This is a genomic window from Acidisarcina sp. (assembly GCA_035539175.1).
Lineage (GTDB): Bacteria > Acidobacteriota > Terriglobia > Terriglobales > Acidobacteriaceae > JANXZS01.
Genome location: DATLIY010000009.1, coordinates 461,371 through 510,368 on the forward strand (window position 1 = coordinate 461,371; position 48,998 = coordinate 510,368).

Annotated in this window: 32 protein-coding genes; 15 read left to right on the top strand and 17 right to left on the bottom strand. The window is 58.5% G+C overall.

Going from position 1 to position 48,998, the window contains the following annotated elements:
- The first annotated feature begins 75 nt into the window (after nt 1-75).
- The 3 genes from VM554_13605 (at nt 76) to VM554_13615 (ending at nt 5,955) form a co-directional block, all read left to right on the top strand.
- Nucleotides 76-2,568: a glycogen/starch/alpha-glucan phosphorylase gene (locus VM554_13605; GenBank protein HVJ09409.1), complete on the top strand. Its 2,493-nt coding sequence runs from the start codon at nt 76-78 to the stop codon at nt 2,566-2,568.
- 23 nt (nt 2,569-2,591) lie between these two features.
- Nucleotides 2,592-3,497, top strand: coding sequence for a D-hexose-6-phosphate mutarotase (locus tag VM554_13610; GenBank protein ID HVJ09410.1), 906 nt, complete (start codon nt 2,592-2,594; stop codon nt 3,495-3,497).
- Between the two features lie 187 nt (nt 3,498-3,684).
- A complete protein-coding gene (locus tag VM554_13615) occupies nt 3,685-5,955 on the top strand; it encodes a Tex family protein (protein ID HVJ09411.1) in 2,271 nt (756 codons plus the stop codon).
- A gap of 12 nt (nt 5,956-5,967) precedes the next feature.
- Here the strand turns inward: VM554_13615 and VM554_13620 are convergent, their stop codons facing one another.
- From VM554_13620 to VM554_13645, 6 genes are all read right to left on the bottom strand, one after another.
- Complete coding sequence (locus VM554_13620; protein ID HVJ09412.1) at nt 5,968-7,281, bottom strand: glutamate-5-semialdehyde dehydrogenase; 1,314 nt, start codon at nt 7,279-7,281, stop codon at nt 5,968-5,970.
- A gap of 5 nt (nt 7,282-7,286) precedes the next feature.
- Nucleotides 7,287-8,141: a glutamate 5-kinase gene (gene proB / locus VM554_13625; GenBank protein ID HVJ09413.1), complete on the bottom strand. Its 855-nt coding sequence runs from the start codon at nt 8,139-8,141 to the stop codon at nt 7,287-7,289.
- A 2-nt stretch (nt 8,142-8,143) separates the two neighbouring features.
- On the bottom strand, nt 8,144-9,589 hold the full coding sequence (locus VM554_13630; GenBank protein HVJ09414.1) for a glutamate synthase subunit beta: 1,446 nt from the start codon (nt 9,587-9,589) through the stop codon (nt 8,144-8,146).
- Nucleotides 9,582-14,171, bottom strand: coding sequence for a glutamate synthase large subunit (gene gltB, locus VM554_13635; GenBank protein HVJ09415.1), 4,590 nt, complete (start codon nt 14,169-14,171; stop codon nt 9,582-9,584). The genes VM554_13630 and gltB overlap by 8 nt, the downstream gene beginning before the upstream one ends.
- A 335-nt stretch (nt 14,172-14,506) precedes the next feature.
- Nucleotides 14,507-14,968 (bottom strand): hypothetical protein, encoded by a 462-nt coding sequence (locus VM554_13640; protein ID HVJ09416.1) that lies wholly within the window; start codon nt 14,966-14,968, stop codon nt 14,507-14,509.
- 166 nt (nt 14,969-15,134) lie between these two features.
- Nucleotides 15,135-15,950: an ROK family protein gene (locus VM554_13645; GenBank protein HVJ09417.1), complete on the bottom strand. Its 816-nt coding sequence runs from the start codon at nt 15,948-15,950 to the stop codon at nt 15,135-15,137.
- Nucleotides 15,951-16,230: 280 nt separating this feature from the next.
- On the opposite strand from VM554_13645, the gene VM554_13650 reads away from it, so the two are divergent.
- The 3 genes from VM554_13650 (at nt 16,231) to VM554_13660 (ending at nt 23,872) form a co-directional block, all read left to right on the top strand.
- Nucleotides 16,231-17,034, top strand: coding sequence for a DUF3891 family protein (locus tag VM554_13650; protein ID HVJ09418.1), 804 nt, complete (start codon nt 16,231-16,233; stop codon nt 17,032-17,034).
- Between the two features lie 717 nt (nt 17,035-17,751).
- Complete coding sequence (locus tag VM554_13655) at nt 17,752-22,068, top strand: Ig-like domain repeat protein (protein HVJ09419.1); 4,317 nt, start codon at nt 17,752-17,754, stop codon at nt 22,066-22,068.
- Between the two features lie 106 nt (nt 22,069-22,174).
- Nucleotides 22,175-23,872, top strand: coding sequence for a hypothetical protein (locus VM554_13660; GenBank protein HVJ09420.1), 1,698 nt, complete (start codon nt 22,175-22,177; stop codon nt 23,870-23,872).
- A gap of 678 nt (nt 23,873-24,550) precedes the next feature.
- On the opposite strand, the gene VM554_13665 is transcribed toward VM554_13660, so the two are convergent.
- Genes VM554_13665 through VM554_13680 form a run of 4 tightly spaced genes read right to left on the bottom strand, consistent with a single transcriptional unit; the run spans nt 24,551 to nt 29,786 of the window.
- Nucleotides 24,551-25,978 (bottom strand): NapC/NirT family cytochrome c, encoded by a 1,428-nt coding sequence (locus tag VM554_13665; protein HVJ09421.1) that lies wholly within the window; start codon nt 25,976-25,978, stop codon nt 24,551-24,553.
- A gap of 46 nt (nt 25,979-26,024) precedes the next feature.
- Nucleotides 26,025-26,336 (bottom strand): cytochrome c, encoded by a 312-nt coding sequence (locus tag VM554_13670; GenBank protein HVJ09422.1) that lies wholly within the window; start codon nt 26,334-26,336, stop codon nt 26,025-26,027.
- Between the two features lie 57 nt (nt 26,337-26,393).
- Entirely contained in the window at nt 26,394-28,823 is a 2,430-nt protein-coding gene (locus VM554_13675; GenBank protein HVJ09423.1) for a hypothetical protein, read from the bottom strand.
- Nucleotides 28,824-28,838: 15 nt separating this feature from the next.
- Complete coding sequence (locus VM554_13680; protein ID HVJ09424.1) at nt 28,839-29,786, bottom strand: DmsE family decaheme c-type cytochrome; 948 nt, start codon at nt 29,784-29,786, stop codon at nt 28,839-28,841.
- Nucleotides 29,787-30,094: 308 nt separating this feature from the next.
- Here VM554_13680 and VM554_13685 point away from each other — a divergent pair, with 308 nt between their 5' ends.
- Nucleotides 30,095-30,862 (top strand): Crp/Fnr family transcriptional regulator, encoded by a 768-nt coding sequence (locus VM554_13685; protein ID HVJ09425.1) that lies wholly within the window; start codon nt 30,095-30,097, stop codon nt 30,860-30,862.
- Between the two features lie 91 nt (nt 30,863-30,953).
- Here VM554_13685 and VM554_13690 read toward each other — a convergent pair whose 3' ends face one another.
- From VM554_13690 to VM554_13705, 4 genes are all read right to left on the bottom strand, one after another.
- Nucleotides 30,954-31,889, bottom strand: a complete 936-nt coding sequence (locus tag VM554_13690; GenBank protein HVJ09426.1) for a universal stress protein — start codon at nt 31,887-31,889, stop codon at nt 30,954-30,956.
- A gap of 199 nt (nt 31,890-32,088) precedes the next feature.
- A complete protein-coding gene (locus VM554_13695) occupies nt 32,089-33,039 on the bottom strand; it encodes a universal stress protein (protein HVJ09427.1) in 951 nt (316 codons plus the stop codon).
- 145 nt (nt 33,040-33,184) lie between these two features.
- A complete protein-coding gene (gene cydB / locus VM554_13700; protein HVJ09428.1) occupies nt 33,185-34,231 on the bottom strand; it encodes a cytochrome d ubiquinol oxidase subunit II in 1,047 nt (348 codons plus the stop codon).
- Nucleotides 34,232-34,246: 15 nt separating this feature from the next.
- A complete protein-coding gene (locus VM554_13705) occupies nt 34,247-35,593 on the bottom strand; it encodes a cytochrome ubiquinol oxidase subunit I (protein ID HVJ09429.1) in 1,347 nt (448 codons plus the stop codon).
- A gap of 157 nt (nt 35,594-35,750) precedes the next feature.
- Between VM554_13705 and treZ the strand changes: the two genes are divergently transcribed.
- From treZ to hemG, 5 genes are all read left to right on the top strand, one after another.
- Nucleotides 35,751-37,571, top strand: coding sequence for a malto-oligosyltrehalose trehalohydrolase (treZ, locus tag VM554_13710; GenBank protein ID HVJ09430.1), 1,821 nt, complete (start codon nt 35,751-35,753; stop codon nt 37,569-37,571).
- Between the two features lie 402 nt (nt 37,572-37,973).
- On the top strand, nt 37,974-38,222 hold the full coding sequence (locus VM554_13715; GenBank protein ID HVJ09431.1) for a hypothetical protein: 249 nt from the start codon (nt 37,974-37,976) through the stop codon (nt 38,220-38,222).
- 43 nt (nt 38,223-38,265) lie between these two features.
- Nucleotides 38,266-38,604: a helix-hairpin-helix domain-containing protein gene (locus VM554_13720; GenBank protein ID HVJ09432.1), complete on the top strand. Its 339-nt coding sequence runs from the start codon at nt 38,266-38,268 to the stop codon at nt 38,602-38,604.
- Between the two features lie 136 nt (nt 38,605-38,740).
- On the top strand, nt 38,741-39,871 hold the full coding sequence (locus VM554_13725; protein HVJ09433.1) for a TIGR04053 family radical SAM/SPASM domain-containing protein: 1,131 nt from the start codon (nt 38,741-38,743) through the stop codon (nt 39,869-39,871).
- Between the two features lie 173 nt (nt 39,872-40,044).
- Complete coding sequence (gene hemG, locus VM554_13730) at nt 40,045-41,445, top strand: protoporphyrinogen oxidase (protein ID HVJ09434.1); 1,401 nt, start codon at nt 40,045-40,047, stop codon at nt 41,443-41,445.
- A 102-nt stretch (nt 41,446-41,547) separates the two neighbouring features.
- Here hemG and VM554_13735 read toward each other — a convergent pair whose 3' ends face one another.
- The gene (locus VM554_13735) at nt 41,548-42,765 is read right to left on the bottom strand and encodes a VIT1/CCC1 transporter family protein (protein ID HVJ09435.1); all 1,218 of its coding nucleotides are present in this window, start codon (nt 42,763-42,765) and stop codon (nt 41,548-41,550) included.
- Nucleotides 42,766-43,119: 354 nt separating this feature from the next.
- On the opposite strand from VM554_13735, the gene VM554_13740 reads away from it, so the two are divergent.
- The 3 genes from VM554_13740 (at nt 43,120) to VM554_13750 (ending at nt 47,123) form a co-directional block, all read left to right on the top strand.
- Nucleotides 43,120-44,457, top strand: coding sequence for a sugar MFS transporter (locus VM554_13740; GenBank protein ID HVJ09436.1), 1,338 nt, complete (start codon nt 43,120-43,122; stop codon nt 44,455-44,457).
- A gap of 188 nt (nt 44,458-44,645) precedes the next feature.
- Nucleotides 44,646-45,554, top strand: coding sequence for a DUF72 domain-containing protein (locus VM554_13745; protein ID HVJ09437.1), 909 nt, complete (start codon nt 44,646-44,648; stop codon nt 45,552-45,554).
- Nucleotides 45,555-45,641: 87 nt separating this feature from the next.
- Nucleotides 45,642-47,123, top strand: a complete 1,482-nt coding sequence (locus VM554_13750; GenBank protein HVJ09438.1) for an RNB domain-containing ribonuclease — start codon at nt 45,642-45,644, stop codon at nt 47,121-47,123.
- Between the two features lie 26 nt (nt 47,124-47,149).
- Here the strand turns inward: VM554_13750 and VM554_13755 are convergent, their stop codons facing one another.
- A complete protein-coding gene (locus tag VM554_13755; GenBank protein ID HVJ09439.1) occupies nt 47,150-47,950 on the bottom strand; it encodes a hypothetical protein in 801 nt (266 codons plus the stop codon).
- A 121-nt stretch (nt 47,951-48,071) separates the two neighbouring features.
- Nucleotides 48,072-48,680: a rubrerythrin family protein gene (locus tag VM554_13760; protein ID HVJ09440.1), complete on the bottom strand. Its 609-nt coding sequence runs from the start codon at nt 48,678-48,680 to the stop codon at nt 48,072-48,074.
- Between the last annotated feature and the right edge of the window lie 318 nt (nt 48,681-48,998).

Sequence of the window (48,998 nt, forward strand, 5' to 3'; positions counted from 1 at the left end):
CCAATCGATAGATGATAAAAACCGTGGTATCGGTGCATTGAAGTCTCAGGAATCTTTTTTTACCGGGGAGTAACAATGAATCTCGACTGCGATCCAATCCGCGTGGCAAATAGCGTATCCGCATTAAAACAATGCATCTTGGATAACCTCTACTTCATCCAGGGACGCGTGCCGGAGGTCGCAACCCCCATCGATTGGTATATGGCCCTGTCCTTCACCGTCCGCGACCGGATGATGACCGAGTGGGTGGAATCTTTTTCTCGTATCCGAGAAGAGAGTGTCAAGCTTGTTGCCTATCTCTCCGCCGAATATCTGATCGGACCGCAATTGGGGAACAACATTCTCAACCTTGGCATCCACAGTGAGATAGAGGAGGCGCTGCGCAGCTTCGGGCAGGACCTGCATCATCTGTTGCGCCAGGAGCCAGAGCCGGGATTAGGCAATGGAGGGCTGGGAAGGCTTGCGGCATGCTACATGGACTCCCTGGCCACGCTGAAGGTTCCTGCGGTTGGCTATGGAATCCGCTATGAATTCGGGCTCTTCCGCCAGGAGATCGTCGATGGCTGGCAGGTGGAGGAAACCGACAAGTGGTTGAACTATGGAAATCCCTGGGAGATTGCCCGGCCGGAGATCGCCTACACGGTACTCAGCGGCGGCCATACCGAGCTCTACCACGACGAGGACGGGGTGCTGCGGACTCGCTGGGTTCCTGAGCATAGTGTGAAAGGAGTTGCACACGACGTCCCCATTGTCGGATACGGCGGAAACGGAACGGTCGACTTTCTGCGGCTATGGAAATCGGAGGCTATTGAATCCTTCGATCTGCAGGCATTCAACATCGGCAACTACTACAAGGCAGTGGAGAGCAAGGTCTCTTCGGAGACGATCAGCAAAGTTCTGTACCCTAACGATGAGCCCGAGGTGGGCAAGCGGCTCCGCCTGTCGCAGCAATACTTCTTCACCTCCTGTTCTCTGCAGGATATGATCCGGATTCTTCTGGCGCGGAAGCAGAGTCTCGACGTCTTTCATGAGCACTTTGCGGTGCAACTGAACGACACCCATCCATCGATCGCCGTAGCAGAGCTGATGCGATTGCTGGTGGATATCCATCGCATGGGCTGGGATAAGGCATGGGAGATTACTCAAAAGACCCTGGCTTACACGAACCACACCCTTTTGCCGGAGGCGCTGGAGAAGTGGTCGCTGCCACTGTTTGCCAGCATGCTGCCGCGGCATCTCGAAATCATCTACGAGATCAATCGCCGTTTCCTCGAGGAAGCGCGGAAGATGTATCCCAAGGACGATAGCCGCATTGCACGCCTCTCCATCATCGAGGAAAGAGACGGCAAGTTTGTAAGGATGGCGAACCTTGCAACGATTGGCAGCCATGCCGTGAATGGAGTGGCAGAGCTCCACTCCGACCTGCTGAAGAAAACGATCCTGCGTGACTTCTACGAGATGACGCCGGAGAAGTTCCTGAACGTCACCAATGGTGTGACGCCGCGCCGGTGGATCGCCCTCAGCAATCCCGAGCTGAGCGAATTGATTACCAGCAGGATTGGCGAGGGGTGGCTCACCAACGAAGGAAAATTGCGCCAGCTTGAACCATTTGTTGCGGATGCAGCCTTCCGCAAAGAGTGGCAGAACGTAAAGCAGACGCGGAAGCAATTGCTGGCGAAGTTGATCGAGCAACGGCTCGGCGTTGCCATCGATCCCACCTCGCTCTTCGATGTCCAGGCTAAGCGAATCCACGAGTACAAGCGTCAACTGCTTAACGTCCTGTATGTGATCAGCCTCTACAACCAGATCAAGAAGGATCCGTCCACAGTAACCACTCCGCGAACCGTGATCTTCGGTGGCAAGGCTGCGCCTGGATATGCAATGGCGAAGCGGATCATCAAGCTCATCAACTCCGTTGCGGAAGTAATCAACCACGACCCAGCGGTCGGTTCGCGCGTGAAGATGGTGTTCCTGCCGAACTTCAATGTGACGAACGGACAGCTCATCTATCCCGCTGCTGATCTGTCGGAACAGATTTCAACCGCAGGAAAAGAGGCTGCGGGGACAGGGAACATGAAGTTCGCGATGAACGGGGCTCTAACCATCGGCACGCTGGACGGAGCCAACATCGAGATACGCGAAGAGGTGGGAGCGGAGAACTTCTTTCTGTTTGGCCTGACGGCGCAGGAGGTCTTCGAGCACAAGTCCAGCGGTTACAACCCACGCGATTCGTATCAGGAGAATCCGGTGCTGCGAGAGGTGATCGACCAGATTGCCTCTGGAGTATTCTCGAAGGGAGACCGCACCCTGTTCCAGCCGATTGTGGATTCGCTGCTGAATCGGGATGAGTATATGCTGCTGGCGGATTTTGCATCGTATGCGGAGTGCCAGCACAGGGCCGCGGCTGCCTTTCGCAATCAGGATCAGTGGACGAGGATGTCGATTTTGAATGTGGCACGCATGGGTAAGTTTTCGTCGGACCGCTCGATTCGGGAGTACTGCGCAAAGATATGGAACGTGCCTGTGGGCCTGGAAAAGGCGCCAGTAAAAACGGAGGTACTCAAGTAGTGGAGAGGAATCGAGAGCAAGCTATGGGAACTATCTCTTCAGTGGAAGAACTGCAGGCCGCCTTTGGAATCGCGGGTGTGGCGAAAGTAATCGCAGGCAACGAAGGACTGCCGATGGTACGCATCACCAGCGCACATGCCTCAGGGGACATCTACCTGCACGGTGCGCATGTTACATCGTGGACCCCTTCTGGGAGCGCGGATGTGATCTTCCTTAGCGAGCGCTCGCAATGGGGAGAGGGACGGGCGATTCGAGGAGGCATACCGATTTGCTTTCCATGGTTTGGCGACAAGGCAGATGACGCAAAAGCACCGAAGCACGGATTCGTTCGCACGCGGACCTGGAAACTGGAAGAGATCGCCAGCAATGGTGATGCAGTGGCCATCACGCTGTCTACAGAGAGCAATGAGGAAACCAGAAAGCAATGGCCGCATGAATATCGGCTGATGTATCGTGCCACCTTTGGCAGAGAGCTGAAGCTGGAGTTGATCACCACCAACACCGGGACAACGCCCTTGCGCATCGAAGAGGCTTTGCACACCTATCACTGCATTGGGCAGATTGAGAATATCCGGGTGCGCGGGTTGGCTGCCACCGCGTACCTGGACAAGGTAGACGGCTTTCGCAGAAAGGTACAGGAGGGCGATGTGGTTTTCACATCAGCCACCGACCGGATCTACCTGGATACCGATCACGCGGTGGAGATTGTCGATCCCGATCTGCATCGCAGCATTCTGATTGAGAAAGAAGCGTCTCGCAACACGGTGGTATGGAACCCATGGAGCGAGGGCGCTCACTCGATGAGCGACATGGCAGACGACGAATGGCAGCAAATGGTGTGCATCGAAGCGTGTAATGTCAGGGATGCTGGCGTCGAAATTGCCCCAGGAGCGCAACACACCATGAGCGCGACAATACGGGTGGCGTAACTCGAGATCCGGCTGTCTCGTTTAGCTTGGAAAATACAGACTTGTTGCACAGGAGAGATGCCGCGTCAGCAATGGCGCGGCATCTTCGTGCGTGCAGAGAAATGCTCGCCGCAAGGAGGCGAGCAACGTGTCGTTCGGCGAGACAGGTTTTCCACGCGCTTTGCGATTACCATAGGCATTGGAACCTATGACTGAAACTGCGACTCTCTCTCCCGAGGTACTCCTGCACATTGCACGGACACTCAATATTCCGCTCCACGGAATCGTGGCAGTGATTCAACTGCTGGATGAGGGAGGCACCGTGCCCTTCATCGCGCGGTACCGCAAGGAAGCGACAGGCAATCTTGATGAGGTGCAGATCCGCGACATTGAGGAGAAGCTCGCTTACTTCCGCGACCTGGCGGCGAGGCGCGACACGATCCTTGCTTCTATCGGTGAGCAGGGTAAGCTCACCGACGAGTTGAAGGCGCGCATTGAAGCAACCCTCGACAAGAGCGAATTGGAGGATCTGTATCTTCCCTATCGGCCGAAGCGCCGGACCAAGGCAACCATCGCACGCGAGAAGGGATTGGAGCCGCTTGCACTCTATCTGTGGCAACAGCAAATGGAGGCGCAATCGCTGGCTGATTTTGCAGCCACCTTTATCAGCGAAGAGAAAGGTGTAACGAGCAGCGAGGATGCACTCGAAGGAGCGCGGCATATCGTCGCCGAGATGATCAGCGAGGACGCGAATCTTCGCAAGGCGTTGCGGCAACTGATGTTTGCGGAAGGCGTAGTGGTAAGTCGCAAGACGACCGATGGCATCGATGAACAGGAAAAGTTCAAGATGTACTACGAATATCGCGAGCCGGTACGAACCATTCCCTCGCACAGAATGCTGGCGATCCGCCGCGGTGAGAGCGAAAAGATATTGTACTTTTTGATCGAATTGGAGCCAGCGCGCGCAGTGGAATTGCTGCGATCGCACATCCTGCGTGCGCAGGGAGACTGGACGCCCCAACTGGAACTGGCGATCGAAGACAGTTGGCAACGGCTGCTGAACTCGTCGATTCAGGGAGAGATCCGGTTGGAGTTGAAGACGCGATCCGACGCAGAAGCGATCCAGGTCTTCCGCGACAACCTGCATAATTTATTGCTCGCTCCTCCGGCTGGACCAATCTCCGTACTGGGCATCGATCCCGGCGTGCGAACCGGATGCAAGATCGCTGTGGTGGATGAGACGGGCAAGTTTCTTGCGCACGACGTCATCTATCTGCAAACTTCGAAGAGCGCACTGGAGAGCGCCGGGCCTAAGCTGGAAGCACTCTTGCGCGCACACAATGTACGTGCGATTGCAATCGGAAACGGCACGGCATCCCGCGAGACGAATGCCTTTGTCCGCGACTTTCTCCATGAAAAGAACCTTGATGGAATCTTCACCGTAACGGTGAGCGAATCGGGAGCCAGCGTCTACTCCGCTTCGGACGTGGCGCGGCAGGAGTTTCCCGATCTGGATTTGACGGTGCGCGGAGCCATCTCTATCGCGCGACGCTTGCAGGATCCATTGTCGGAGCTGGTGAAGGTCGATCCTAAATCGATCGGCGTCGGGCAGTATCAGCATGATGTGGATCAGCGGCACCTGCAGCAATCTCTCGAATCCGTGATTGAGAGCTGCGTGAATCACGTCGGAGTGGATCTGAATACATCGTCGTGGACGCTGCTGCGCTATGTTTCCGGCGTAACCGAGCGCGTCGCCATGAACATCGTGAGCTTCCGCAACGAGCATGGACGCTTTCGTTCGCGGACGCAGTTGCATGAGGTTCCAGGGATTGGTCCAAAGACGTTTGAACAGGCCGCGGGCTTTCTGCGCATTCGCGACGGCGAAAACCCTCTGGACATGACGGCGGTTCACCCCGAGTCATACCCGGTGGTGGAGCAGATGGCCCAGACGCTGCATGCGCCGGTGGAAGAGCTGATCCGGAATCCCAGGTTGCTGGAGAGCATAGACCGCTCCGCACTTGGCGCAGGAACTTACACCGTCAACGACATTCTTGAGGAGCTAAAGAAGCCTGGGCGCGATCCGCGCGATACCTTTGTCGCACCAAGTTTCAACGAGCAGGTGCGCGAACTCTCGGATGTGCAGGCAGGCATGGTGCTCGAAGGCGTCGTCACCAACGTGACGAAGTTCGGTGCATTTGTCGATGTCGGCGTTCATCAGGACGGCCTGGTGCACATCAGCGAGCTTTCCAACCGCTTCATCAAAGATCCGTCCGATGCCGTGAAGGCGGGGCAGATCGTAAAGGTGAAGGTGCTCAGCGCAGATGCGAAGACGAAGAGAATCGCCTTGTCGATCAAGGCTCTGATGGAGCCCCAGCAGCGCACGCAGGCGAAGCCGTCGAAAGCTGCGCAGCAGCCCAGGAAGGAAGCGAGCTTGAGCGACAAGCTGGCGATGTTGTCTTCCAAGTGGAAGAGTCGTTGATGATTCAGAGGCTCAATGGGCGAGAGGCTTGTGAAGAAACCTGCGCGCGGATGTGCCGGAATAGTCCTTCACTAACTGGCCTGATCCGCTGAGCTTGTATTTGTAAGTCACCAGGCCGTCAAGGCCAACGGGGCCGCGGGCGTGCAGTTTGCTGGTGCTGATGCCCACTTCGGCGCCAAATCCATAGCGGTAGCCGTCAGCAAAACGCGTGGAGCAATTGTGGTAGATATTTGCTGAATCCACTTCGTTGAGGAAGCGTTGCGCTGCCTGCGCATCGGCCGTGACGATAGCATCCGTGTGATGGGAGCCATAGCGATCGATGTGTTCGAGCGCTGCGTCAAGGTCCTCAACGACGCGAATCGCCACAATGCGATCCGAATATTCCGTGTGCCACTCCGCGTCCGAGACGCGCTCCACGGGGAAAGCAGCCAGGAGCGCCTGGGTCTGCTGGCAACCACGAATCCGCACACCCGCGTCGATAAGCGATGCTGCCAGGCGAGGAAGCAGCGTCGCGGCGATCGCGGAGTGAACCAGCAAAGTCTCAACCGCGTTGCAGGCTGCGGGGTACTGCACCTTGCTGTCCACTGCGATGGCAATTGCCATATCGGGATCGGCAGCAGCATCGATGTAAACATGGCACACGCCATCGGCATGCCCCAGCACGGGAATCAATGTGTTCTTCTGGATGTGCTGTACCAGCGCGTTCGATCCGCGAGGAATAATCAGGTCGATGGTTTTGTCGAGCGCGAGCAGAGTGGTGACAGCTTCCCTGCCGTAGACGCCCATGACAGCGGCGGTCGGCAGATTGCCTTCCAGCGCGGAATGAATCGCCGCGAGCGTCGCCCGCATGGTGCGCTCCACCTCGCTGCCCCCCTTGAGGATGACCGCATTGCCGGACTTGATGGCCAGGGCGGTGATCTGCGTAATGGCATCTGGGCGCGACTCGAAGATAACCGCCAGCAATCCCAGCGGGCAGGTGACCTTTTCGAGGACCAGCCCTTCATCCAGCAAGGTGCGGGCCAGGATGCGCCCTGCGGGATCGGGCAGCTCCGCCACGGCACGCACACCGGCGATCATACCGCGCAGCTTTTCCGGCGTAAGCACCAATCGTTGATAGAGGGCCTGCGACATCTCGCCGCGTTGAGCTAAAGGCTCCGCACGAGCGGCATCTTCCGCATTGGCGGCGAGAATGCCGGCTGCATGCTGCTCCAAGGCAACGGCGATCTGTTCGAGGATGTCATTCTTGCGCTCGGTGGAGAGCGTGGCGAGAGAGCGGCTTGCCTGCTTGGCGGCCTGCGCCTGCTCTGCAACCTCCGATATAGCCACGGAGCTCACCGTGTCCCCTGGGGAGCGAAGACCGTACCGACATTTTCTCCGGCGCAGACACTCTCAAGAATTCCAGGCGTACGCCCGTTGGCGATGACGGCGACGCGTCCGTGTTCGGACACGATGCGGGCCGCCTCAATCTTGGTGGTCATGCCTCCGCGGCCGCGGCCATTGCCCTCTTTGGCAAAACTGACAAGCTCGGGCGTGAAGTCGTCAACTTCAGCGACGAACTCTGCGTCCGCCTCGCTCGGATGGCCAGTATAAAGTCCGTTGACGTCGGAGAGCAGGATGAGAAGATCCGCCTCGACCTTGGTCATGACAAGCGCGGAGAGCTTATCGTTGTCGCCGAAGACGCGGTGTGCGCTACTGGCCTGGCTGGGACGGTCCAGTTCCAGGGTGGAGACGGTGTCATTCTCATTGACGATGGGAAGGACGCCAAGCTTCAGAAGCGTATCGAGAGTAGCGCGGAGATTGGAATACCGCACCGGATCGAGGAAGTCGTCTTCCGTAAGCAGCACCTGCGCGGTGGTGATGTCGAAGTGGCCGAAGGCTTCCTCGTAGAGAGCCATCAGGCGGCTCTGCCCCACTGCTGCACATGCCTGCTTCACCGCGAGTTGGGCCGCCGAGGCGCGCAATCCCAGATGCCGGGCGCCAATCGCGATAGCTCCCGAGGACACAAGGAGAACCTCCTTGCCGTCGCGACGGATGTTGACCACCGATTCAACCAGCCCATACAGCAGACCCACAGCGGCTGCGCCATCGTCGCGCATGATGACATTGGTGCCAAGCTTGATGACAATGCGCTGTGCGCTGGCGACACGCTGCCGCGCGCGCGTGCCGGACTCGCTAAGTGTCTCCATTGCTATTTTTCCGCGCTGACGGCGGCATGCACATCCTTACTTTGCGCCACAGTGCTGAGGTAATTGTTGATGGCAGCAGCGGCCTTCCGTCCCTCGGAGATGGCCCACACCACTAGCGACTGCCCTCTGCGCATGTCACCCGCGGCAAAGACGCCATCGACAGAGGACATGTAGTTTTCGTCAGTCGCCACGTTTCCGCGAGCGTCCAACACCAGCCCGAGTTGCTCGATCATGCCGGCACTGACAGGACCGAGGAAGCCCATCGCCAACAGAACCAGATCGACATCCATCACAAATTCGCTGCCGGCCTGCGGCTCAAACTTTGGCGGAGGCCCGACGCGCACAGCATGAAGCTGCTTGACGTTGCCGTTTTCATCGCCCGTAAACTTGACGGTGGAAACGCTCCAGTTCCGGGTACCGCCCTCCTCGTGCGCGCTTTCCGTGCGAAGCTGCATAGGCCAGAGTGGCCATGGCGTCAGCGGCGAGCGCTCCGTCGGTGGAGTCGGCATAATCTCGAACTGCTCCACCGACTTGGCTTTCTGGCGGTGGCTGGTTCCGAGGCAATCAGCGCCCGTGTCCCCACCACCGATGATGACGACGCGCTTGCCCGTTGCGAGGATCTGATCCGGAACCTCGTCGCCTTCGCAAACGTGGTTCTGTTGCGGCAGGAACTCCATGGCGAAGTGGATACCCTTGAGTTCGCGACCGGGAAGATTCAGATCGCGCGGCTTCTCCGCGCCGCCCGCGAGCAGCACTGCATCGAATTCGCGGCGCAGCTCCTCAATGGCGACGTTGACGCCCACGTGGGCTCCGGTAACAAACTTAACGCCCTCCGCAATCATCTGCTCGATGCGGCGGTCGATGACGTGCTTCTCCAGCTTGAAATTCGGAATGCCGTAGCGGAGAAGGCCACCAATGCGGTCGGCTTTTTCGTAGACGGTGACAGAGTGTCCGGCACGGCACAACTGCTGCGCGGCGGCAAGGCCCGAGGGACCAGAGCCGACGATGGCAATGCGCTTGCCGGTTTTAAACTCCGGCGGCTCGGGCTGGATGTAGCCCTCACCGAAAGCATGCTCGACGATGCTCTTCTCAATGGTCTTAATGGCTACCGGAGGCTTGTTGATGCCGAGAACGCAGGCGGCCTCGCATGGAGCTGGACAGATTCTTCCCGTGAACTCAGGAAAATTATTGGTCGCATGCAGACGGCGGATCGCCTCCTGCCAGCGGCCACGATACACAAGATCATTCCAGTCCGGAATGATGTTGTTCACCGGACATCCGGTGTGACAGAAGGGGACGCCACAATCCATACATCGCGCGCCCTGCTCCTGCTGCTTCTCCTGGGGGAAGTCCTGATAAATCTCGAACCAGTCGTTCACTCGTTCCGCGACCGGCCGACGTGTCGGAAGCTCGCGGGGAATCTCCATGAATCCGGTAATCTTACCCATGCTGTACCTGCCCAACCACTGCTAGAGATGGCGTTTGAACATCCTTGACGGAAGCCGCGGTGGCTTGGTTTACGCCAAGAACGCGTTTGTATTCGTGGGGGAATATCTTGATGAAGCGGCGCAGTACTTCCTCCCAGTTCTCCAGGAGCCATGCGGCGCGAGGGCTCCCCGTCAGATCACGGTGACGGGTAATGAGCGTGTGAAGCAGCGTGATGTCGGCTGGATCGACGACCGGCTCCAGGTCCACGGAAGCAAGGTTGCAGCGCTTGGCCTGGAAGTCGCCCGCCTCGTCGAAGACATAGGCGATGCCGCCGCTCATGCCTGCTGCGAAGTTGCGTCCCGTAGACCCGAGCACGGCGACCAGCCCATTCGTCATGTATTCGCATCCGTGGTCGCCAACGCCTTCCACCACGGCGGTGGCGCCGGAATTCCGGACCGCAAAGCGCTCGCCCGCGACGCCGTTGAAGAAGGTCTCGCCGCTGGTCGCTCCATACAGCGCGACGTTGCCGATAAGGATGCTCTGTTCCGGCAGGAAGCCTGAGTTGCGCGGCGGATAGATCACAATGCGTCCGCCGGAGAGTCCCTTGCCTACATAGTCATTGGCCTCGCCTTCCAGGCTGAGCGTCACGCCGTTGGGCAGGAAGGCTCCGAAGCTCTGCCCTGCGGATCCGTTGAAGTGGTAGCGAATCGTCCCGTCCGGCAGCCCCTTGGACCCGTAGCGCCGGGCGATCTCGCCGCCGAGCATAGTTCCCACGGTGCGATGCACATTGCGGATGGCAAAAGTCGCCTCGACCGGCTTCTGCTTCTCCAGCGCAGGCTTGGCCACCTGGATGAGTTGATGGTCGAGCGCCTGCTCCAATCCGTGATCCTGCGAATGGATGCAGCGGCGTGCGACACGGCCAGGCAGCGGAGGATTGTAGAGGATGGTCGCGAGGTCGATGCCGCGCGCCTTCCAATGATCTGTAGCCAGCTTCGTCTCCAGCATATCCACGCGACCGACCATCTCGTCCATGGTGCGGAAGCCAAGTTGTGCCATGTATTCGCGCACCTGCTCGGCAAGGAAGAAGAAGAAGTTGATGACGTGCTCAGGCTGCCCCTTGAACTGCTTGCGCAATTCAGGATCCTGGGTGGCGATGCCGACCGGGCAGGTGTTCAGATGGCACTTGCGAATCATGATGCAGCCCATGCTGATGAGCGGCATCGTTGCGAAGCCGAACTCCTCAGCACCGAGCAGCGCGGCGATCACAATATCGCGGCCCGTCTGCAGCTTGCCATCGGTCTGCACGCGAATCCGGTTGCGCAGATCATTGAGCAGAAGAACCTGCTGCGTCTCGGCCAGCCCCAACTCCCAGGGCAAACCCGCGTGGCGGATCGAACTCAGCGGCGAAGCGCCGGTGCCGCCGGTATCTCCGCTGATGAGCACAACATCCGCATGCGCCTTGGCGACGCCGGCAGCGACGGTGCCGACACCAACCTCAGCCACCAGCTTGACGGCGATGCGCGCCATGGGATTGACGTTCTTGAGATCGTAGATCAGCTGCGCCAGATCTTCGATGGAATAGATGTCGTGGTGCGGCGGAGGCGAAATCAATCCGACGCCGGGGACAGAGTGGCGCACGCGGGCGATCACTTCATCCACCTTGTGGCCGGGAAGTTGGCCGCCTTCACCGGGCTTGGCGCCCTGTGCCATCTTGATCTGCAACTCGTCGGCGTTCACGAGGTAGTTGGCGGTGACGCCGAAGCGCCCCGACGCTACCTGCTTGACCGCACTGCGGCGAAGGTCGCCATTCGCGTCCGGAGTAAAGCGCTCTTCGTCCTCGCCACCTTCACCTGTATTCGACTTTCCCCCGATGCGATTCATGGCAATGGCAAGGGTCTCGTGCGCTTCCTTGCTGATGGAGCCGAAAGACATCGCGCCAGTGGTGAACCGCTTGACGATCTGGCTGGCTGGCTCCACTTCCTCCAGGGGAACGGGGTTCTTGCCAGGCTTGATCTGCATCAGGCCGCGAAGCGTGCAGATCTGGCGGCTCTCCTTGTCGAGCAGGTCAGTGTATTCCTTGAACGTCTTGGCGTTGGCGGAGCGCACAGAGTGCTGCAGCTTGCTGATGGTCAGCGGATTGAGCAGGTGGTACTCGCCACCGACCCGGAACTGATGGTTGCCGCCAACTTCGAGATTCGTCTCCGAATCGCTCAGTGGCTGGAAGGCATACTCATGCTTCATCTGCGCTTCGCGCGCCAGCACATCAAGGCCAACGCCTTCGATGCGCGACGCGGTGCCGTTGAAGTAAGTATCAATCAGCTCCTTCTTGAGCCCGACCGCCTCAAAAACCTGCGCCCCGCGATAGCTCTGCAGGGTGGAGATTCCCATCTTCGAGAAGGTCTTGAGCAGCCCCTTGTTGATCGCCTTGATGAAGTTCTTCTGTGCGTAATCCGGAGTAACGCCGGCGGGCAGATAGCCGCGGCGAGAAAGATCGCGCAGGGTTTCGATGGCCAGGTAAGGATTGATAGCGCTGGCGCCGTATCCGATGAGCAGCGCGAAGTCCATTACTTCACGCGGTTCGCCCGACTCCACGATGAGCGCGACCTGGGTACGAGTCCCCTCGCGGACCAGGTGATTGTGAACCGCGGCCAGGGCCAACAGGCTGGGAATCGGGGCGTAATGCGGATCCACTCCGCGATCGGAGAGGATCAACAGCGTGTAACCCGAACGCACGGCGAGCGAGGCACGTTGGCATAGCTCTTCCAGGCCGCGCTTCAGGCCCTCTTCGCCCTCGGCTACGCGATAGAGCGTAGGCAGCGTGGTTGCCAGCAGATCCCCGCGGGAGACACGGCGCAGCTTCTCCAACTCGGTATTGCTGAGCAGAGGGTGCGGCAGCTTGAGGGTGTGGCAGTTCTGTGGCGCCTCTTCAAGGATGTTGCGCTCCGTACCGATGAAGCTGATGAGCGACATCACCATCTCTTCACGAATGGGGTCGATGGGCGGATTGGTGACCTGGGCAAAGAGCTGCTTGAAGTAATGGAACAGCATCTGCGGCCGGTCCGAGAGACAAGCCAGCGGAGTGTCGATACCCATCGACGCAATCGGCTCTTCACCCTTGGCTCCCATGGGCTCAAGAATGGTCTTCACGTCCTCTTCGGAGTAGCCGAAGGCACGCTGGCGGCGCAGCAGGGTGTCGCGGTTGGAGCCAAGCACGCGGGAAGGCTCCGGCAACTGATCGAGCGTGATCTGATTCTCGCTGAGCCACTCGCCGTAAGGCTTGCGGGAGGCGAGCCGCTGCTTGAGCTCCTTGTCGGAGACCACGCGCTTCTCCACCAGATCGACAAGGAACATCTTGCCGGGCTGGAGACGGCCCTTCTTCTTCACATTCTCCGGCGGAATATTCAACACGCCCGCCTCGGAGGCGAGGACCACCATATCGTCACGGGTAATCACGTAACGGCCAGGGCGCAGGCCATTGCGGTCGAGCGTCGCACCGATGACGCGGCCATCGGTAAAGGCGATCGCGGCGGGGCCATCCCATGGCTCCATCAGCGAGGCGTGATACTCGTAGAAGGCTCTTTTCTCGGGCTTCATGTGCGGATTGCCCGACCACGCCTCCGGAATCATCATCGCCATCACGTGCTCCATCGAGCGGCCGGACTGCAGGAGCAGCTCTACAGCGTTGTCGAAGGCGGCAGAATCACTTCCACCGGGAGAGATGATGGGAAAGAGCTTCTGCATGTCGTCGCCAAAAAGCGGAGACTGCAGTACGGACTGGCGGGCACGCATCCAGTTCACATTGCCGCGCACGGTGTTGATCTCGCCGTTGTGCGCGACGTAGCGATAGGGATGGGCAAGCTGCCAACTGGGAAATGTATTGGTCGAGAAGCGCTGGTGCACCAGGCAGAGCGCGCTGGTCACTGCCGGGTCCGCCAGCTCACCGTAGAAGTTCGCAATCTGCGGAGCCAGCAGTAGCCCCTTGTAAATGATGGTGCGCGAGGAGAGCGAGGGGATGTAGAAGGTCTCCCGGTCCTCGATGTCCGACGCGGCAATTTCTACCTCGGTGCGCTTGCGGACAACGTAGAGCTTGCGCTCGAAGGCGTCTTCGGTCATGCCATCCGGACGCCCGACGAAGATCTGCTGGATATAGGGCTGCGAGGCGCGCGCAACGCGGCCAATGGCGGAGCCGTTACACGGAGTATCGCGCCAGCCAAGAACACAGAGGCCCTCTTCCCGAATGATTCTTTCGAAGACGCCTTCGCACTTGAGCCGGTCGTGCTTTTCCACGGGAAGAAAAACCATTCCCGCGGCATACTCGCCGGGAGCGGGCAGATAAAAGCCCAGCGTGGCACACTCGCGCACAAAAAACTGGTGGGGAATCTGGATGAGGAGCCCGGCGCCATCGCCCGTTTCTGCATCGCAACCGCAGGCGCCACGATGCGTGAGGTTAATGAGAACCTCAATCCCCTTCACAATAATGTCGTGGCTCTTCTCGCCCCGGATGCTCGCTACAAAACCCAGACCGCACGCATCCCGCTCATTTGCCGGATCATAGAGACCCTGAGCAACAGGCAGGCGATTGAAAGAAGATACCTCGGACATTACTTCCTCCCCTGCAAACCGCCCATCCTTCAAAAGAGAATTCGAAAAGGTAGACGGATCCTCGCTCGGCGCGAAGACCGGTTTCAGAATTCTTCATCTTTCGAACTTTGTTAACTCCGGATGGCCGCTGCAGTTCCTGATGGTTATCTCTCGATGATAATCAAACTGGCTCCCGGATGCGAGAGATATTTCCCGGGTTGCATTACTTTTACCACATGTGGCGGGTCAACCATTCGGGCGAAGGCCAGAAAAACCGCAGAAAATAACGTGGCCCGGTCGCGGGTTTTACCTGAAGACCGGGCCAGAAAAATTATTGAGACTGCTGCTTATTGACGCTACTGCGACGAAACCGGCAACTGGGAAGAGGCAGCCGGCATATTAAAGGCTTCGGCCAGGCTATCCAGGTCTGCCCTCACCTTTGCCCAACTGGATATGGTTACAGCATCGTAGTCTTCATCCCGCAGAAGTCCTTCAATTCCCTGGGAGCTGTTGAGAACCATGCGGAGATTGTCGTCGGCCTGCTTTTTATCCCGGAAGTGGCTCAGCAAGTGGTCCGTCTGTACCTGAAAATCGCGGACCTGGGTCTTTGCGTCCCTTTCGCGGCTGGTTCTGCGAATCGGAGTGTGATGGATGCTGGCATCGAAGGCCGACCGGAAAGACTTGGTATCTTCCCTCAGATTCTGCATCGTGTGGGCCACGTCGCGGTCGTTCATCCTGGATTGCGCGAGCGCGCTGGATGCGGAGAAGCCGGAGAAGAGCAACGCGCCGATCGAGATCGTCTGGAGCAAACGATTCATATCTACCCCTTTCTGAATGCGCGCTTCGGGACGAGACAAGGTGCGAAGCTGCCAACCGAAGCTATAAAGCTTGGATGCAGCCTCCGGACCTGCCGCAACTATTCGACACAAGCCATTTAAATAGAGCGACTTGTGGCAGATCCCTCGCGTTGAAATGCCGAGTTTGCTAGTTGGCAATCTGCCACAGCGCGATTCCGCCGGTCAGCCCCTGCTCGTTTTCGATCAGGGTGACTTCAGGACGCGGCTCGATCTCCAGCTTGCGGGAGTTGCCGCCGCCGATATACAGGTGGTCCCAGTTAAAGAGTGCCTCAGTCTGGGCAATGGCGCGTTCCACCAGGCGATTCCATTTCTTGTGACCGATTTTGTCCAGCGCAGCTCTGCCGATCAGCTCCTCGTATGTCTTGCCCTTGCGCCAGGGATGGTGCGCGAGTTCGAGACCGGGACAGAGGCGGCCATCGGTATAAAGCGCCGACCCGACGCCGGTGCCAAGCGTGAGAACCAGTTCAACGCCGCGGCCACGGATGGCGCCATACCCCTGCACGGCGGCGTCGTTGCAGACACGCACCGGCTTCCCCCATTTCTGCTCCAGCGTCTGCTCTAGGGGGAATCCAACCCAGCTCTTGTCGAGGTTGGCGGCGGTCAGGGTCTCGCCCTGCTTGATGACTCCAGGAAAGCCCACAGAGACGCGGTCAAATGCGGGCATCTGCGCCTTCATCTCGTCGAGGATCGCCAGCATCTTGCCCGGAGAGGCGGGGTGGGGGGTAGGGACTCGCAGGCGCTCGCTGACGGAGTGGCCCTGGGAGTCGAGCGCCATCATCTTCAACCCACTGCCGCCGATGTCAATGGCCAGAGTAGTTAGATTGCGCCAATTCCCCTGCCTGCTTCGAGCGGCCTTGCCACTGCCTGTCTTCGTGGCTCGCCTGGTCTGGCCCTGTTTGGTTCCCGCTTGTTTCGATCTACCCTGTTTTGTGCCTGCCCGCATTGGGTTACTCCTCGCAGATAGAAATACGCCAGATCTTGAGAATCCGCACCGGATGCGCTGTCTCTTCGATTCGCTGCAGGATCGTTGGCAGAACTTCTGGATTTAGAAGCCCCGGCGCGATCGCCGTACTATACCTCGCCATCATACGGTGGGTTTGCACCGGTCAGAAAGTCCCCCCATGCGACCACTTGCGTATACACCGTATACTCAGGCTGCCATGAAGCCACACGCATTTGGCTTTTGCAGCTATCTGTAGCCCATGGAGGAAAAAAGAAAGCCAATGATTCTGCGAGTCCTGGAAGAGATGGCGGATTGGGATAGCAAAGAGGATACCGCGTGGCACCTGGTGCGGCAGAGCCAGAGTCGGAAGACGCTGCCCATGCTGCTGATTCCCCAGCCCGCGCATGCCGTGCTGGCGGGCGATCTGGCAGCAGCGCTGCTTCCCGATGCATTTGGAGAACTGCCGGCGAATGTGCTGCACGCGATCCGTATGCACGATACGGGATGGGGGATCCTGGACGCCGCGCAGATTCACCGGGTACGAAACCCCCAGGGCAAACCGGGTGGCAAAGTCCAGAAGGCGTCGGCGGTAGAGGTGGTTTCCTTCCTCGACGTTCCTCCATCGGAGGCAGTGGGGGCCTGGAAGTCCTCTATTGAAGAGATGGAAAAGGTAGCGCCGGAAAGCGCTTATATCGTGAGTCAGCACTTCTCTCTGCTGTCCGCCCACGAGGAAGATCGCGCCCATGTGGCCTTTCGTAAGCAGGAGAGCGCACGGCGCGAGCGCATCCTGAAGACCGCGAAATGCGGCGTAGCGGATTTGGAGCGGTGGACGGATGCGCTCGGCTTCTGCGACCTGCTTTCGCTGTACCTGTGCTGCGGAACCACGGCAGCGGCCACGCTGCCACGCAGCCACCCTTCCCGTCCCACAGACGCGCCTACAGTACGGGTGCGTCAACAGGGACAGACCATCCTCATGAGCGAACCAATAATTCGCTCCGGAACGACGGTGGAGGTCCACGGAATTCGCCATCCGGCCCCTGCCGCCGGATCGGCAGCGCAGGGCGTGAACTGGATTTTTGCCTGAAGACCATAAAACAGGGTCTTGCACCATGCCTGGTGCAGAGATGCGCTTCGAATAGGCACCTATTTGCACCGGAATGATGCATAATCGGACATCGAGCATGCAAGGTTTTGCACACCCAGTTGCCTGAAAATGTTATAGATAGTTACCAATTATCTAAAAAGTACCTACATTGTAAATCCCCAAAGTGACCTCCTCATAGGACACTGAACACACGATCGTGCAATTGCTCCAGGTATGGTTCAAAACCGATGGGAGATGTGCGAGCTTTTCACTTTGTTTTCGCGCCTCTTTTCAGGATGATCCCTAGACCGGGAACGGAATTTCAAACCCGGCACCGAGGGCGTGTAGAGGATCGGAACCGGTTATTTTTCCCGCGAAGATGCGGGCTTCTCAGGGTTGCGTTGACGGCTTTCGAGGTAGCAGTTTTTGTCCTCGTGTAGCGCGGAGGAACATGCAATGAGGACTCTGAGACCGGTCATTTGCGGATTTCATTCTCTCCATGATCCGCGCATTCAGGAACAACTGACTTTGAGCCTCCTCCGCGGACGGAGATGGAAAATCTACGCGAGTGGCAGGGGAGTTGCAAGTAGGCAGTACGATCCGTGGCCTAACTTGCGTTTGCCATAACGACGGGCCCGGTTGAGAAGCACCAGGTTAGACGCCTCTACCGGATACTTGGCCTTGTTCCGCCTAGCGTCTAGGCACGAGCACACATACATGGAACTGACAGCGAGCGGACCAATGATGAGCATGATCAATCGCGGATGGAAGCAGGCGGCCTTAGCGGGTCTTCGTTACACGGCAATCCTGAGTGTTATCGCAACTCTGGGCGTATCGGTGGAGGCGCAGTCCGTGCGATCCATCCCCAGCGCCACGAAGGTAGCCGGGACCGGCTCCCACGGCTTTAATACCGATTACGGGCCGTCTTCCAGCGTGGAGCTCAATGCCCCGTCCAGCAACCTGTTTGATGCACAGGGCAACCAGTACATCTCGGACTCCGGGAACAACTGCGTTCGCCTGGTGGATAGCAAGAGCGGAAATATGGTGACAGTGGCTGGACTGACGCAGTCCGGATCTACGGACACCTGCAACTCCAGCCTGAACTCCACGCCCACGGCAGCACAGGGTCTGCTTGCGCCGAGCGGGCTTGCGCTTGATTCAGCCGGCAACCTATACATCGCGGACACAGGCCACAACTGCGTGCGCCGACTGGGTGCCGGAGCGACCGGATCGGCAAATCTGGTAACAGTGGCCGGTGATTGCACCCAGCCAGCCGCCTCTGCGGTGACGCCGGCTCCTTATGGGCTGGCATTCGACACCGCGGGCAACCTGTATGTCTCCACCCAGGACAATGCCAGCGGCGTGAACCAGGTTGTCCTGCATCGCCCTGCGGATGGCGCAACGACCGTCTGCCGCGTAGCGGGCGCAGCCTCCGCATTGGTGCCGACGGCGTGCAACAGCGGCACCCTACCCACTCTCAGCAAGCCTGCCGGCCTGGCCTTTGATCCGGTGGGCGACCTCTTCATCGCCGATAGCGGCAACGGCTGCGTGCGCGAAATGACCCCCGCCGGAGCCTTCAGCACGGCGGTTGGACTCTGCACCAACGACGGCACCGGGTCGAGCGCCACGGCGCTCTCCAGCCCCACCGGACTGGTCTTTAACCAGGCGGGCAAGCTCTTCGTCAGCGATACAACCAAGTCCCAGGTCTACGAATTCCTCCAGCCTGCAACGCTGAATCTGATTGCGGGTCTCTCGACCGGCACCTCAGGAACCTATGCGGTGAGCCAGGACGGCGCGCCAGCGATCACGGTTCCCCTGTCGTCGCCACAAGGTATCTCGGCGGATCCGATGGGCAACGTGATGGTGGTCGACTCGCAGAACAACATCGTCCGTATGCTGGCGGCGGGCTTCCGCTTCCCGGACACATCCGTGAATTCCGCCAGTCCATCGCAGACCGCATTCTTCGTCATTACCGCACCGGTAAAGCTCGCGTCCTCGGTGGGCAGCGGCTTCAAGATTGTCAGCAGCTCCTGCACTGGAACCCTGAAGGCTTCCACCACTTCCACTCCGACCACGTGCGGCGTTACGGTATCCTTTCAGCCTGTCTATCCCGGCGCCCTGCGCTCTCCTCTGATTCTTACCGACACGACTCCGAACACGAAGTACACCTGGGGATTGAGCGGCACGGGCCTGGGAGCGGAAGCAATCTTCTCTCCGGGTACGCTCAAGACCCTGCTGTCATCGCTGGCAAATCCTGCGGCGGTGCGTCTGGATGGCGCAGGGAATGTCTATTTCGCCGAGGGAGGGACTTCGGGCAATGGCGATCTCAAGGTCATTCCCGCAGGATCGACGACTCCATCAACGCTGATCGCTCCCGGCGCAGGTTTGAATACGCCCACCGCCATTGCACTGGACTCCGCTGGCAATATCTTCATCGCGGATAAGGGGACCAACAGCGTTTACCGATATGACGCAAATGGCGCACTCACTACGCTCGCTTCCGGCCTGAGCGATCCCGAGGCAATGGCGATCGACATTTTTGACAACCTGTATATTGCCGAGTCGGGCACGACTCCCGCGGTACGGGAGATCTACGCGGGTGGGCAGCAAGCGATCCTGGCCGGGCAGGGACCGATTGCCAACGCGAACGGTGTACCGGCAATTCAGGCCAAGCTGCTTACGCCAAGCGGGCTGGCAGTGGATGACCATGGGATGATCGTCGTCTCGGACGCCACAGGCTATCGCGTCTACTCCATAGACACCGGACGCATCATTCATTACCTGGTGGGGAACGGCACCACCACGGATACTGCCCCTGGCACAGCCCTGGGAACGGCACTCCAGAATCCACGCGATCTGGCGATGGATGCCGCGGGCGACGTCTACATTGCAGACGGAACCGGTAACAGCACAATCCTCGTCTACAGCAGCTCGCAGCAGAATCCGACCGTCACCACAATCGCCGGCACAGGAAGCGCAGGCAACACCAGCGGACCCAGCACCTCTGCCCAGTTGAACAACCCCATCTCGCTGGCGCTGGACGGCAAGTCGGATATCTACATCGTGGACGCTGGCAATCTGGCGCTGCGCGAGATCGTCTACAACCCGCCCGTGCTGGACTTCGGCACGATCAAGGTTGGCGATGTATCCCCTGCAATGACCGTGACGCTGTGGGACACGGGCAACAAGAACCTGACGCAGGTTTCTTCGTTGCTGATGAGCGACACGACAAACTTCTCACTGGACACTACAAGCACGCTGTGCGGCACTACGGTGCTCTCTGGCGCGACCTGCGATTACGGCTTCCGCTTCAATCCACAGTCAACTGGAGCCTTCACGTCGACAGCAACCCTGACCGACAACTCCTACAACACCACGCAGGTGATCACTTTGAAGGGTGGCGCCACGGCCGGGAACATCACGCCCTCCACGATCAACACGGCGACCTATACCGGCGTCTATGGCACTCCCTACACCTGGACCGCGGGTGTGACGGGCGATGGAACGCATACCCCCACGGGAACCTTGACCTTCACGATCAATGGCAATCCTGTGTGCCCGCCGCTGACGCTGAACGGATCGGCCCAGGTGAGCTGCTCTCCCTCGCCTACGGGATTGGCTGCCGGCACGTACACAATGACGATCAGCTACTCCGGCGACAGCGTGTACGCAGCGAACTCCACCACGGCTACGGCGACAATTCTGCCCGCACCGGTGACAATCACCGCCAATAGCGCCTCGCGTCCCTATGGACAGCCGAATCCTGTCTTCACCGGAACCATCACCGGAGTTGTACCCGGTGAGACCATCACCGCCACATACTCCACCACTGCTACGCAGTACAGCGCTCCCGGGATCTACCCGATTACGCCGGTTGCAGCGGCGGGTCCGGGTACTTCGCTGAGCAACTACGCCATCACAATCGTGAATGGAACGCTGACGATCACGCAGGCCGGGCCGGTCACGATCACGGTTGCCAATGCAACTCGCATCTACGGCGTGCCGAATCCAACATTCACGTCCACCACTGTGAACGGAGCGAACGGCGATACGATCACGGTTACCTACTCCACGACAGCGACGTTGAACTCGCCGGTCGGGACCTATCCCATCAACGCAACGCTCAGCGGACCATCGGCAACGGACTACAGCGGAGCGACCGTGGTTGCGGGCGTGCTGACGATTACCCAGGCTCCCACGAGCATGACGTTGACGAGTTCGAACAGCTCCCCGAAGACGGGCGACGCGGTCACCTTCACGGCAGTGGTCACCTCAACTTCGCAGATCACTCCGGATGGAACCGTGACCTTCGCCAATGGAGGCACCCCTCTTGGCACAGGGACGCTCGATGCCACCGGGCACGCCACCTTTACCACCTCGGCCCTGACTGCGGGCAACCATACCATCACGGCTACCTATCCGGGCACGGTGAACTTTATGCCGAGCACGGCTAGCCTCTCACAGGGTGTTGTGACGCCCGGATCCAACGGAAGCTTCGCCATTACGGCGACTCCGGCGTACCAGGAAGTGAAGGGAGCCGGCAGCAACGTCTACCAGGTCACGGTGAAGTCGCTGGACGGCTTCTACGGCCCGGTAACCCTGAGCTGTGCCGGACTGCCTGCCGACGCAACTTGTGCGTTTAGTCCTGCGACCGTGACGTTGACCGCGGGCGGAACCGCTACAACGACGCTGACCACCACAACCACGCTGAAGGATGCAGCGACAGCAGGCGTGAAGCTGCCAGCTCCGGGTGGGCAGGGCATGTTGCCTCTGCTGGCATGGACCATGTTCCCAATGCAGCTGAGCGGTGCAGCAACGCTGCTGGCAGGCGGACTGCGCCGGCGCAGGAAAGAGAGCTTCTGGAAGCGGCTGATGTTCCTGCTTCCTGTTGCGCTGCTTGTTCTGGGGCTATCGGGTTGCGGATGCACGGTAACCCAGTTCCACACCTACACGATTACAATTTCGGGGACCGGAACTTCGGGCGGTGCTCCGTTGACTGAGACGACTACAGTGACGCTTTCCGTCATTCAATAGAAATCGATGAATTCACGCCGGATTCTTGCATCGATAAGGGTCCGGCGGATTTACTATCTCGTTATATTTTCATTCTTTAGTATTTGTCCCGCGGAGGGTTCCCGACATGCAATCTCGCTCTATCCGTTCATTCGCAGTGTTGCTCCTGGCCGCAGTAACCGCTACGGCTGGAGCGCAGCAGGCTGCGCCGAACGCACACCCAGCGAAGCAACCTTCACCGTACTCGCGCGTTGATCTCTACGGCGGATATGCTTTCCTGGCTCCGAGCGGCAGTGTGGAGGGATTCAACTACCAGCGGATTACCACGGGGGCGGTGACAAGCGCCGCGTTTTACTTTAAGAAGAAAGTGGGCGCCCAGGTAGAAGCGGGCTTTCACCCTTACGGCTATGAGTCTCTAAAGAATCCCTACCTGGTGCCTGGCAGCGACTGCGCGTACACCGCACAGGCCGGACCGATCATCCGCTTCCCTTCCACGCATCTGGTTCCCTTTGTTCACGTGCTGGGAGGCGCAGCGAAGGTGGGTGGACCGCGCTTTCAGCCTTGCACCTGGGGACTGGGACTGACGGCCGGCGGCGGCCTCGACTACATTCTCCCGTTCTGGAGAAACCATCTCGCGGTGCGCGTCTTTCAGTTGGATTACGAGTACATGCACGTCGATTTCGGACCGACCAATCCTTATGGGCTCGCGGGCGGCAAGGCAAATATCAATGCTTTGCGCGCAAGCGGCGGAATGGTTTTGCGGTTTGGCGATCTGGCTCCTTACCCCCCGGTATCGTTTGAGTGCAAGGCAACACCTTCCGAGGTGTTCCCGGGAGACCCGGTGAATGTTACAGCGACTCTGACCAACGTTCTGGGAAACAAGAAGATCAACTACAAATGGACCTCCAGCAATGGGCCGGTCAGCGCGACTTCCCCGGAGATTTCAGTCGAGACCAAGGGACTGGCGGCAGGCACCTACAGCGTTACGGCGCATGCCTACGAAAACGGCAAGAACCAGGAGTTCACCTCCTGCACCGCGAGCTTCTATGTGAAGCCGATTGGGCCGCCGACGATCTTCTGCTCAGCCAGCCCGACGACCATCGCCCCGGGAGACAGCTCGACAATTACCAGCATTGCAACCAGCCCGGCCAATCGTCCGCTCACGTATTCTTACACCGCTTCCGCCGGACAGATCAGCGGCACCACGAACACTGCGCAGTTGACGTCGGCAGGCGTTCCTCCGGGGGTTATCACGGTGATATGCGCGGTGCAAGACGATATCGGGCAGAAGGCAACGGCGCCGACGAACGTCACGGTTGGCACACCGCCGATTCCTCCGGCTCCCAAGCCACAGGCTCTCTGCTCGCTGGCCTTCTACCGCGACAAGAAGCGCCCGGTACGCGTAGACAACGAAGCCCGCGCCTGCCTGGATGACATCGCGCTGACCATGCAGCATCAGCCGGATGCCCGTCTGGTCGTCGTGGGTGAACACTCGGCCGACGAACCGGCAACCACTGCCGCGGAGCGCGCCGTCAACACCAAGGCCTACCTGACTAACGAAAAGGGTCTGGATCCGGGCCGGATCGATGTTCGCACCGGAAACCGAGTGGGCAAGACCGCGGAGAACTATCTCCTGCAGCCGGGAGCCACTTTTGAGGACGTCCCGACAGCGCCGGTATCCAATACGCCAGTCAGTAAGCAGGCATACAGCACGGCAGCAAGCTACGCGGCAGCGGAGGCAAGAAAGCATCACAAGGCAACCACGCCCAAGCCGGCAGCCACTCAACCGAAGTCGATGGAAGGACAATCGACTCCTAAGAAGTAAGCAAAGATCGGCAGTAGAAGAAAGAGACCCGGCCGCGAGATTCGCGGCCGGGTCTCTTTCTTTGTGGCGTACCGCCCCCTAATATGCTCTACATGCCCTCATACTAGAGCACTGCCCCGTTGGGCCTATACGGAAGGAGTTTTTGCCTATGCTGCCGTTCTTAACGAGCCTCTGCAGTCCATCGATTCGCCACGTTGCACCGATTCTTCCTTCGCAAAGGATGAGACGACGGATATCTCGATGCGCACGCTGAAGACAATTCCTCTTGTAGTAGCAGAAGTCCCCGGAAGCACCCACACAGCCCCCAGAAAAACCGACAAGCGAGAGAACGCGGAGGGAAGCAGGCCCGAGTTTCGATGTGTATCGTAATTTCGTAATTTCGCAGTCGATATCGGGGTGCTTCGAGGCATTGCCTCAAAACAGAGCGAATCCCGGCGCAGAAGGCAGACACGCCGCAGCCTGGTTCAGAAGAGAGACGTCGATCCAATGGCACACGGGATCGCGGACAAAGCAATCATCCGCCCACGGGTTGGGTACCATTCGCACAGGATTGCCTGCAATACATAGCAAAAGAGGTGCTCTCCTATTTACGGGGAGCACCTCTTCTATACCAGCGCAAATAAAGTCCGATTGGAACAGCCTGTGCGGCAGGTTGAATCAGTTAAAGAACGTCCTGATCTACTGCATACCAATCTCTGTGAGCAGTTTCGGCTTCGCCTCGTCCACAGCCAACAGGTTGTGGCAGGCTGCGCAATCCTGCGTAATGGCCTGGCCGCTCTTGGCGTTGTGGCTGCCGTCATGGCAGCGGAAACAGCCAGGGTAACTGGTATGCCCAACATTGTTCGGGTGGGTTCCCCACGTTACCTTCATATCGGGGAAGACGTTCACCTTGTAGATGGAGTACAGGGATGCCGCAGCTTGCTTGACAAGATCGGCATGAGCGGACAGAACCTCGGGGCGCTGCGAACGGTAAAAGCTCTCGAGACCCGCCTTGATCTTGGTTTCCGCGTCTGCCTGGGAAGCGTAGGTCCCCTTCAGCAGTTCAAGCCCTTCCTTATGCACAAAAGGGAGTGTGGGGCTGATGCCGCCCTCGGCCATGATGCGGTTGACTGCGTCTTCCGGCGTCTGAAAGGTGTGAGCCGCACGGTTATGGCAATCAATGCAATCCATCACCCGCTTCTCACCCTTCACGGGGCCGGTCGCATCCGCTGACACAAACTCCGTTGTGCTGCCGTCAGGATTGCGCCTGCTTACCCAGGGAATGACCTGGCGCTGTGGGTCCGTCGAGATGTATTCGATGTGTCCGAGATGCACACCATGGATTCCCGTCAGGTGAGAGACGGAATCGCGCCCGCCCAGATGGAGCAGAACGAGGGTCTTGGTCATGGTGTTCGTTTCATCGTCGGCGAAGCTGGTCTTCACCAGCATTTTCTCTCCGATGTATTTTGCGGGTGTGTGGCAGCCCTCACAGATCTCACGTGCCGGCCGGAGACTGAGAACCGGGGAGTGAATCGGGCGCGGATAATTGTTGAGCCCTACCTCGATCAGCTGCTTAGTGCCGTTAACTTTGGCCCTCACGTAGGATCCGGCGCCTTCCCCCACGTGGCAGGCAACGCAATCTACATGGGAATGGCTCGATACTTGATATGCCGTAAATTCCGGCCGCATCACCACGTGGCAGGATTGACCACAAAATTGCGGCGTATCCATGTAGGAGACACCACGATAGCTTGCCATGCCGACGATGAGCAGATTGACGATGGTTGCCAGCAGCACCATATCGAACGCGCGGAGCAGGACCGGATCCGCCAGGTCGATCTTTGGATAGACGCTGGGCAGCATGCCCGCTTGCTTAAGGTGCTTGCGCCTTTGATAGATTCCTATCGGGATGAGGATCAGCCCGAAGATAAACAAAACGGGCAAAATCAGAAAAAAGATAATGCCCTGATACGGGTTAATGGCAACGTGGCCCAGAACCTGAAGGCACCAGAAACCGAGAAGCGTAAGAGCAGAGGCGCTTGTCAGTCCGGCACCGATCAAACTGATCGGGTTCTTACCCAGGTGGAAAAACGGTTGCAGCCACTTCTCTTTAAACCTGCCAGCCACGTTGCACTAACTCCGTTACTACGAATTAATGTTGCACTTCAAACAGTTATTTGACGAGGGATGTGTGAATATACGTCGCGACATCCTTGATCTGCGCATCGGTCAGCTTGCCATTGTAAGACGGCATCTTCCCTTTGCCATTCTTGATCACGGTGGTCATATCTGCGACAGTCGACTTGGTAAACGGTACGACCTTCATGGCCTTACCGGCAGGCGTATCGCCAGTGCCCGTGGCCCCGTGACACATCTGGCACTTGGCTTTGTATGTTGCCTCGCCCGTACCCTGGGCGAAACTCATCGTTCCAGTTGCCAGAACCATCAGACCAAGAATCCCAAATCGCTGAATCCGGTTTGTCATAAGAAAAGTTCTCCTTCTCCAAAATACGTGACCAGCATTACTTTATCAGCCCTGCTGTTAGAACGCATACTTCACGCCAAGGGTGTATACATTTCCACGGAAACTGCGCGGCGATGTCGGACCGATGGGTGATCCTTCTCCATAGCCGTAGTAATTCCAGTTCGCCTTCCAGGTCCACTGCGGAGCCAGGTCAAAGGCGATATTGGCATACGGCTGTTGATATTGCGACTGCAGCGATCCCGGAACCTGACGGGGATTCAGCATCGTATCGTGCCCATTGACTGCACTCATACGGTAGCCGAGGTTGGCATGCACACGCTTGACGGGCGCCAGCATAATGCTGACGGTGCCAAATTGTGTGGGAACCGAATAAATCGCCGGGGAATATACGGCTGTTGTTGTCGTGTAGATGCCGGCCGAAACCGCAGCCGCGCAACCCGTTCCGTTGACAACCGCACCCGCCGGAACCGTAGCGTCTACATAGCACACATCGGTCCGCGAGTAAACGTCGTCATAGGAGTAGCCGAAGTCCAGCGACCACTTTTCTCCAGGTGCGATCGAAGCGCCAAACGAGTAGTCGCGCGCGTGATCCAGATGGCGGGCATCGGATACGTTGTTGCGGCTTTCGTGCAGGTTGACAGCGCCGGAAACGTTGGCCCAGGTCCTCGGTTTATACATCGCGCGCACCCGGTAGTGCTGCTGCTGGCGCGGGCTGATGCGGGTAAAGGCGTTATCCGCATACATGGCGTCGGCGTTGAAGTTGACGCGCAGTTTGTCGGTTGGCTGGAAGGAGAGTCCAAAAAGCCCACCTTGCTCGTGGATCGGAATCGTATCCGCACCACTGACTGGCGTAGGTCTCGCAGTACAGGTACCGTCCGAATTCACCGTGTTCGAAACCTTCGAGCCTACCGCACAGTCTCCGCGCTGGGCCAAGAGCGGGGTGTAGGTTTCAACTGTGGTTAAGAGCGTGGAATCGTGGATCGTCCGGGTACGATAGCGATACCCCAGCGACAGTTTCAGCTTTGGCACTGGATCCCAATTTGCGAGAACCGTGTTGGTCTTGGCGTTCTGGCCAAGGAAGTTGTTGCTCATCGACAACAAATTGTCCGGACCGCTCCCCTTGGCGTGATACGGGCATGTGGCTGCCGTGTACGGCGGCGGGCAGGTCGAGGGATCAAAGGTCTGCGTCGGGGAGATCAAACTCGTTCCATACAGGCTCGATTCGCTGAAGCTGTTCCCTGCCGGATCGCGGAAAGCCCAGAAATCAAAGACATCTGAGATGGCAATCTTAGGTGTCACCTGAACCGTCACACCATAATCTCCGAGTACATTGATCCGTTTGAGCGAAGCCAGGTGGCCATTTTTGCCTGTTCCTACATCGACAATCTGGCGCTGTCCGGTACGGGCAAGATAACCCTGATAGAACTCGCTGTAGTTATTGACGTCACCATTTGCGCCGGTATAAAGGATCCGGCCGTTCATGCTGACAATCCCCTCCTTACTCGAGAAGCGAAACTGTTCGGTGGGGAACAGGGTACGGGTCGGCGAGTAACGAGTATGCGCGAATTCGCCAGAGCAGGTCGGCTTGATCGTATTGGTCGTGCCCGCGAGAACACAACTGGTGGCTGCAGGTGAAAAAATTTCGAGGCCGAGACTCACCGGAAGAGCCTGTGTCCCATTCAGAACCTGGTAATTCAGGCCTGTGAGTTTCAGCGTTGTATCGCCCCTGTAGTGCGTTACAAACTGGTCATAGCTCAGGGTGGTGTGCGGCGTCAGCTTGAAGTCGATACCGCCAGTGAAGGAGTCAGTGCTGTTTCTCCACCATTGATTGAGAAGTGCGTCGACAGCGCTGTGAATCGTACTATAGGTCGGTCCCTCAGCAGTATTCTTCGAATATCCGACGCGGAAACTCACTTTTGACAGTGGTAACACCGTCAGGTTCACATCCGTCATGCGGCGCACCGTATTGAAGAGGTGTGGCGTATCCAGGATGGGCACCTGAGGCACAGCCGTCGGCGGAATCAACGGGTTTGCCAGCAGATCGTAGTCAAAGTACTGCCGGTCGCGACGAAAACTGCTGTTGAACTCATAAATCCTGCTCTTGGACATGCGCAGCATGGTGACGTTGTTCGGGTCGCCTCCATAACCAAAACTGCTGGTCATCAGGTCGTCGAAGAACGGCGTCTTTTTGCTGTCTACCGAGTGCAGATTGAGTGAATGGCTGAGGATTCGCGGGCCGCTGTGCAGGTTGACCAGCGTGTCCCACATCGCTCCGCTGCCGGAGTGATCGTCGATATGTCCGCCAAGTTCGATGCTCTGGTGGGTGGCATAACCGCCAATAACCTTCTCCGTGGTGGGCGGCGCTTCTTGCGCACCGATTGGAAGAGTGGCGATGGCGAGTGCCAGCGTGGAGAGCCCAGCTAAGGCGCTCCCCTGAATCCGGTTCTTGCGGCCGGTTTGCAACTTCGAAAACAAAAGATTTCTCATTAGACTCGGCCCCCCTTATTTGAAGAAGAAGGAATTGGAATTGGATCCGTGAACCTGCGTGTGGCAAATCGTGCAAGCCTGATATTGAACCGCCTGATTGTGGAACGACGGGATGCCAGGAGCCGTAAAGGAGGAAGCCGTATGGCACTGCATGCACAGCGTGTTTACATTGCTGCGCGCCAGAAGTCGCGGATTTGGCGAGCCATGAGGCGTGTGGCACGAGGTGCAACCTTCGGTCTTTACCGGGGGATGCTCATAGACAAACGGACCTGCCGTTTCGGTGTGGCACTTGACGCAGACGGCATCGCCCTGGGCAGCCGTATGCAGACCCTTTGCCTGGAAGGTTCCATGAGGATCATGGCAATCGCTGCATTTCATCAGGCCTTCGTTCACCTTGTGGTGGAAGGGCTTGGAGAAATCCGGCTTGATATCTGTGTGGCACCCGTAGCACAGCGTTGGCTGGGATGCCTTGAGCAGGTGCTCCTTTTCGCCCTGTACGTGAATCCCGTGGCAATTGAGGCAGCTTACGTTTGCCTCTCCGTGGGCGGAGCGCTCAAAGTTGGCGTGCTTCCCCTGGTGGCATCCCAGGCACTTGTCGTCAATCTGCTTGGCGTTGGCCTTGGTAAAGCGGAAGATCTTGGTCACATCTCCGCCGCCGTCGACGTGGGCCTTGCCCGCTCCGTGACAACCCTCACACGTGGCGGTTTTATCGCCGTGCATTAGCGCAATCTTGCTGTGCGGATTGCCGCCGAGTCCTTTGGCGATATCTGCGTGACAGGTAGCACATGTATCTGACCCGACATAGTCTGCCGGATTTGCCGCTGGTTGGTGAGTGGCTGCCATGGTCTGAGGCTTTGGAGCATCCTTGGCATGAGCCAAAGGACCTCCCGCAAGGCAACTGCCCAGTGTGAATGCGAGGAAACCATATGCGCCTGCACGTAGCAGACGGGCTGTAGCGTTCAATGAGTCTTCCTTCGATCTGAAGAGGGTCATGAGCATGGATTTGCGCCCCCGGATAAAACTGGCCTTCGAGTTTCGATTTATTGCGCCTGATGTTAGCATGCGATTTACCCCAAACACCCGTGATGTCTGTCACATTCCAGCAAATTAAGCGACAAATTGATTCATCACTCGCGCCACAGCGGCTCCCCCGTTGGCCCGAAATAAGCTGTGAGGGCTGTCACAGACTTCAATTTCATGGATTGCGAAAATTACTGGTTACCGTCTTCCTGCCTCCGGCCGTAAGGGAGTAGGCGAAGGGATGAGCCGCTGTGACACCAGAAGCTTTTGACATGATGTTGAGCAAGCCTGCCAGACGATCGACTCGCCGCCTGGGCCGGGAAGAGGCAGCCCTGGCTGGCTGCGCTGCCTGCCCCAATCGCAAGCCGGGATGGTTCTGCAGCCTGGGGAATGACGTTCTCGCCGATCTTGACGTAGTCAGTAACCCGATCACCGCCGCAACCGCGCAGAATGTCTTCTCTCAGGGAGACGACTCGGACCACGTCTTCGTGCTCTGTGGGGGGTATGTCAAGTTAACGGCAAGTTCCAGCCGAGGCCGCAACCTCATCGTTCGCATCGCCGGACCGGGCGCAATTCTTGGGCTTCACGCCGCCATGTCTCAGCGCCCTTATGAAGTCTCTGCCGAAGCGCTTTCTGAAGCGCGCCTGCGCTCCATCAGCCGCGAAGATTTCATGGGGTTCCTCCGCCGCCACAAGGAGAGCCAGCTTCGTGCCGTACAGTGCGTCTGTCAGGAGTATCGCTTCGCTCTGCAGGATGCCTGCCGCATAGCTCTCACTGAATCCGTCGCTGCGCGCCTGGCACGGCTGCTCATCGAACTGGCACAGCAGATTGGGGAGTGGGATGATGGCGAGTATCATGTGCCGATCCTGCTCACGCACGAGGAGATGGCCAGCATGACCTGTACCACGCGCGAAACCATCACCCGCACCCTGGGCCAGCTTCGCAAGGAAGGAACTCTTTCAATTCACGACTCAATCCTCACCCTGCACGACCCGGAGAAGCTGCACAGCTACTTCTGAGAGCGGTCTTCACCGGACGCAGCTGACCGGGAATCATGGCGCGGCATCTGGGCACGGCGCAGCCAGGAAGCGCAGCCATGGTAGAAGCAGCTTAGGATAAGAGCGCTTCGCCCAGGACGCTGGCTCGCAGGCTCTCTCTATCCAGGCCGCTGTGCAGGGTAATGACGGGACAGCACGTCTGGGTAACAATCCTGTAAATCAGCCCCTGATGGAGGCCACCCACTGGCTTTCTTCGCAGATCTTCCTGCTGCACGGCAAGAACAATGGCCACCGCCCCAATGGAGGCAGCTACAGAAGCGATCGTCTCTCCAAGCTGCCCATGCTGCACCAGGCAATGCACCCGCTGGGTCAGCTGAACCTGCGTTCTTGCCATCTGCTCCAGCTTCTCCATCGCTCTCCGGACGCTTTCCGGACGGTCCGCCGCCGGCAGCGCAACGTGTAACAGATGCAGTTCTGCACCCAGGTAGTGCGCCATAGCGTCCGCAAACGGAAGCGCACCAATCGAATGCGTTGAGAATCCCGTGGCGAACAAAAGCCGTGGCGATTTTGTGCCCAGCGGGATGGATGGCATGGCATTCGATCCCACAGTCATGACCGGGCAAGGCGCAACCCGCAAGATCTTTTCGGCAACGGATCCGACGACGTCGCGATCGAATCGGCTTTCGCCATGGGTACCGATGACCAGCAGGGACGCGCCGTACTCCTCCACCAAATCGCATAGGGCATCGCGAATCATTCCTTCGCGCACTACCAGCTCATAAGGAATCCGTTCGCGCCGCAAGAGGGATGCAGCCATCTCCAGCCGCGCCTTCGCATTCTGCTCAATCTGGCGCGGGACAAATGGCGCGCCATTCAGGGAGTTGGAGTAAAACAGGGGATCTATCACATGGGCCAGAATGACCCTCGACTGCAGACTACGCGCCATCTCCACCGCTTTCAGCAGCGCGCGCTCTGCAAAAGGAGAGAAATCCGTCGCAACCACTATGGTTTCGAAACCGAGGGGGACACCACGCCCACTGGACCGCATACCTGCCCCCAAACCTGAATTATCTTTCTGTGAACTGTAGGTTGATGATGCAGCCTCCGCGCTACGCGTTGCCCCTCAAAAAAATAAAAGGTCGCTTCCACGAAGGGTTGTTGCCCTGGCAGTCTATCGCCCTGCTGCCAGATTTCAGATTCGGTGCGGCACCTTTTCGAGAGGGACCGCACGCCTGCAAACGCAGGTTCTAACTCGCCTTGGTCGCACCTGCGTGTTCGGGTTCGAACTTTCTTGCCTCCCTGGCCATAGCAGCGGGAGACAACGTCAACACCGGGCAAGGAGCGTGCGCCAGAACCTTATACACGACTCCATGCCTGGTCAGGGTGGCAACCACCGAGGCTTCCTGCGCACCAAGGACCATAAGATCCACATGCTGCGACTTCGCCTGGAAGAGAATTTCCTCAGGGGGCTCGCCCAACACAACCATGGGTTCAATCACGAGTTGCGAACGCAGCTCTATGGGGATCAAAGACTTAACATCTTCCTCAATCTGCTGAATCGTCCTGCGCGCGAGCAGTTCCGCGCTCTCCGATGGCTTCATCACATGGAGCAGCAGCAGCCGCGCACCGGCGTGCAAAGCAACTTCCGCAGCCAGCGCCACCGGTCCAAAGCAGGACTCGCCGAGCGACGTCGCGCAGAGAACGTTTTTGATCCGGTAACCGTCAAACGCCTTATTGACTACTTCCGGCCCCACCACGTAGACGGGGACGTCCGAGGAGCGAAGCACCTCTTCGGCTACCGAGCCGAGAAGAATCTTCCCAATGGGGCCCGGGCAGCGGGTTCCCACGACGATGCGATCGGCGTTCTTCTCGTGCGCGCAGTCCACGATCATACGAGGCGCAAGTCCTTGGCGGACAATGATTTCGCATTCAATTCCCGCCGCTTGAGCCTTTTCTGCAAAGGGCTCAAGGTGCCTGGTTTCTGTCTTCGCCGCCGCGGCATAGTCGTAATAGCGCAGCCCGCTGGTTTCAGAGGCGGAGACGACCAGGGTGTCGTATGCATGGAAGAGGATGAGCTTGGCTTTCGTTTCTTTCGCCTGCGCGAGGGCGAAGGCAAATACCAGGTCATTCACCGGTATTTCTGTTGCAAGCAGGATTGTCTGGGGGACACTCCAGCGCTGATTCGTCAGAGGGGTCATAAGAAACCTCCTACGGGCGCAACGATGGCACTCGTAGGAGATTCTAGCAGTGCGGCAGGGCACAAGTCATTGTGATAAGAGCTGCTCTAAATCGATAAAATAATGCTTCTATCAAAATGAAAAACAGCGCCACTTCGAATGGCCTTTAATGGCCGTATCCCGTGGAACTTACATCCACTTTCCCGCGGAACATCCGGTAGATGAACACGAAATACCCGATGGCCAGCGCCATCCCGAATGCCCACCAGACCAATCCGACATGTAGTGTGTGAGGACCAGACAGCGCCTTGTCGATGGTGATGTTGAGATTCGAATCCGTGCTCGACGGCATCAGTGTTGGATAGAGACCGCTGACCGCTCCCACCATCATGAAGACGAGATATCCAGCCGAGCAGAGGAATGCGGTGAAGTCGCGCCCGACGCGGCTGAAGGAAAGAATGCCTGCCAGGCACGCCACCACCAGCACCGGAATCGCGAAGGCAATCGGATATGCGTAGTAGTTGTGCAGGCTGCCGGGGCGCACCGCGACGGTAGCAATCAGGCTGATGATCGTCAGCAGCACCAGCGCTGCCCACAGCGGGCGGACGATGGCGCGAGCCCGTTGCTGCAGAGCCCCCTCCGTCTTCACCGCCAGATACAGCGCTCCATGCAGCGTCAGTGCCACCAGCGCAACCAGGCCGCCGATCACGGTGTACCAGTCCAGAATGCCGGGATTGGGGCCTACCTTCCAATTCGTCCATAGCGGCAGGAAGAAGTAGGAGTCCGAGCCCAGCGGCACGCCGCGAATCACATTCGCCAGAGCCGCTCCGTAGAAGATGATCAGCAGCGCGCTCGAGAAGCTGAACAGCCCATCAAAAAAGCTGCGCCAAACGTTGAGAGTTAAGTGACCGCGCAACTCCACGCTCACCCCGCGCAGGATGAGCAGCCAGAGCACGATCATCAACGGCAGATAGAAGCCGCTGAAGGCCGACGCATACAGCAGCGGAAAGGCGAAGTACAGAGTGCCGCCAGCCGCCAGCAGCCAAACCTCGTTACCATCCCACACCGGGCCAATTGCGCGGATCGTCATTTGACGCTCCGCGTCATTGCGCGTCAACAACAGGTGGAGCACTCCTACGCCAAGGTCGAATCCGTCGAGCACCACATAGCCGACGAGCATGATTGCAACCAGCCAGAACCAGATAAATCCCATCTCCGCACCTTCCGCTTAGTTGACCGTTACCGTCGAGGGGGCCGCTTCCTTGTGCGGACCATGCTGGATCTCTCGATACACCAGAACCAGGAACAAGATCGAAAGCACAACGTAGAGCCCCATAAAGCCCAGCAGCGTGAACAGGCTGTTGCTCGCCGACACATACTTGGAGTAGCCCTGTTCGGTGCGCATCAGCCCGTAAACCACCCATGGCTGACGCCCAATCTCCGCCGTCATCCATCCCGCCGTATTGGCGATGTATGGCAGCGGGAAGCTCAGCATCAGCGGCCACTGGATCCATCTCGTCGTGTATAACTTGCCGCGCCACAGCAGAAACGCGGCCAGCAGCATCACGGCTACGAAATACGTCCCCAATCCGGCCATGATGTGGTACGCGTAGAAGAGAAGCGGCAGAGTTGTCGGCCACTGGTCTTGCGGAAAGTGGTCCAGTCCCTGCACCTCTGCCTTGGTCGTGCCATAGATCAGAAAGCTCAGCAGGTTATTCACCACGATGGGATTGTCCACTTTGCCGCTGGCATAGTCCGGCTGCCCCACCAACACCACATCGGCGCCCTTTGCGGAGTGGAAGAGCCCTTCCATTGCCGCCATGCTCACCGGCTGATGGTGGGCTACATATTTACCGTGCAGGTCGCCAGTGGGGAAGATCATGGCCGTGCATGCAATCGCTCCGGCGATGACTCCCGTCTTGAGGAAGATGCGGCCGTACTCCTGGAATTGCTTCTCCAGCATGTAGAACGCGCCCACTGCTGTCATCACAAAGGCCGCGGTCACCACGGCTCCGCACATATTGTGGGCATACTGCAGGAGTGCCCACGGATTCAGCAGCAGCTTCCAGAAGCTGGTCACTTCATACTGCCCGTTGGCCATCATCCGGTACGCCACCGGATGCTGCATCCATGCGTCCGTCACGATGATGAAAAATCCCGAAAGCCATGAGCCGAAGAACACCATGAACGCGGAGAACCAGTGCATCGTCTTCGACACACGCTTTTCTCCATAGAGCAGCAGGCCCAGGAACGCCGATTCGAGGAAGAAGGAGAAGACTCCTTCCATCGCCAGCGGTTGCCCGATAACTCCGCCTGTCAGACGGGCAAAGTGTGACCAGTTGGTTCCGAATTCGAACTCCATCGGAATACCCGTCACGACGCCCATCACAAAATTAATTCCGAAAATCTTGCCCCAGAATCGTGCTGCTTCGTTATAGCGCTCATCGTTGCGCCGGAGGCCGATGGTCTTGAGCACAAGGATGAGCAGGGCCAGGCCCATCGTGAGTTGAGGAAAGAGGTAGTGATATGTGATAGTGAACGCAAAATGAAGACGGTGCAGCGTTAACGCATCCATTGAAGCCCCTGTTCATGAATGACAGCTTTCAGCGCTCAATATATACCTTCGCAGGAGATTGCGCAGTGCCAACTCCTTCCAGCTAAAGGACAAACGCAGCCGGCATCTCGACCGATCCGGGCCGGAATGCATCTCACTACAGACTCGCCTGGAGAGCATGAGCGTGCCCGCCAACTCTGCGTACTGGAAGGAGAGAATCGGCACCATGATGCATCGCTTCAAAGTATGGGCGCCTCGGGCAAGACGAGTTGAAGTTCAACTTGCAGGGCGGCAGTTTCCACTCGCGAAAGAGGCTGCGGAGCAGACCGGCTGGTGGTCGGCCACGATCGACACTATCGATACGATCAATACGATCAATACGCAGGCTGGAGACGTCGATTACGCCTATCTCCTCGACGAAGACCCTACGCCACTTCCCGATCCGCGCTCGGCCTGGCAGCCATACGGTGTGCATGGGCCTTCCCGTCTTCTCGATCACAGCCGCTTCCAGTGGAGTGATGCCAACTGGCAGGCCCCGCCGCTCTCCTCCGCGGTGCTCTACGAGCTGCACATCGGCACCTTTACGCCCGAAGGGACGTTTGATGCGGCGATCGGGAGGCTCGATGATCTGGTTGATCTCGGTGTCACCCACATAGAGATTCTTCCTGTTGCCTCTTTTCCCGGGAGGCGCGGCTGGGGGTATGACGGTGTCGATCTCTTCGCTCCCCAGGAATCCTATGGAGGCCCCGAAGGGTTGAAGCGACTGGTGGATGCCTGCCACAACCGGAATCTCGCGGTCCTGCTCGACGTTGTCTATAACCACTTCGGTCCGGTGGGAAACTATCTGCAGAGATTCGGTCCCTATCTGACGCCGAGCCACATAACCCCGTGGGGAGATGCGGTCAATCTTGAGCAGGCAGGGTCAACCGAGGTGCGCCGCTTCTTCTGCGATAACGCACTCATGTGGCTGCGCGAGTATCACTTCGACGGCCTGCGGCTGGATGCCGTGCATGCCTTTATCGATCGCTCGGCAGTGTCTTTCCTGGAGCAGCTGGCGACGGAGGTTCAGCAGTTGCAGGCTTCCCTGGGCAGGAGCCTCGTACTCATCGCTGAAAGCGACCTCAACGATCCTCGTCTGGTATCCGCGCAGGAGGCAGGCGGTTACGGTCTGGATGCGCAATGGAGCGACGATTTTCATCACGCCCTGGTAACAGTCCTCACCGGCGAAACTGCGGGCTACTACCAGGATTTTGGCTCTCTCGCGGACCTCGCCACCGCGCTCCGGGAGGTGTTTGTGTATTCCGGCCGCTACTCCTCCTATCGCCAGCAGAGGCATGGCCGCCCGGTCGGCCCGCTCCCCAGAGGTCGCTTCCTGGGATATGCCCAGAACCACGACCAGGTGGGTAATCGACCAAGGGGCGAACGCCTCGGGCACCTGACCACTCCAGGACGAGCAAGGATCGCAGCCGCGCTGGTCCTTACGTCCCCCTTTGTGCCCCTGCTCTTTCAAGGCGAGGAGTTCGATGCCTCCGCCCCCTTCCTCTATTTCACCGATCACGAGGACAAGGAACTGGGCAGGAAGATTGACGAAGGACGCAGCAAGGAACTCAGTGCCTTCGGCTGGGAGATCGCAGGGATTCTGCCGCCGCAGTCGGAAGAGGCCTTCGAACGTTCGCGGCTGGATTGGTCCGAGCGGGATCGTGAGCCTCATGCTTCCATGCTGGCATGGTATAAAGCGCTCATCCACCTGCGTCGCAACACCCCAGAGCTTACCGACGGACGCGCCAACCAGATCAAGGTCTCCTTTAACGAGGATGCGCGCTGGCTGCGGATCGAACGCGGCCCGATCACAATCGCGTGCAATCTCGGCAGCAGAATCCTCATGCGGGAAGCTGCCCCGGGTGCAAGACTCCTGCTGGCGTCGGACCCGGGTGTACGACTTGCCGAGGACCGCATATCCCTGCCACCGGATACGGTTGCCATCCTCGCGCGGGAGTGAAAGGCGTAATGCAGATCCTTCGCTTCGCTCAGGATGACAATGCGCACAACGGATCCTTCGCTACGCTCACGATGACAATGCCTAAGCCGCTCAGGATGACGATGCCTAAGGTTGAAGGAGCGCGGATATTGTCATCCTGAGCGAAGCGAAGGATCTTCCCGACTTCTGCCAGAAGCCTGGCGCTGAAATTTCACTTGCCAAGCTTCATGGTTGAAGATTTAGGATGCCTACGTCCTGGCACCCCTGCGCAGGTAGAAAGCGGGTGAGGTTCCGCCAGAACGGAACACTTCAAAAGCGATGGCCTGTCCGTAAGTGCAACTCAGACGTCCTAGAACGATCTGCCAACATACAACTCCAACGTAACTGACCAGAAAATAACCATGAACCAGGGGAGACAGATGTATGAATGAACTCGTACAAATCGTTCAGCAGAAGAGCGGTCTTTCCGAAGAGCAGAGCACGGAAATCGTTCGCGCAATTGTCGGTTACGTGAAGGGCAAGCTGCCCGAGGCTCTAGCTTCCCATGTTGACTCGCTCGTGGGCGATCTTGGCACTTCCGGAACGGAGGCAGCAGCGGCTCCGGAATCCGGCGCTGCAAGCCTGCTCTCCTCCGTCGTGGGCGGTCTCTTCGGCGGCAAGAAGGAAGCATAAGCATTATTTCGTCGCAATCAACCGAAGCATCGAGGAGGCATATATGAAGCAGTGGAACACCCTGAAGCGCATCCTGGCGATCACCCTTACCGCGGGCATCTGCAGCATTCCCGCGATCTCACAGACAACGGGTACGGCACCCGCCAAGACCGCCAAGACGACCCCCGCGAAAGCGGCAGCGCCCGCCACGGCTGATCTGGTGGACATCAACTCCGCCACCAAGGAGCAGCTCTCCGCACTCCCCGGCATCGGCGATGTCTATTCGCAGAAGATCATCGACGGACGTCCTTACGCCAAGAAGACTGATCTCCTGCAGAAGAAGATTCTTCCGGCGGCGACGTATCACAAGATCGCCAAGTCGATCATTGCCAAGCAGAAGTAACCAGAACGCTGAAGATAAAGAGGCCGGCTCAACCTTCACGGAGCCGGCCTTTGCCATGCATCAATGTGTCGCAGAACGCAATCATTAGTGATTTGGGTCACAGCCACGGGTGCTTTGAGGCTGGTTTCCTAGACACATGATTCCCTCCCACGCAGCGATCAACTACGATGAAACGCCCTTCCTGGTGATCTGGGAAGTGACCCAGGCCTGCGACCTTTCCTGCAAACACTGCCGCGCCGCTGCTCAGCCATTGCGCAGCCCGGAGGAGTTGAGCACAGAAGAGGGCAAGCATCTGATCGACCAGATTGCCGACATGCATGTTCCCATTTTTGTGTTCACCGGGGGCGATCCCATCAAACGGCCGGACATCTTTGAGCTCATCCGCTACGCCACCGCGAAGGGTGTGCATGCCGCCTTGACGCCGAGCGCCACGCCGCTGCTGACACGCGAGGTAATTGGCAAGCTCAAGGAGGCTGGACTGGCCCGGCTCGCCGTCAGCCTGGACGGCTCTACTGCGGAGATCCACGACAACATCCGCCAGCTTTCCGGCGCCTACAGCAAGACGCTGCAGGCGATCCAGTGGGCCAATGAGGTGAGTCTTCCGGTACAGGTCCACACCACTGCCAGCCGCCAGAACATCACCGATCTGGGCAAACTCGCGACCCTGCTGCACGAGCTCGAAATCGTCATGTGGAGCGTCTTTTTCCTGGTCCCCGTGGGCCGTGGACAGAAGTCGGATCTGCTGACCGGCGAGGAGTTCGAACAGGTCTTCGAGAAGCTCTATCAGCTATCGAAAGAAGTTCCCTTCCAAATCAAGACCACTGAGGGCATGCACTATCGCCGTTACATTCTGCAGCAGCACGTTGCAGAGCTGGAGCGCGAAAGGGCCACCAACGGCCGTGAGACTCCATCCCAGTTCCGGACGCAGCAATGGGCCACACGCCGGGTCAACGATGGACGCGGATTCGTCTTCGTCTCGCATACCGGCAACGTCTATCCCAGCGGATTTCTCCCGATTCTCGGCGGCAGCGTTCGTCAGCAGGGTCTCCAGGAAATCTACCGCGACTCCCCCGTCTTCCGCACTCTGCGCGACCTCACGCAGCTCCATGGCAAGTGTGGCGCCTGCGAATTCAAGGAGATCTGCGGCGGCTCCCGCGCTCGCGCTTTCGCGCTAACCGGAGACCTGCTCGCCGAGGAGTCCTGCTGCATCTATCAGCCCCGAAACTACCATGCACCGGAACCCGTTCTGGTAGGCGAACCCGGCTAGATTCCGCATAGCGCGGCTCTGCCGCTTGAGAGGACACAGAGGACCCCATCTTTCGGTTGCGAGATGGGGTTCTGCTCCTCAAGCCCCATCTCCGTGCTTTTCCCGATCTCTGCGCTTTCAAGGCACAAAAGTGCAGTGGAAGTAGAGTTGCTCCACCAAGTAGGATAGGAAATATGAAAGTTGCCATTGTTGGTGGAGGAATCTCAGGGCTGAGTGCCGCCTTTGAGATTGAGAAGTCTCGCGCGGCAAAGCCCAATGTCGAGTATGTGCTGCTGGAGAAGTCTCCCCGCCTTGGCGGCTCGGTGTTTTCCGAGTGGGTCGATGGATGCCTGGTAGAAGGCGGCCCGGACTCTTTTATGACGGAGAAGGTGTCGGCGACCAAGCTGTGCGCCGATCTCGGCATCGCCGATCACCTCGTCGGTTCCAACGATAGCGCTCGCAAGACCTATATTCTTCTGAAGAATCGGCTCATCGCTCTGCCCGATGGCCTTATGTTCCTAGTGCCGACCAAGCTGATTCCCACCGCGCTCACTCCGCTCTTTACCTGGAAGACGAAGATTCGCATGGGACTTGAGCTGCTGGCTCCGCCGCGGCCGATGCATGGCGATGAATCAGTGGCCGCCCTGGTTGAGCGCCACTTTGGAGCCGAGGCTGTAGACCGCCTCGCCGACCCGCTTTTGTCGGGTATCTACGGCGGAGATGCCTCGATCCTGAGTGCGCGCACAGTGCTGCCCAAGCTGGTCGAGATGGAGGAGAAATACGGCAGCCTTACCCGTGGAATGCTGGCCGCCTATGGCAAGCAGACTCCGAAGCCGAACGCCAGCAGCAAGCCCCGAGGCTCGATCTTCAGCTCCCTGCGAGGCGGCATGCAGGAGCTGGTCAGCGGTATCGAGTCACGGCTGAACCCCTCCAGCATACGGAAATCGACCACCGTCAGCCGCATCGAGCGCACAGCCGACGGCTGGCAACTGATCATCGACGGAGAACCGCAGCAATTTGACGCATTGGTAGTCGCGACACAGGCCTGGGCTGCCGGTTCCCTGCTCGCCGGAGTCGACGCCCAGCTCGGCAAAGACCTGGGAGATATTCCCTACTCCTCTTCGATCACCGTCACCCTGGGATACGCGGAGACAGACCTGGCCAGCTCGCCGGACGGCTTCGGATTCCTCATCCCCGCCAGCGAAAATCGCAGCATGCTAGCCTGCACCTTTGTGCATCGCAAGTTCCCCAACCGCACTCCAGACGGGATTGGGCTGCTGCGCTGCTTCCTGGGCGGAGCCCGCAACAGCGCGCTCCTCGACGAAAGCGACGAGCAGCTGGAGAGCCGTGTCCGCACCGAGCTAAAAGAGATCCTTGGCCTCACCGCCAACCCGCGCTTCGTGCGGATCCATCGCTGGCGCAAGGCGATGGCGCAATACTCCGTCGGCCACCAGGAGCGCATGGATCGCATCTCGCAGGCTGTGGCGCGCCAGCCCCGCCTGGCGCTGGCAGGCAACGCCTATCTGGGGATCGGGGTTCCCGATTGCATCCGCACCGGACAGGCCGCGGCGGCATCGATTCTGGAAACTGCGTAGCGCGGAACATGCATAGGGCGAGTCAACAACAGCGGCATTGAGCGACCAATCTGGCTCGCCCGCTGACGTGCGACTCGCTTTCAACCCGGCCGCTCCTGCTTCTTAGGACGTCAAATGTCCGATGCCGATGCCGATCACGTAGGTGACAATTCCCTCCAGCGCGCCGACTATCGTCATCTCCAATCCGCTCGACCACCAGGAACGCACTGTAATCAGGGACTTGGCCGCTCCCACGGCAAAGTGCGCCAGCAGGGAGATGGTCGCCGCCCAGATCACCGCCGGATAGCCGCTCAGAAAGAAGAAAGGGATGATAGGGATGAATGCACCAAGAGCCGTCGACCAGGATCCGGTAAGCGCTGAAGTCCACGGGTTGCTCAGGGCCTCTTCCGTGGAGTGCAACTCCTCTGCCGAGAGAGCCCGCAAGAACTGGTCTGGCTGCTTTGCGATATGCTCCACCACCTGGTGCGCATCGGCCTCGGGAAGCCCTTTTACCTGGTAGTAGAGCGCCAGAAGCTCCTGCGCCTCAGCTCCGTTCAGTTCGATGGCTTGCCGTTCGCGTGCGATCTCGGCCTCGTAGATCTCCCGTTCGCTCTTGGATGCGAGATACGCGCCGGAGCCCATGGAAAGAGAGCTGGCCACCATCCCTGCGATTCCCGCCAGCAGCACAAATTTACTGTTTCCCAACGTAGCGCCGGAGACACCGGAGACGATGCCGAAGATAGCCCCAAGCCCGTCGTTCACGCCATAGATCGCATCCCCAATCCAGCCGCCAGCCCTGGTGCGACCTTCGCTCCGGCGGGCCTGCAGCTCCTGCAGCAACACCTTGGGGTCAGTCTTCTCTCCCCCCGCGCGCCGATGCGGAAACCGCTCGCGGATCAGGCTGCTGAGTTCCCGGTAGTGCTCTTTTTCGTCCTCAATCACCTGCTTGAGGATCGCGGCACTGGGCTCGTCGTTGAGCTCGCGGATCTGCGCTCCGTACTTCGCAATGTCGCGGCTCTCTTCAATCTCCATGCGGCGCAGGGCCAGATCGTAGCCCCCAACGCGGAACTGCGGCGACTCCGCTTCGCCGGTTGGCTTGCCCGTATATACCGGGGTTGGACCGCCCAGTTCCGCGATGCGGCCTGCCCATAGCGACGCATGATGCGCCTCGGCCTGGGAAAGATGCTGCAGCATCTGCTGGCGTACTGGATCGATCTCGTGCTCCGCCAATGTGCGGTAGGTGTGATATCCGAGCATCTCCGCCTGCCAGTTTTGCTCCAGCGCGTGGAGAAGTTTGCGATTCCTGGAACTTGGCTTCGGTGGCGTTAGTGTCGAGTTCAATGGGTTGCCCCTCCTGAAGACTCCTCATCGCGATGCTTCCCGTGCGATGATTCTCCTGACCACTCTGAGAAAACCTGGGTCGGTTGCAACTCCAAGAATACCAATGTGCTGGACCCATAAAATCGTTTTCTTCCACGTCTTCCTTCGACAAACGGAGGGATGGCGTGATCCAGGTGAGGCGAAATCACTGCCATTGCGTGCGTATAGTGGTATGTGTTTCAGAGTCGGGACAGAAATTGAGCTTCACCTGCGGAGCGATCCGAGACGCGGATTCCTTCCGTCTCAGGGAGTGCTACGCTTTTCATGGGATACCCCGGCACATCTAGTGCAGTTTGACGGAGCTTTTAGAGTCTTATGGCAATATCGACGGGCAATACCGCTACTTACACTTCCACCGAGCCCACGACCAATCGAAGCGCAATGGCGATGGTCACCACGCTGTTCTTTATGTGGGGCTTCGTCACCGCCCTGAACGATGTCCTCATCCCCCACCTGCAGGACATCTTCAATCTCAGCTATGCGGGTGCGATGCTGGTGCAGGTTTTCTTCTTCTTCGGATACTTCGTATTCGCCATGCCCGCAGGCAAGCTGGTGGAGCGGATCGGGTACAAGAAAACCATGGTGACCGGCCTGATAGTGATGGCGGTTGGCGCACTCATCTTCATCCCCGCTGCCAGCGTTCCTTCCTATCCGATTTTCCTGGTGGCCCTCATGATCCTGGCCGCAGGAATGACGGCGCTCCAGGTCTCGGCCAATCCCTATGTTTCCGTCCTTGGTCCGGCGCGGACCGCGTCGAGCCGCCTCAACCTGACGCAGGCATTCAACTCCCTGGGCACCACGATTGCTCCTTATATCGGAGGCCTGCTGATTCTCCGCACGGTCGTGGGCAATCATTTCAAAGCTCTGCCCACAGCCAAGGTCCACCAACTCCAGGAGCCCGCGCTCTCCACCTACCTGGCGCAGTTGCACCAATACCAGCTTGATATGGCCTCGAAGGTCAAGCTTCCCTATATAGGGATTGCCGGGACGCTGGTCCTGCTGGCGCTGGTGGTCGCCATGTATAACCTGCCTCGGATCGACACGACCAAGGACTTCCGGCCGCAGGATCTTGTAAAGAAGGACAGCCTCTTCAACTATCCCCACCTGATCCTCGGCGCAATCGGCATCTTCGTCTACGTGGGAGCAGAGGTTTCTATTGGCAGCTTCCTGGTGAAATATTTCACCAACCCGATCATCGGAATCAGTACCGCTGAAACGGCTGCGAAGATCGTCTCTCTGTACTGGCTGGGTGCGATGATCGGCAGATTTGTCGGCTCTGCAATCCTCCAGAGGCTTCAGGCCGGGCGAGTTCTGGGAACCGCGGCTATCATAGCCGGCATGCTGGTTTGCATTTCGATGTTGAGTTCAGGCTCTATAGCCATGATCAGCATCATCCTGGTAGGCCTGTTCAACTCCATCATGTTTCCCAGCATCTTCACCCTGGCAATCGCGGATCTGGGACCGCTCACAGGAGAAGGATCGGGCCTGCTGGTTGCGGCAATCGTCGGCGGTGCGATCATCCCCTGGATTCAGGGTGTTGTTGCTGACAGAATCGGCATTCACCACGCTTTCGTTCTGCCGGTCCTCTGCTACGCCTACATCATGTATTACGGATTCCGCGGCTCACGCCCGGTTCGTCGCGTCCGGGCCTGACAGCACTGCCCACACACCTGAAATAGCCGGGCCCAGCCCGGCTATTTCTATTTCCAGGTAATCGGAAGACTGCACGATCCTCTCCGTCTATTTCATGCAGTGCCTTTTCTGCTCTATCTCATGGGCGCTTTTTCTGCTGGATTGCTTCCGCAGCCAACCCACGAGGGTAATTCCTGAATCATCCTTGCATGCAACCAGCGGGCCTGGTGAAGATCGGCATCTCGGGTTGGACCTATGCACCGTGGCGAGGCGTCTTTTATCCGGAGGACCTGCCACACAAGCGGGAGCTGACCTATGCTTCCGGCGTCTTGAATTCAATCGAAATCAATGGCACGTTCTATTCGATGCAACGCCCGGGCAGCTTTGCCCGATGGGCAGAGGAGACGCCGGATGACTTCGTCTTCTCCATCAAGGGACCGCGTTACCTGACGCACATTCGCAGGCTGAAGGATGCGGAGCAGCCGCTGGCCAACTTCCTGTCCTCGGGCCTGCTGGCTCTGGGGAGAAAGCTCGGCCCCATCCTTTGGCAGTTGCCACCAAACTTCCGGTATCAGCCGGAGCTCCTGGAACAATTCTTTGAGCTTCTGCCTCATGACACGGTAGAGGCCGCCTCGCTCGCGCTCAAGCACGATGACTGGATGGAGGGGCGGAGCTTGTGCGAGCCGGCTTTGCAACAGCCGGTCCGGCACGCAATCGAGGTAAGGAACAAGAGCTTCGCAGTACCGGAGTTCATCGCGCTTGCGAGGAAGTACCGTGTGGCGATTGTTTGCGCCGATACGGTGGAGTGGCCGCGCATGATGGATGTAACCGCGGACTTTATGTATTGCAGACTGCATGGCTCGGAGGAGCTCTATGCAAGCGGCTATACGGATGAAGCTCTGGACCAGTGGGCGGATCGCGTTGTTGCCTGGGCGCACGGCACCGAGCCGGACGATGCGGAACGGGTGAGCCAGGAGAACCCCGTGGAAAGCAAGAGCCGCGACGTCTTCGTCTACTTTGACAACGACCTGAAGGTACGCGCGCCGTTCGATGCGCAAGGACTTCAAAGGCGTGTGGACAAACTTCTGACGCAGGCTGGTGTCGTCTCCCGCGAATGACACTCTTCCGGTCATGCGATCTTGACCTTCGCGTGTTAGCCTTTGCTTCGAAACTACATGGTCCAATCTATCTAGCTCAGGAGTTGCATGAATAGCCAGACCGCCCTGCACTTCGATCTTCAAGCCGCCGCACGAGAGACGATGCACGAGCACGGCTTCCAGCCTGACTTCTCACCGCAAGCGCTCGAGCAGGTGCAGGCCATCCAGAACGGTGCAGGACCACAGGCGACAGGCGGCAACGTTCGCGACCTGAGGAGCCTGCTGTGGTCCTCGATCGACAACGACACATCGCGGGATCTGGACCAGATTGAATACGCGGAAAGGCTGCCCAACGGCGATATCCGCGTCCAGATCGCCATCGCCGATGTGGATGCTTTGGTGGCGAAGGGATCTCCGCTCGACCAGCACGCTTCGCGGGAGACAACCAGCGTCTATGCGGGCGTGGTGATCTTCCCGATGCTGCCAGAGGTGCTCTCGACTAACCTTACTTCCCTTCTTGAGGCGGAAGACAGATTGGCTTTCGTCACCGAGTTCACGGTAAATGCAGGCGGGCATGTGGGCGGAAGCGCCTTGTATCCGGCGATTGTCCACAATCGCGCCCAGCTTGCCTATAACGCTGTGGGCGCGTGGCTGGAAGGCTCTGCGGAGGCCCCCGCGAAGGTGGCTGCCTCGTCTGAATTGCAGGCGCAGTTGAAGCTGCAGAGTGAAGCGGCGCAAAGGCTGCGGGAGGAACGCTATCGCCATGGCGCCCTGAACATTGAAACCATTGAGACGCACCCGGTTTTCTTGAAGGATAAGATCGTCGGCATCGAGCGCCAGCAAAAGAACCTGGCCACGGAGTTAATCGAAGACTTTATGATTGCGGCAAACGAGGTAGTGGCTCGCTCCATCGCCGCAGCACAGTGGGGCTCAATCCGACGGATTGTGAAGACTCCCAAGCGCTGGGAGCGCATCGTCGAGTTGGCCGCGCAACTGGGAGAGCATCTGCCAGCCATTGCCGATTCGCAGGCGCTGAACCAATTCCTCATCAAGCGGCGAGCCGCGGACCCCGATCATTTCCCGGATCTTTCACTTGCTGTCATCAAGTTGCTGGGACCGGGGGAGTATGTTGTGGAATTACCGGGACAGCAATCCGATGGGCACTTTGGGCTTGCCGTACAGGATTACACCCACTCCACCGCACCGAATCGCCGTTTTGCAGACCTGACAACGCAACACTTGCTGAAGGCGCTGGTTGCGGGGAGCACCAGTCCCTATTCCAGCGACGAACTCACGCAGATCGCCGCTAACTGCACGTTGCGCGAGGACCAATCCCGCAGAGTGGAACGCGAGATGCAGAAACGCATTGCTGCAGTGGCGATGCATGGGCGCATCGGCGAGTTCTTCGATGCAATCGTGACGGGCGTGAACGAAAACGGAACCTTCGTGCGCGCCTTGAATCCTCATATGGAAGGCATGCTGGTGGAGGGCCACGCGGGAGTCGATGTAGGAGACAGAATCAAAGTGAAGCTGGTGAATACCGATCCTCGGCGAGGTTTCATCGACTTCGTCCGCGTCTCCGCATCCTGAGAAGACGCGCGTTGGCGAACTGAGAGCTATTGCAGCTTGGAGCTGCCCTGTGGGCGGATGGGAAGTCCTATGAGATAGACCACGGGTAAGGCTCGTCTTCTTTCGCCGGCATATCCCGAGGTCCAGGTAAACCCTTCGAGGCCCGCGGTTAGACGCATCAGCTCATCGGGTGTTCGCGTACGCAGGCAGGAAATAAGCCCATCCCAGAGGATTGTGAGCGGAATGGCAGGCAGCAGATAGGTGAGCAGGATTCGCGAGAAGCGAAAGGGCCGGATGAAGGGCGTAACCATCAACGACTGCAACGCAACCAAAAAGATGATGGCAAGCGCCTTGAATGTGCGGGAGGTGACCTCCGCCGTGGCAATGCCCTCGCCTCGACGAACAGCATCCGCCAGAATTTGGGAGGCCATACGGTCAGAAAAATGGTGAAACGAAGCAAAGATCGTGCGGAAGCCACACAAATCGGCAGGAACCTGGGTTGCATCGATAGATCGCGTGAGCGCAAGGACCATCTTGTCCCTGGGCGAAAGTCGCGACTGTAAAACAGTGCTGGGGAACTTGTCCGTCAAGGTGACGAAAAGCGGCCAATCCGGGTTGGAACAAGCATCCCTCCATGCTGGGCTGAGCCAAGGCCCGCCGCCGCCCGAGCAAAGATCGACCACCTGACGCGAACCGCTGTCGCGGATAGCCTGCAGCATCAAGGGCCGCATCTCGGCATAGGGATCCATAGTGCGGGTGATGTACTCGAGGTAATCCGTCGCGCCATCGCGAACGGCCTGCGGGCACCATGGTTGATCGAGGATTTCGAAGAGTTGAAATCTCCTCACAGGTGCGCGGCTCCATTCGGGGCAATCGGAACGTTTGCTAATTCTAGACTTGAATGCCATCAAGGGAAAGAGCGAGGGCGCTCCCTTGATGGCATTTGCTGTCGATTCTGGCTTGTAAAGCTTAGCTTACCGGGATGTAATCCTCCTTGGCGTGGCCGCAGACGATGCAGGTAAGGAAGTTCAGCTTCTCAACGGTATAACCGCAGTGGCTGCAGACAAAGTACTGCTTACTGGCGCCGCGCAGCGAATCGAGATTCTTCAGCGCTTCCGTAAAGAGCCGCGCATGCTCGGTTTCAGTCTTGAGAGCATAGACAAAGGTCTTGATGGCGGCCCCGTTCTTTTCCCCTTTCGCCTCGTCCACAAACGCCGGGTACATGGTGTCGCGCTCGTAGACTTCTCCATTGATGGCGGTTTGCAGATTTTCGCGGGTTGACTTCACATCGGGTGCTTGCACAACGGCTTTCGGCTCGGCACCCATCTGACGGATGACGCGGGCATGATTGGCAGCATGAATCTCCTCCGCCCGCGAGGTTGCGCGGAAGAGGCTGGCAACCTGGCCAAAGCCTTCCGCCTCTGCAGCGGCGGCAAAAGCTGCATAGCGAGCGTGCGCGTTGCTCTCCCCTTCAAAGGCGGTTTGCAGGTTCTCAAGTGTTTTGTGGGTCGGCAATGTACCCACGGCGGTTCCAATCAAGCCCGCGGGAAGAATGCAGGAAAGGATGGCGCTGATCATGATGCTCACCTCGGCTAGGCACTATAGTCCTGAGGCAAGCCGGATAGATGTGATCCGTATCGCATTTATCCCAGTTCCCTTCCACGTTGCGAAAAAGCGTGGATGAGGCCCGCGCGGAATAACTTTCTCGAATCAAGCCGATTACTTTTTTTAATAGCGAATGGTTCAAGGAGTGGGGGGCTGTACCCTAGGAGTAAATCAGCAGTTGAGTTATGGGGACCGGTTGGGCAGCGGGACTACCCGATAGAGGAGAGGCATGTCGAACGAACTTCGCAATTATCTATCGCTGTCGTATGGCGAGCTGGAAGAGTTGAACCT

Coding starts and splice junctions, on each gene's coding strand:
- VM554_13745 (HVJ09437.1), top strand. CDS start 44,646: ATGCAACCAGCGGGCCTGGTGAAGATCGGCATCTCGGGTTGGACCTAT.
- VM554_13675 (HVJ09423.1), bottom strand. CDS start 28,823: ATGAGAAATCTTTTGTTTTCGAAGTTGCAAACCGGCCGCAAGAACCGG.
- VM554_13740 (HVJ09436.1), top strand. CDS start 43,120: ATGGCAATATCGACGGGCAATACCGCTACTTACACTTCCACCGAGCCC.
- VM554_13670 (HVJ09422.1), bottom strand. CDS start 26,336: ATGACAAACCGGATTCAGCGATTTGGGATTCTTGGTCTGATGGTTCTG.
- VM554_13760 (HVJ09440.1), bottom strand. CDS start 48,680: ATGATCAGCGCCATCCTTTCCTGCATTCTTCCCGCGGGCTTGATTGGA.
- VM554_13715 (HVJ09431.1), top strand. CDS start 37,974: ATGAATGAACTCGTACAAATCGTTCAGCAGAAGAGCGGTCTTTCCGAA.
- VM554_13725 (HVJ09433.1), top strand. CDS start 38,741: ATGATTCCCTCCCACGCAGCGATCAACTACGATGAAACGCCCTTCCTG.
- cydB (HVJ09428.1), bottom strand. CDS start 34,231: ATGGGATTTATCTGGTTCTGGCTGGTTGCAATCATGCTCGTCGGCTAT.
- VM554_13650 (HVJ09418.1), top strand. CDS start 16,231: ATGATTCTGCGAGTCCTGGAAGAGATGGCGGATTGGGATAGCAAAGAG.
- VM554_13750 (HVJ09438.1), top strand. CDS start 45,642: ATGAATAGCCAGACCGCCCTGCACTTCGATCTTCAAGCCGCCGCACGA.
- hemG (HVJ09434.1), top strand. CDS start 40,045: ATGAAAGTTGCCATTGTTGGTGGAGGAATCTCAGGGCTGAGTGCCGCC.
- proB (HVJ09413.1), bottom strand. CDS start 8,141: ATGGAGACACTTAGCGAGTCCGGCACGCGCGCGCGGCAGCGTGTCGCC.
- VM554_13640 (HVJ09416.1), bottom strand. CDS start 14,968: ATGAATCGTTTGCTCCAGACGATCTCGATCGGCGCGTTGCTCTTCTCC.
- VM554_13645 (HVJ09417.1), bottom strand. CDS start 15,950: ATGCGGGCAGGCACAAAACAGGGTAGATCGAAACAAGCGGGAACCAAA.
- VM554_13690 (HVJ09426.1), bottom strand. CDS start 31,889: ATGCGGTCCAGTGGGCGTGGTGTCCCCCTCGGTTTCGAAACCATAGTG.
- VM554_13610 (HVJ09410.1), top strand. CDS start 2,592: ATGGGAACTATCTCTTCAGTGGAAGAACTGCAGGCCGCCTTTGGAATC.
- treZ (HVJ09430.1), top strand. CDS start 35,751: ATGAGCGTGCCCGCCAACTCTGCGTACTGGAAGGAGAGAATCGGCACC.
- VM554_13630 (HVJ09414.1), bottom strand. CDS start 9,589: ATGGGTAAGATTACCGGATTCATGGAGATTCCCCGCGAGCTTCCGACA.
- VM554_13655 (HVJ09419.1), top strand. CDS start 17,752: ATGGAACTGACAGCGAGCGGACCAATGATGAGCATGATCAATCGCGGA.
- VM554_13615 (HVJ09411.1), top strand. CDS start 3,685: ATGACTGAAACTGCGACTCTCTCTCCCGAGGTACTCCTGCACATTGCA.
- VM554_13660 (HVJ09420.1), top strand. CDS start 22,175: ATGCAATCTCGCTCTATCCGTTCATTCGCAGTGTTGCTCCTGGCCGCA.
- gltB (HVJ09415.1), bottom strand. CDS start 14,171: ATGTCCGAGGTATCTTCTTTCAATCGCCTGCCTGTTGCTCAGGGTCTC.
- VM554_13605 (HVJ09409.1), top strand. CDS start 76: ATGAATCTCGACTGCGATCCAATCCGCGTGGCAAATAGCGTATCCGCA.
- VM554_13695 (HVJ09427.1), bottom strand. CDS start 33,039: ATGACCCCTCTGACGAATCAGCGCTGGAGTGTCCCCCAGACAATCCTG.
- VM554_13705 (HVJ09429.1), bottom strand. CDS start 35,593: ATGGATGCGTTAACGCTGCACCGTCTTCATTTTGCGTTCACTATCACA.
- VM554_13720 (HVJ09432.1), top strand. CDS start 38,266: ATGAAGCAGTGGAACACCCTGAAGCGCATCCTGGCGATCACCCTTACC.